49 protein-coding genes (1 of these 49 only partly in view) are annotated in these 57671 nt (G+C 71.6%); 26 read left to right on the forward strand and 23 right to left on the reverse strand.

Annotated elements, in window-relative coordinates:
• The 4 genes from ACFQU3_RS17710 to ACFQU3_RS17725 form a co-directional block, all read right to left on the reverse strand.
• The coding region (locus ACFQU3_RS17710) for a DUF222 domain-containing protein (RefSeq protein WP_385912150.1) at positions 1 to 497 on the reverse strand (497 nt) is incomplete at its 3' end.
• Between the two features lie 58 nt (positions 498 to 555).
• On the reverse strand, positions 556 to 1374 hold the full coding sequence (locus ACFQU3_RS17715; protein WP_385912152.1) for a helix-turn-helix domain-containing protein: 819 nt from the start codon (positions 1372 to 1374) through the stop codon (positions 556 to 558).
• Entirely contained in the window at positions 1371 to 2069 is a 699-nt protein-coding gene (locus ACFQU3_RS17720; RefSeq protein WP_385912154.1) for a response regulator, read from the reverse strand. Before ACFQU3_RS17720 ends, ACFQU3_RS17715 begins: the two co-directional genes overlap by 4 nt.
• A complete protein-coding gene (locus ACFQU3_RS17725; RefSeq protein WP_385912156.1) occupies positions 2062 to 3699 on the reverse strand; it encodes an ATP-binding protein in 1638 nt (545 codons plus the stop codon). Before ACFQU3_RS17725 ends, ACFQU3_RS17720 begins: the two co-directional genes overlap by 8 nt.
• 150 nt (positions 3700 to 3849) lie before the next feature.
• On the opposite strand from ACFQU3_RS17725, the gene ACFQU3_RS17730 reads away from it, so the two are divergent.
• Positions 3850 to 5226 carry a cation:dicarboxylate symporter family transporter gene (locus ACFQU3_RS17730; protein WP_385912158.1) on the forward strand — a complete coding sequence of 459 codons (1377 nt, stop codon included), beginning with the start codon at positions 3850 to 3852 and terminating at the stop codon, positions 5224 to 5226.
• A gap of 304 nt (positions 5227 to 5530) precedes the next feature.
• Positions 5531 to 7363, forward strand: coding sequence for a BCCT family transporter (locus ACFQU3_RS17735; RefSeq protein ID WP_385912160.1), 1833 nt, complete (start codon positions 5531 to 5533; stop codon positions 7361 to 7363).
• Positions 7364 to 7411: 48 nt separating this feature from the next.
• Here the strand turns inward: ACFQU3_RS17735 and ACFQU3_RS17740 are convergent, their stop codons facing one another.
• Both ACFQU3_RS17740 and ACFQU3_RS17745 read right to left on the reverse strand, forming a co-directional pair.
• The gene (locus ACFQU3_RS17740) at positions 7412 to 8053 is read right to left on the reverse strand and encodes a response regulator (RefSeq protein ID WP_385912162.1); all 642 of its coding nucleotides are present in this window, start codon (positions 8051 to 8053) and stop codon (positions 7412 to 7414) included.
• Positions 8046 to 9233: a sensor histidine kinase gene (locus ACFQU3_RS17745; RefSeq protein WP_385912164.1), complete on the reverse strand. Its 1188-nt coding sequence runs from the start codon at positions 9231 to 9233 to the stop codon at positions 8046 to 8048. The genes ACFQU3_RS17740 and ACFQU3_RS17745 overlap by 8 nt, the downstream gene beginning before the upstream one ends.
• 139 nt (positions 9234 to 9372) lie before the next feature.
• Between ACFQU3_RS17745 and ACFQU3_RS17750 the strand changes: the two genes are divergently transcribed.
• The 3 genes from ACFQU3_RS17750 (at position 9373) to ACFQU3_RS17760 (ending at position 12984) form a co-directional block, all read left to right on the forward strand.
• Positions 9373 to 10332 carry an SMP-30/gluconolactonase/LRE family protein gene (locus ACFQU3_RS17750; protein WP_385912166.1) on the forward strand — a complete coding sequence of 320 codons (960 nt, stop codon included), beginning with the start codon at positions 9373 to 9375 and terminating at the stop codon, positions 10330 to 10332.
• The gene (locus tag ACFQU3_RS17755; RefSeq protein WP_385912168.1) at positions 10329 to 11657 is read left to right on the forward strand and encodes an ankyrin repeat domain-containing protein; all 1329 of its coding nucleotides are present in this window, start codon (positions 10329 to 10331) and stop codon (positions 11655 to 11657) included. Before ACFQU3_RS17750 ends, ACFQU3_RS17755 begins: the two co-directional genes overlap by 4 nt.
• Positions 11658 to 11862: 205 nt before the next feature.
• Complete coding sequence (locus ACFQU3_RS17760; RefSeq protein ID WP_385912170.1) at positions 11863 to 12984, forward strand: DUF6081 family protein; 1122 nt, start codon at positions 11863 to 11865, stop codon at positions 12982 to 12984.
• A 20-nt stretch (positions 12985 to 13004) separates the two neighbouring features.
• On the opposite strand, the gene ACFQU3_RS17765 is transcribed toward ACFQU3_RS17760, so the two are convergent.
• Both ACFQU3_RS17765 and ACFQU3_RS17770 read right to left on the reverse strand, forming a co-directional pair.
• Positions 13005 to 14507 carry a PH domain-containing protein gene (locus ACFQU3_RS17765; RefSeq protein WP_385912172.1) on the reverse strand — a complete coding sequence of 501 codons (1503 nt, stop codon included), beginning with the start codon at positions 14505 to 14507 and terminating at the stop codon, positions 13005 to 13007.
• Positions 14504 to 15004, reverse strand: coding sequence for a PH domain-containing protein (locus tag ACFQU3_RS17770; RefSeq protein ID WP_385912174.1), 501 nt, complete (start codon positions 15002 to 15004; stop codon positions 14504 to 14506). The genes ACFQU3_RS17765 and ACFQU3_RS17770 overlap by 4 nt, the downstream gene beginning before the upstream one ends.
• Positions 15005 to 15120: 116 nt before the next feature.
• On the opposite strand from ACFQU3_RS17770, the gene ACFQU3_RS17775 reads away from it, so the two are divergent.
• The 3 genes from ACFQU3_RS17775 (at position 15121) to ACFQU3_RS17785 (ending at position 18245) form a co-directional block, all read left to right on the forward strand.
• Entirely contained in the window at positions 15121 to 15669 is a 549-nt protein-coding gene (locus tag ACFQU3_RS17775) for a dihydrofolate reductase family protein (RefSeq protein WP_385912176.1), read from the forward strand.
• Between the two features lie 154 nt (positions 15670 to 15823).
• The gene (locus tag ACFQU3_RS17780) at positions 15824 to 16858 is read left to right on the forward strand and encodes an LLM class flavin-dependent oxidoreductase (protein WP_385912178.1); all 1035 of its coding nucleotides are present in this window, start codon (positions 15824 to 15826) and stop codon (positions 16856 to 16858) included.
• Position 16859: 1 nt separating this feature from the next.
• Entirely contained in the window at positions 16860 to 18245 is a 1386-nt protein-coding gene (locus ACFQU3_RS17785) for a glycosyltransferase (RefSeq protein WP_385912180.1), read from the forward strand.
• Here ACFQU3_RS17785 and ACFQU3_RS17790 read toward each other — a convergent pair.
• Together ACFQU3_RS17790 and ACFQU3_RS17795 are read right to left on the reverse strand one after the other, a co-directional pair.
• Positions 18157 to 18834, reverse strand: a complete 678-nt coding sequence (locus ACFQU3_RS17790) for a response regulator (RefSeq protein ID WP_385912182.1) — start codon at positions 18832 to 18834, stop codon at positions 18157 to 18159. The two genes, ACFQU3_RS17785 and ACFQU3_RS17790, sit on opposite strands and share 89 nt — an antisense overlap.
• Positions 18827 to 20836, reverse strand: coding sequence for a histidine kinase (locus ACFQU3_RS17795; RefSeq protein WP_385912184.1), 2010 nt, complete (start codon positions 20834 to 20836; stop codon positions 18827 to 18829). The genes ACFQU3_RS17790 and ACFQU3_RS17795 overlap by 8 nt, the downstream gene beginning before the upstream one ends.
• A gap of 354 nt (positions 20837 to 21190) precedes the next feature.
• Here ACFQU3_RS17795 and ACFQU3_RS17800 point away from each other — a divergent pair, with 354 nt between their 5' ends.
• The 4 genes from ACFQU3_RS17800 (at position 21191) to ACFQU3_RS17815 (ending at position 25257) form a co-directional block, all read left to right on the forward strand.
• Positions 21191 to 21679 carry a hypothetical protein gene (locus ACFQU3_RS17800; protein ID WP_385912186.1) on the forward strand — a complete coding sequence of 163 codons (489 nt, stop codon included), beginning with the start codon at positions 21191 to 21193 and terminating at the stop codon, positions 21677 to 21679.
• A gap of 14 nt (positions 21680 to 21693) precedes the next feature.
• Positions 21694 to 23181: a multicopper oxidase family protein gene (locus ACFQU3_RS17805; RefSeq protein ID WP_385912188.1), complete on the forward strand. Its 1488-nt coding sequence runs from the start codon at positions 21694 to 21696 to the stop codon at positions 23179 to 23181.
• Positions 23182 to 23192: 11 nt separating this feature from the next.
• The gene (locus tag ACFQU3_RS17810; protein ID WP_385912190.1) at positions 23193 to 23849 is read left to right on the forward strand and encodes a hypothetical protein; all 657 of its coding nucleotides are present in this window, start codon (positions 23193 to 23195) and stop codon (positions 23847 to 23849) included.
• Positions 23850 to 23919: 70 nt separating this feature from the next.
• Positions 23920 to 25257, forward strand: coding sequence for an adenylate/guanylate cyclase domain-containing protein (locus ACFQU3_RS17815; RefSeq protein WP_385912192.1), 1338 nt, complete (start codon positions 23920 to 23922; stop codon positions 25255 to 25257).
• A 17-nt stretch (positions 25258 to 25274) separates the two neighbouring features.
• Here ACFQU3_RS17815 and ACFQU3_RS17820 read toward each other — a convergent pair whose 3' ends face one another.
• Entirely contained in the window at positions 25275 to 27293 is a 2019-nt protein-coding gene (locus ACFQU3_RS17820) for an FAD-dependent oxidoreductase (RefSeq protein ID WP_385912194.1), read from the reverse strand.
• 65 nt (positions 27294 to 27358) lie between these two features.
• On the opposite strand from ACFQU3_RS17820, the gene ACFQU3_RS17825 reads away from it, so the two are divergent.
• Entirely contained in the window at positions 27359 to 28804 is a 1446-nt protein-coding gene (locus ACFQU3_RS17825; protein ID WP_385912196.1) for a flavin-containing monooxygenase, read from the forward strand.
• A gap of 123 nt (positions 28805 to 28927) precedes the next feature.
• On the forward strand, positions 28928 to 30292 hold the full coding sequence (locus ACFQU3_RS17830; RefSeq protein ID WP_385912198.1) for an HNH endonuclease: 1365 nt from the start codon (positions 28928 to 28930) through the stop codon (positions 30290 to 30292).
• Between the two features lie 80 nt (positions 30293 to 30372).
• Here the strand turns inward: ACFQU3_RS17830 and ACFQU3_RS17835 are convergent, their stop codons facing one another.
• Together ACFQU3_RS17835 and ACFQU3_RS17840 are read right to left on the reverse strand one after the other, a co-directional pair.
• Positions 30373 to 32730: a CHAT domain-containing protein gene (locus ACFQU3_RS17835; RefSeq protein ID WP_385912200.1), complete on the reverse strand. Its 2358-nt coding sequence runs from the start codon at positions 32728 to 32730 to the stop codon at positions 30373 to 30375.
• Positions 32731 to 32793: 63 nt separating this feature from the next.
• A complete protein-coding gene (locus ACFQU3_RS17840) occupies positions 32794 to 34080 on the reverse strand; it encodes a DUF4921 family protein (RefSeq protein WP_385912202.1) in 1287 nt (428 codons plus the stop codon).
• Positions 34081 to 34138: 58 nt separating this feature from the next.
• Here ACFQU3_RS17840 and ACFQU3_RS17845 point away from each other — a divergent pair, with 58 nt between their 5' ends.
• Both ACFQU3_RS17845 and ACFQU3_RS17850 read left to right on the forward strand, forming a co-directional pair.
• Positions 34139 to 35113: an NADPH:quinone oxidoreductase family protein gene (locus ACFQU3_RS17845; protein WP_385912204.1), complete on the forward strand. Its 975-nt coding sequence runs from the start codon at positions 34139 to 34141 to the stop codon at positions 35111 to 35113.
• A gap of 10 nt (positions 35114 to 35123) precedes the next feature.
• A complete protein-coding gene (locus ACFQU3_RS17850; RefSeq protein WP_385912206.1) occupies positions 35124 to 35936 on the forward strand; it encodes an SDR family NAD(P)-dependent oxidoreductase in 813 nt (270 codons plus the stop codon).
• Between the two features lie 15 nt (positions 35937 to 35951).
• Here ACFQU3_RS17850 and ACFQU3_RS17855 read toward each other — a convergent pair whose 3' ends face one another.
• Both ACFQU3_RS17855 and ACFQU3_RS17860 read right to left on the reverse strand, forming a co-directional pair.
• Positions 35952 to 36428, reverse strand: a complete 477-nt coding sequence (locus ACFQU3_RS17855) for a hypothetical protein (protein ID WP_385912208.1) — start codon at positions 36426 to 36428, stop codon at positions 35952 to 35954.
• The gene (locus ACFQU3_RS17860; RefSeq protein WP_385912210.1) at positions 36425 to 36898 is read right to left on the reverse strand and encodes an acyl-CoA thioesterase; all 474 of its coding nucleotides are present in this window, start codon (positions 36896 to 36898) and stop codon (positions 36425 to 36427) included. Before ACFQU3_RS17860 ends, ACFQU3_RS17855 begins: the two co-directional genes overlap by 4 nt.
• Positions 36899 to 37004: 106 nt before the next feature.
• On the opposite strand from ACFQU3_RS17860, the gene ACFQU3_RS17865 reads away from it, so the two are divergent.
• Both ACFQU3_RS17865 and ACFQU3_RS17870 read left to right on the forward strand, forming a co-directional pair.
• The gene (locus tag ACFQU3_RS17865; protein WP_385912212.1) at positions 37005 to 40445 is read left to right on the forward strand and encodes an SNF2-related protein; all 3441 of its coding nucleotides are present in this window, start codon (positions 37005 to 37007) and stop codon (positions 40443 to 40445) included.
• A gap of 112 nt (positions 40446 to 40557) precedes the next feature.
• On the forward strand, positions 40558 to 41202 hold the full coding sequence (locus ACFQU3_RS17870) for a superoxide dismutase (RefSeq protein ID WP_385912214.1): 645 nt from the start codon (positions 40558 to 40560) through the stop codon (positions 41200 to 41202).
• Between the two features lie 121 nt (positions 41203 to 41323).
• Here the strand turns inward: ACFQU3_RS17870 and galK are convergent, their stop codons facing one another.
• Genes galK through ACFQU3_RS17890 form a run of 4 tightly spaced genes read right to left on the reverse strand, consistent with a single transcriptional unit; the run spans position 41324 to position 46414 of the window.
• A complete protein-coding gene (gene galK / locus ACFQU3_RS17875; protein ID WP_385912216.1) occupies positions 41324 to 42508 on the reverse strand; it encodes a galactokinase in 1185 nt (394 codons plus the stop codon).
• Positions 42505 to 43632 carry a galactose-1-phosphate uridylyltransferase gene (galT, locus tag ACFQU3_RS17880; protein WP_385912218.1) on the reverse strand — a complete coding sequence of 376 codons (1128 nt, stop codon included), beginning with the start codon at positions 43630 to 43632 and terminating at the stop codon, positions 42505 to 42507. The genes galK and galT overlap by 4 nt, the downstream gene beginning before the upstream one ends.
• Positions 43632 to 44408 (reverse strand): DeoR/GlpR family DNA-binding transcription regulator, encoded by a 777-nt coding sequence (locus ACFQU3_RS17885; protein WP_385912220.1) that lies wholly within the window; start codon positions 44406 to 44408, stop codon positions 43632 to 43634. The genes galT and ACFQU3_RS17885 overlap by 1 nt, the downstream gene beginning before the upstream one ends.
• Positions 44409 to 44410: 2 nt before the next feature.
• The gene (locus ACFQU3_RS17890) at positions 44411 to 46414 is read right to left on the reverse strand and encodes a beta-galactosidase (protein ID WP_385912222.1); all 2004 of its coding nucleotides are present in this window, start codon (positions 46412 to 46414) and stop codon (positions 44411 to 44413) included.
• 388 nt (positions 46415 to 46802) lie between these two features.
• On the opposite strand from ACFQU3_RS17890, the gene ACFQU3_RS17895 reads away from it, so the two are divergent.
• The 4 genes from ACFQU3_RS17895 to ACFQU3_RS17910 are packed head-to-tail and all read left to right on the forward strand — an operon-like array spanning position 46803 to position 52190.
• Positions 46803 to 48152, forward strand: coding sequence for an ABC transporter substrate-binding protein (locus ACFQU3_RS17895; RefSeq protein ID WP_385912224.1), 1350 nt, complete (start codon positions 46803 to 46805; stop codon positions 48150 to 48152).
• A gap of 12 nt (positions 48153 to 48164) precedes the next feature.
• Complete coding sequence (locus tag ACFQU3_RS17900; RefSeq protein ID WP_385912226.1) at positions 48165 to 49058, forward strand: carbohydrate ABC transporter permease; 894 nt, start codon at positions 48165 to 48167, stop codon at positions 49056 to 49058.
• 2 nt (positions 49059 to 49060) lie between these two features.
• Entirely contained in the window at positions 49061 to 49978 is a 918-nt protein-coding gene (locus ACFQU3_RS17905) for a carbohydrate ABC transporter permease (RefSeq protein ID WP_385912228.1), read from the forward strand.
• 1 nt (position 49979) lies between these two features.
• Positions 49980 to 52190, forward strand: coding sequence for an alpha-galactosidase (locus ACFQU3_RS17910; RefSeq protein WP_385912230.1), 2211 nt, complete (start codon positions 49980 to 49982; stop codon positions 52188 to 52190).
• A gap of 125 nt (positions 52191 to 52315) precedes the next feature.
• Here the strand turns inward: ACFQU3_RS17910 and ACFQU3_RS17915 are convergent, their stop codons facing one another.
• Positions 52316 to 52825: a Fur family transcriptional regulator gene (locus ACFQU3_RS17915; protein ID WP_385912232.1), complete on the reverse strand. Its 510-nt coding sequence runs from the start codon at positions 52823 to 52825 to the stop codon at positions 52316 to 52318.
• A gap of 32 nt (positions 52826 to 52857) precedes the next feature.
• On the opposite strand from ACFQU3_RS17915, the gene tdh reads away from it, so the two are divergent.
• Together tdh and ACFQU3_RS17925 are read left to right on the forward strand one after the other, a co-directional pair.
• A complete protein-coding gene (gene tdh, locus ACFQU3_RS17920) occupies positions 52858 to 53895 on the forward strand; it encodes an L-threonine 3-dehydrogenase (protein ID WP_385912233.1) in 1038 nt (345 codons plus the stop codon).
• A gap of 1 nt (position 53896) precedes the next feature.
• Positions 53897 to 54547 carry an alpha/beta fold hydrolase gene (locus ACFQU3_RS17925; RefSeq protein WP_385912235.1) on the forward strand — a complete coding sequence of 217 codons (651 nt, stop codon included), beginning with the start codon at positions 53897 to 53899 and terminating at the stop codon, positions 54545 to 54547.
• Here the strand turns inward: ACFQU3_RS17925 and ACFQU3_RS17930 are convergent.
• Positions 54534 to 54911, reverse strand: a complete 378-nt coding sequence (locus tag ACFQU3_RS17930; protein WP_385912238.1) for a hypothetical protein — start codon at positions 54909 to 54911, stop codon at positions 54534 to 54536. The genes ACFQU3_RS17925 and ACFQU3_RS17930 overlap by 14 nt on opposite strands.
• Positions 54912 to 55054: 143 nt before the next feature.
• Between ACFQU3_RS17930 and ACFQU3_RS17935 the strand changes: the two genes are divergently transcribed.
• On the forward strand, positions 55055 to 55615 hold the full coding sequence (locus ACFQU3_RS17935) for a dihydrofolate reductase family protein (RefSeq protein WP_385912240.1): 561 nt from the start codon (positions 55055 to 55057) through the stop codon (positions 55613 to 55615).
• Between the two features lie 31 nt (positions 55616 to 55646).
• Here ACFQU3_RS17935 and ACFQU3_RS17940 read toward each other — a convergent pair whose 3' ends face one another.
• Both ACFQU3_RS17940 and ACFQU3_RS17945 read right to left on the reverse strand, forming a co-directional pair.
• Positions 55647 to 56075 carry a TIGR03668 family PPOX class F420-dependent oxidoreductase gene (locus tag ACFQU3_RS17940; protein WP_385912242.1) on the reverse strand — a complete coding sequence of 143 codons (429 nt, stop codon included), beginning with the start codon at positions 56073 to 56075 and terminating at the stop codon, positions 55647 to 55649.
• A gap of 46 nt (positions 56076 to 56121) precedes the next feature.
• Complete coding sequence (locus tag ACFQU3_RS17945; protein WP_385912244.1) at positions 56122 to 56370, reverse strand: SCO4226 family nickel-binding protein; 249 nt, start codon at positions 56368 to 56370, stop codon at positions 56122 to 56124.
• A 197-nt stretch (positions 56371 to 56567) separates the two neighbouring features.
• On the opposite strand from ACFQU3_RS17945, the gene ACFQU3_RS17950 reads away from it, so the two are divergent.
• Positions 56568 to 57671, forward strand: partial view of a glycine C-acetyltransferase gene (locus tag ACFQU3_RS17950; protein WP_385912246.1) — the 5' portion only. 90 nt of this gene lie beyond the right edge of the window; only the first 1104 of its 1194 coding nucleotides appear in the window; its start codon is at positions 56568 to 56570; the stop codon falls past the right edge of the window.

Here is a 57671-nt window from a genome sequence, read left to right on the forward strand (position 1 = left end):
CCGGTGCCCATGCTCAGGCGGGCGGGCTCGACCGGCTCGAGCGCCGCGTCCGGGTCCTTCTCGCCGGGCAGGACCTCGCCGCGGTCATCGACGGTCGCTGGCTCGAGGGTGAAGTCGTAGCGGGTGACGGAGCGTTGCAGCTGCGAGACGGTGGCGTGCTGGGCGAACTCGGCGACGGTCTGATCGAACGCGGCCGGGGTGTGCCGGGCCACGACGGCGGCCTGGTCCAGGCTGATCCGGCCCTGCCGCAGCGCCGCGGTGGTGGCGGGCAGCTCCGCGGCGCGTCGGGCCAGCAGCACGACCGCGGCCGCCTGCGCGCGCGACAGTCCGGCCCGCAGGGTCAGCCAGTGCTCCGGGGAGCGGAGCCCGGCGGCTTGCCAGGTCCCTTCGGCCAGGACGGTGGCGACGAAGTCGACGAGCCGGGCGTGCGCGTCGTGCAGGTCGGCGGCCAGGGACGCGACGTGGTCCCAGTCCTGCTCGATCGCTGCTTGGCTCATACCTAAATCGTACAGGTGTTCGAATGACAAAGCAATACTTTGCAATGTCAAGGGCCAGTCAGCGGAAGCGAGACGCGAACTCACCCGGAGTCATGCCTGTCGCCGTGCGGAAGTCACGGGTGAAGTGGGCCTGGTCGGCGTAGCCGAGCTCGACGGCGACACCGGCCAGCTCGGCTCCCGAGTCACGCAGCCGCTCGGCCGCCTCCTGGAGCCGCCGGCGACGGATGAGCCACTTGGGTCCGAGTCCGATCCGCTTGTCCAGCAGGCGTTGCAGCGTGCGCTCGCTGATGTCGAACCGGTCGCACAGGTCGTCCACGCGGAGCAGCTCGGGTGAGGTCTCGACGTTCTCGATGATGGCGTTGACGAGCAGTCCTTCGTCGTCGACGGGCAGCAGCGGTCGCAGTGCGTCCTCGACGACCTCGCGCGCCTTCGCCTGCGCCTCGGAGGAGCGTGGGTCGGGGCGCATGAGTGACCGCACGCGATGGGTGAGGGACTCCCCGTCCAGGGTCGCCAGCGTCGTCAGGTCGACGAAGCGGTCGGTCATCCGGCGCACCGGCTCACGGGTCAGGAGGTGGCCCGCCGCCGGCTGGAGCATGACGCCGACGGCCCAGCCACGTCCGGTCAGCATGGTGTGCGACAGGCCGGACACGACGCCGTAGAAGCGGGTGTAGGTGTCGGAGACGACGACGAGACACACGGGGTACTGGAGCACCCGCTGCACGGAGTCGCGCCCCTCCGGCACGTCCCAGACCGGGACCCAGAAGCGACGCGCGAGGTCGGTCAGGTCGGGGGAGACGGAGGTCCGGGCGATCGTCCACGTGCGGTCGGCGGGGTCGACGAGGTGGGCCCGCTCGACGTCCCGTGCAGCGCGTCTCATCGGCTCCACAGGTACTCGACCTCGGGACGTCCCGCGCCGGCATACCTCGAACGGCGCACCGCGACGCGCGTCTCGCACAGGTGCTCGGCGTACCGGCGGGCCGTGACCCGGCTGACCCCGAGCGCCTCGGCCAGCTCGGTGGCCGAGCGGCCGCCGTCGGCGTCGCGCAGCGCGCGCGAGACCTTGGCGAGCAGCTCCTCGCCCATGCCCTTGGGCAGTCGCGACTCCGCCGCCGCCCGCGCGCCGGCGAAGACCTCGTCGACCTCCGCCTGGGTGCCGACCTCGGCGCCGCTCGTGACCTGCGAGCGGTAGGCGCGGTAGGCGAGCAGCCGCTCACGCAGCGTCGCGAAGACGAACGGCTTGAGGACGTACTGCACGATCCCGAGCGACACCGCGGTCCGCACGACGTCGAGGTCGCGCGCCGACGTGACCGCGATGACGTCGGCCCGGTGCCCGGCTGCTCGCATCGCACGCACGACGTCGAGGCCGTGCCGGTCAGGGAGGTTCATGTCGAGCAGGACGACATCGATCTCCTTGTCCTGCAAGGTCTTCAGGGCCGCTTGGGAGGTGCCGACCGTGGCGACGACCTCAAAGCCGTCGACCCTTCCGACGTATGCCGTGTGGGCCTCCGCCGCGATGGGTTCGTCCTCCACGACGAGGACGCGGAGCAGGCCCTGCGGGCTGGGCTCAGCCACGATGACCTCCGACGGGCAGGCGGACCGTGAAGGTCGCACCCGGGGGACCCGACACCTCGAGCGTGCCCCCGAGCCGGTCGACGGTCTGCCCGACGAGGGCGAGGCCGATGCCGCGCCGGCCTGCGCTGCCCTGCTCCTTCGTCGACCAGCCGCGCCGGAAGGCATCCTTGACCGCTCCCGGCGGCAGGCCCGGCCCGTTGTCCGAGACCTCGAGGACGGCGTACGCGCCATCCACCCGCGAGTCGAAGCTGACGTGCCGCTCGGGTCGGGGAGTGCCGGTCTCACCGGCGACGGCGTCGAGGGCGTTGTCGATGAGGTTGCCGACGATCGTGACGACGTCGCGGGTCGGGGCGACGTCGCGCGGCCAGTGCGCGCCGGGCTCGATCTCGAAGGCGATACCGCGCTCGTGTGCCTCGGCCGCCTTGCCGAGAAGCAGGGCCGTGAGCACGGGCTCGTCGACTGCACCGACGACGCGGTCGGTGAGCACCTGGGACACCTGCAGCTCCTCCGTGGCGAAGGCGAGCGCCCGGTCGGTGTGCCCGAGCTCGATGAGGCTGACGATGGTGTGCAGGCGGTTGGCCGACTCGTGAGCCTGCGATCGGAGGGCGTCGGTGAGGCCGCGGGCCGAGTCGAGCTCGCCGGTGAGCGCCTCGAGGTCGGTCCGGTCGCGCAGCGTCGCGACGTGGCCGAGCAGTCGTCCGCGCCAGGTCGCCGGGCCTCGGTTGAGCACGAGCACCCGCGCCGAGGTGACGTGCAGCTCGTCCTCGTGGGGCAGCTCGTCGGTGAGCGCGGCGACGAGCGGCTCCGCGAGCCCGAGGTCGGCCACGGGTCGCCCGATGGCGTCCGCGGGCAGGTCGAGCAGCCGCACGGCCTCGTCGTTGGCCAGCCGCAGCGTGCCGTCGAGGTCGGTGATGACGAGCCCCTCGCTCACGGCGTGGAGGACGGCGTCGTAGTACTCGTACATCTCACGCAGCTGCGGCTCGCCCAGTCCGTGGGTCTGGCGCCGGATGCGGCGGGCGACGAGGGCGGTGCCGAGGCCGGAGAGCGCTGCGGCCGCGAGGCCGGCCAGGAGCAGGACCGGCAGCTGGGTGCGCACCCGCTCACCGACGGCCGACGTGCGGATGCCGACGGACACGAGCGCGACGATGCGGCTGCCGTCGCGCACGGGCACGACGACGCGCGATGACGGGCCGAGCGTTCCCGTGTAGTCCTCGGCGACGACCCCGCCGGCGAGGGCCGCCTCCGTGTGCCCGAGGAACGTCCCGCCGATCTGCGCCGGGTCGGGGTGGGTGTACCGGATGGCGTCGCGGCTCATGATGACGACGAAGTCGGTGCCGGACTCGACGCGCACCCGCTCGGCATACGGCTGCAGGGCGGCCGACGGGTCCGGCCCCTGGACCGCCTCGACGACGCTCGGCGTGGCAGCGACGGTCTCGGCGACGGCGAGCGCCCGCGCACTCGCCTCCTGGTCGCCGGCCCGCTTCGCCTGGGCGAACGCGCCGGCGAGGCCCGCCCCGACGACAAGGACCGCGATGAGCACCTGCAACGCGAACGTCTGGGCGGCGACGCTCCACCTCCCCGGTGCCCCGAGGGCTCGGCCGAGGCGTGACGGCGGTGCGGTGGGGGTCACGGCCCCACCGGGAGTGCGCGCGAGCAGCACGTGCCACGGCCTCGCGAGAACTCAATGAACACAATGGTGACCCTAGTCACTGACCCCGCCAGTCTCGTAGACATTCACCGGCCCGCGCCCGAGGTGCGGACCCAGCCAACGGAGGTCACCGTGAGTTCCACCGCCGACAGCGCAGTCGACGCCCAGCCAGGCTCGACCCCGAAGCGCGACCGCACCCATCTTCTCTACGTCGCCGTCCTCATCGCCATGGCGGCCGGCATCGCCGTCGGGTTCTTCTTCCCGGAGGTCGGCAAGAGCCTGAAGCCGCTCGGTACGGGCTTCATCAACCTCATCAAGATGCTGATCACGCCGATCATCTTCTGCACGATCGTCCTCGGCATCGGCTCGGTTCGAAAGGCCGCCCAGGTCGGCAAGGTCGGCGGCCTCGCCCTCGGCTACTTCCTGACGATGTCGACGGTGGCGCTGGCCATCGGCCTCTTCGTCGGCAACGTCATCAAGCCGGGTGCGAGCCTCAACCTGACGGCGGACCAGGCTGCCGCAGGGCAGGGCGCGGTGACGGCCGAGGCCAAGACGGGCGTCGACTTCATCCTCGGGCTCATCCCTGACACCCTCCTCTCGGCCCTCACGTCGGGCTCGGTGCTGCAGGCCCTGCTGATCGCCCTGCTCGTCGGCTTCGCCCTCCAGCGGATGGGCAAGGTCGGTGAGCCGGTCCTGAACGGCATCAAGCACATCGAGCGACTGTCCTTCCGTCTCATGTCGATGATCATGTGGGCCGCCCCGGTCGCCGCCTTCGGCGCCATGGCCGCACTGGTCGGCACCCTCGGCCTCGGCTCGCTCACCAGCCTGCTCAAGCTGATGATCGCCTTCTACGTCACCTGCGCGATCTTCGTCCTCGTCTTCCTCGGCTCGATCCTCAAGGTCGTCACGGGCATCAGCGTCTTCTCGCTGCTGAAGTACCTCGCCCGTGAGTTCCTGCTCATCGTGTCGACGTCGTCCTCGGAGTCGGCGCTGCCGCGCCTCATCGCGAAGATGGAGCACCTCGGCATCTCGCGTCCCGTCGTGGGCATCACGGTGCCGACCGGCTACTCCTTCAACCTCGACGGCACGGCCATCTACCTGACGATGGCGAGCCTCTTCATCGCCGAGGCCATGGACAAGCCGTTCACGATCGGCCAGCAGATCGGCCTGCTCGTCTTCATGATCATCGCGAGCAAGGGTGCGGCCGGGGTCAGCGGCGCCGGCCTCGCGACGCTCGCCGGCGGCCTCCAGTCGCACCGCCCCGACCTCGTGCCCGGCGTCGGCATCATCGTCGGCATCGACCGCCTCATGAGCGAGGCGCGTGCGGTGACCAACTTCGCCGGCAACGCCATCGCGACGGTCCTCATCGGCACCTGGGTCGGAGAGATCGACCGGGCCAAGGCGGGCCGCGTGCTGGCCGGGCAGGACCCGTTCGACGAGGCGACGATGATCGACGAGGAGGCGGAGCCCGCAGCACCTCGGGAGCCAGAGCTGGTCGGCGCGCGCTGACTCCGATCGCTCGCGACAGTCCTGACACGAGGCGGCACCGGCACACTGCCGGTGCCGTCTCGGCATATGCCGTGTGGCTGTGTGGGGTGCCATCGTGTCCCAACTCACGGACGCTATGGGAACCGAGCGTAAAGCGTTGCGCCACAGGCTGATCGGTGGCAGGAAGGCGAGGCGGCGCGCCCTCCCGCGCCCCCTCGTTTTGCCTTCCGGAGGCCTCGACGGCATGGTTGCAGGCTCAACGAGACATCTGTGACACGCAACGTGAGGAGACGACGGCACCCTCGTCGGGATGCCGTCATGACGCATGAGTGACCTGACCACGACACCCGACGACGCGCTCCATCCAGCGCTCGAGCCGCCACCCGTCAACCACGAGGACGCGGCCCCGACCCGCATCGACAAGACCGTCTTCGGCGTCGCCGCCGCGGTCGCGATCGCCTTCGTGCTCTGGGGTGCGCTGGGCACCGAGAGCCTCAGCACGAGCGCCACCGCCGGTCTCGGCTTCGTCGTCCACAACACCGGCTGGCTCTTCTCGCTCGTCGCGTCGGGCTTCGTCGTATTCGTCATCTGGCTGGCGGCCAGCAAGTACGGCAACATCCCGCTCGGCGGTGACGGAGAGGCTCCCGAGTTCCGCACGTCGTCGTGGGTGGCGATGATGTTCTCCGCCGGCATGGGCATCGGCCTGATGTTCTACGGCGTCACGGAGCCGCTGAGCCACCTCGTGACCCCGCCGCCCGGCACGGGCGCTGCCGGCAACCCCGAGGCCGTGCAGACCGCCATGGCCACGACGATGTTCCACTGGTCGCTGCACCCCTGGGCCATCTACGCCGTCGTCGGCCTCGCCGTCGCGTACGGCGTGTTCCGCAAGGGGCGCTCGCTGCTCATCAGCTCGGCCTTCGCGCCGCTCTTCGGTGAGAAGCGCACCGACGGCCCCGCCGGCCGGGTCATCGACATCTTCGCGATCTTCGCGACGCTCTTCGGTTCGGCGACCTCGCTCGGCCTCGGCGCCCTGCAGATCGGGTCGGGCATCGAGATCGTCGGCGGCATCGGGCCGGTCGGCAACGGCGTGCTCATCGGCATCATCGTCGTGCTGACGGTCTGCTTCATCCTGTCGGCCGTGTCGGGTGTCGCCAAGGGCATCCAGTGGCTCTCCAACATCAACATGGTGCTCGCACTCGCGCTGGCCTTCTTCGTGTTCGTCGTCGGCCCTACGGTCCTCATCCTCAACCTCGTCCCGACGACGATCGGGTCCTACGTCAAGGACCTCGCCATGATGTCGGCGCGCACCGACGCGGCCGGTGGCGACGGCATGAAGGACTGGCTGGCGGGCTGGACGATCTTCTACTGGGCGTGGTGGGTCAGCTGGACACCGTTCGTCGGCATGTTCATCGCCCGGATCTCTCGTGGCCGCACGATCCGCCAGTTCGTCTCCGGCGTGCTGCTCGTCCCGTCGGTCGTCTCACTCATCTGGTTCGCCATCTTCGGTGGCGCCGGCATCGCGCAGCAGCAGGGCGGTCAGGACATCGCCGGCGAGTCGTCGCCGGAGGGCTCGCTCTTCGCGATGCTCGCCAACCTCCCCTGGCCGACGGTGACCGCGGTCGTGGTCATGGTCCTCGTCGCGATCTTCTTCGTGTCGGGCGCCGACGCGGCGTCGATCGTCATGGGCACGCTCTCCGAGAAGGGCACGCTCGAACCGTCGAAGAAGACCGTGATCTTCTGGGGTGCGGCCACCGGCGCGGTCGCGGCCATCATGCTCCTCATCGGTGGCGAGGACGCGCTCTCCGGCCTGCAGAACGTGACGATCGTCGCGGCGCTGCCCTTCCTCGTCATCATGATCGGGCTCGCGGTGTCGCTCGTGAAGGACCTCTCGCGGGACCCGCAGGTCGTTCGGCGCCAGTATGCCGTCGCGGCCGTCGAGCACGCCGTCGTCGCGGGCGTCAGCGAGCACGGGGACGACTTCTCGCTCACCGTGCAGGAGACCGCGCCGGGCGAGGGGGTCGGCGAGCTCGTGCAGACCGACTCGGTCGAGGCCAAGGACGTCGAGGTCGAGCGCGGGCTGTCGGGCGAGACCGACGATGCCGGCCTCGACCCGGTCGACGAGCAGACCGAGAAGGTCGGCGCGTCCATGCGCCTCTGACCGAGGTCCGTCCGAGCTGCCTTCGAGGCAGTCGCGTCGAGCGCCGCGTCATCCGCCCGGTCGGATGATGCGGCGCTCGATGGCTGCCGCGACCGCTCCGGCGCGGGTGTCGACGCCGAGCTTGGTGTACACGTGCGAGAGGTGCGACTTCACCGTCGCCTCCGAGACGAGCAGCTCGCGCGCCATCTCGCGGTTGCCGAGCCCCCGTGACAGCAGCTCGAGCACCTCGACCTCGCGCTCCGTGACGACCGGCCCCGGCGACGCGGTGCGACGCACCAGCCGTGCCGCGACGGAGGGGGCGAGCACCGTCTCGCCGCGAGCCGTCGCCCGGATGCCGGCGAAGAGCTGCTCCGGCGGCGCGTCCTTGAGGAGGTAGCCCACCGCGCCCGAGTCGAGCGCGCGGAGGATGTCGGCCTCGGTGTCAAAGGTCGTGAGGACGAGGACGTTCGGCGGCTCGGGAAGGGCGCGCAGCCGGGCCGTCACCTCGGCACCGCCCGGACCGTCACCCAGACCCAGGTCCATGAGCACGACGTCCGGCCGCTCCCGCGTGACGACCTGCTCGGCGCCCGCGAGGTCGCTCGCCTCGCCGACGACCTCGATGCCGTCCTGCCCGTCGACGAGCGCACGCAGGCCCGCCCGCACGACGGGGTGGTCGTCGACGAGGACGACGCGCACGGTGGGCTCAGCCACGACGACCTCCGTCCGCGTCGAGGGGGAAGCGCACCGACACCGTCGTGCCCTCGCCCGGCCCGCTCTCGATGTCCGCGCTGCCGCCCAGGTCACCCGCGCGTTGCCGTATGCCGTCCAGCCCGCGCCCGCGGTCACCGCGCGCCCCCAGCCCGGCCGGGTCGAACCCGTGGCCGTCGTCACGCACGTCGAGCAGCACCTCGTCGGGGTGGTAGGTGAGGCTGACGACGGCCCGCGACGCGCCGGAGTGCTCGACGACGTTGGCGAGTGCACCCCGCGTCGAGCGGACGAGGGCGCTCGCGACCGCGGGCGGCACACCGACGGGATCGCCGTGCACGCGCACCTCGACGTCGAGGCCATGGGCCCCGGCGGCGGCCACGCGCCGAAGCGCCACGGGAAGCGCCTCGCCGGTCTCGTCCGACTCGAGGTCGGCCGGGGCGAGGTCTCGCACGACGCGGCGCACCTCGTCGAGTCCCTCGCGTGCGGCGGCCCCTGCCGCGGCGACGTGCTCGCGCGCTGCGGCTGGTCTCCGGTCCCAGTCCTGCTCGGCCGCGCCGAGGAGCAGGGTGATGCTCGACAGGCCCTGCCCGACGGAGTCGTGGATCTCGCGTGAGAGCCGCGTGCGCTCAGCGAGCGCTCCCGAACGTCGTTGCGCCACAGCAAGATCGGCTTGCGCCTCGGTGAGCTCCTCGAGGAGTGTCTGACGCGTGCGGGCCTCACGCTCGAGGGCGCGGTAGGACAGCACGGTCACGAGGGCGATGCCGACCGGTCCCACGAACACGGTGGGGTCGAGGTCGTCGGTGATCCTGCTCCACGCCATGCTGACGACCGCGGTCATGACGACGACGGCCGTGACGGCATACGGGAAGGGAAGGACCTGGAGGACGGCGAAGGCCACGGGCACCGCGGTCCACGCGAAGGAGGGCGCGACGAGCGTCAGCGTCACCCAGAGCACGACGACGACGCCGACCCACACCGTCGGCCAGACCGTGTGGTCGGCGACGAGGCGTCGCGTCGAGTAGGCCGCTCCGAGCACGACTGCTCCCGACAGGACGAGAAGGGCGGTGACGTCGAGGTCATGGCGCAGGAGGTAGCGGACCGAGCACGTGACGAGGAGGACGAGCAGCACGCCGTCGAGCCACCGGTCGAGGCGCGCCACCGGCGCCAGGATGCCCTCCTCCATGACCGGCAGCCTAGGGACGACCGGTCGTCACGGCATCATCCGATCGGCTATCGCGAGATGGCCGGTTGCCCGACGCGGACGGCCGCGCGGCACGGCGACAGTGGTGGGGAACCCACGGACACACCACCTGGAGACCACCATGAAGTGCACCATCGCCGGACTCGCCACCCTCGCCGTCGCAGCCTCACTGCCGCTCGTCGCCACCTCCACGCAGGCTGCGGAATCCGCGCGTCCCGCCGCGTACGAGCTGCAGGGTGACGCCGGCGGCTCGAAGTTCGAGGGCATCGGCGCCGACCCGGGTCGCGGGCGCTTCTACGTCAGCGAGGTGACGGGCGGCGAGATCCACCGTGGGACCGCGATGGACGCCCGCACCGAGCAGTGGCTCGGTGGTGACGGTACCGACGGACGGTTCACGGCCCGCGGCATCACGACCGACGCCGCCGGGCGGGTCTACGTCGCCGGTGGCCCGAACGGCATCGGCACCGGCCGGCCCGACCTCTGGGTGTACTCGCCCGAGGGTGACCTGCTGGCCGCGCTCCGAGCCCCGGGCGAGAACGTCTTCCTCAACGACGTCGCGATCGGACCCGACGGCGCCGCCTACTTCACGAACTCCAACGCGCCGCAGGTCTACCGGGTCGCTCTCGAGGCCGGCGAGTGGACGGTCACGCGCTGGGCCGACGCGTCCGGGACGATCGAGCAGCGCGCGGGCTTCAACCTCGGTGGCATCGTCCTCAGCGACGACGGGTCCGCCTTCGTCGTCGCACAGGGCAACGTCGGCGCGCTGTGGCGCTTCGACCTCGCCACCGCGCGGGTCACGCGGGTCGAGACCGGCGACGCGGCCCTGACCGATGCCGACGGTCTCGTGCTCCAGGGCGCACGTCTGACGGTCGTGCGCAACTTCGCACGGATGATCGCGACCCTCCAGCTGGCCGGCGACGGCCGCAGCGCCGCGCTCGTGGAGCAGCAGGCGAGCGACCCCACGCGCGTGCTGACGACCGCGAAGGTGCTGCGCGGGCGCATGCTCTACGTCGACAGCAAGTTCGACGAGGCCGTCGCGGTCGGCCCGTACGAGGTCGTCACGGACCCGCTGGCACGATGAGGGACGCGGGACCGGGCCGGCTGCCGCTCGCCGCCTTCGCGCTCCAGGCCGTGGTGGCCCTGGCGGCCACGGCGGTCCTCGCCGCGTGCTCTCCGGGTCCTGCTCCGACGACGAGCTCGGCAACCGTGTCGCCCTCGGCGACGCCGACCACGCGCGCCGTGCGACCCTCGAGCGAGCGACCCTCGAGCGTTCCGCCGACCCCGCAGGTGCGCACCTCCGCCGAGCAGGCCCGGCTCGACGCGGACCTGCGCGACGCGGCGTGGAAGAACGACCTCTCGAGGGCGAAGGCCCTCGTGGCCAGGGGCGCCGACGTCAACGCCAAGGACGAGACGCAGCAGTCGGCATACCTCATCGCGACGAGCGAGGGCCTGCTCGGGCTGCTCCGGCTCGCCCTGGCCCACGGCGCGACGGTCGACGACAAGGACAGCTGGAACGGGACCGGCCTCATCCGGGCCGCCGAGCGCGGCCACGCCCTCGTCGTCGGTGAGCTGCTCCGCGCCGGCATCGAGCGCGACCACGTGAACCGCATCGGCTACCAGGCGGTCCACGAGGCGGTGTGGCTCGGGCGCGACTCGACCGCCTACGTCGACACCGTGCGTGTCCTCGTCGCCGGTGGAGTGGAGCTGACCCGGCGCTCGCGGGACGAAGGCCTCACCCCGCTCCAGATGGCTCGCGAGCGCGGCCACACCCGACTCGAAGGAGTGCTCGTGAAGGCGACCACCGCCACACGCGTCGCCGACCCGGACGCCGCCCTGCTGGCTGCCGCGGCCAGGGGCGACGCCGACGCCGTCGCGACCGCGCTGCGTGCCGGTGCCGACGTGGAGGCGCGCGACGACCGGCGGCGCACTGCCCTGCTGCTGGCCGTGACGGCCGACCGCCTCAGCGTGGCAAGGCTGCTCGTCGCCATGGGCGCCGACCCCGACGCCTTTGACGACCGGCACGACACGCCTTGGCTCGTCACGGGCGTGACCGGCAGCGTGGCGATGCTCGAGGCGCTGCTTCCGGCCGGGCCGGACCTCACGATCCGCAACCGCTACGGCGGGGTCTCGCTCATCCCCGCGAGCGAGCTCGGGCATGTCGACTACGTCCGGCGCGTGGTGCGGACCGGCATCGACGTCAACCACGTCAACGACCTCGGCTGGACCGCGTTGCTCGAGGCAGTCGTCCTGGGCGACGGCGGAACGAGGCACCAGGAGGTCGTCCGCATCCTCCTCGACGCGGGCGCCGACCCCGCCCTCGCCGACAAGGACGGCGTCACCGCACTCGAGCACGCCCAGGCCAAGGGGTATGCGGCCATCGCCCGGGTCCTGACCGAGCGGCGTTGAGCCCCGAGCCGCTGCAGGGCGTCCGGCTGCGCCGGGATCGGGGACTAGTCCTCCCATGGTCACCGAGGACTATTGCCGGGTCTGGTCAGGCGGCGAAGCATGGCTGGGTGGGGGGCCGCCAGAGCGCTACCTCCGGCATGCCTTTCCCTCGCCCCAGGCGCAGCCGGGGCGGTCCCTGCCCCGATCTCTCGGGAAGGAGTGCCGGATGTCTCACCAGCCCCATCACCACCCACAGTCGCACCGAAGGGGCGTCCGTCGCTGGACTGCCCTCGTCATCGGAGGCCTTGCCGGGGTCCTCGGCGTGCTGGCCGCGCACGCGGCGAACGCCGCACCACCGCCGCCGCCCACGGTGTCAGTGGTCGACTACGACGCGCACTCGAGCACGGAGTATGCCGCGAAGTGGTCGAATCCCTACGGCCCCCTCGACGGGGTCGTCCCGCAGGTGTCGTCGGCCGGGGCCGTCCGGCTCACCGACGTCCCGTTCAAGCCCGGCACCGACTTCAGCGTCTTCGACCACCTGAAGTACATCGCCATCAGCAACCAGAGCTTCACCGCACCCCGCACGGGCAGCATCACCTTCTCGGTCGACATCGCCGCACGCACACCGGGCGCCGTCCACGGGCACGTGGTCCACGGGGTCTACGGACCGCCGGGCTCCGCGGCTGCGGGACTTCCGGGCACAGGGCCGTACAGCGCCGCGCTCCTCGAGGGCCAGCAGGCGGGTGTGGTGCTCAACATGATCGACTTCTGCACCGGCCAGCTCTTCGACTGGTTCGTCTCGGGCAACTACGCGTTCCCGCTGATCGAGCGGCTCCCCACATCGGTCACGGGCAACACGTCGAACCCGGGCTGCCCGGGCGCCACCGAGGTCGGGCTCGACACGGCGTACACGCAGATCATCACGAACATCCGGGTCGCCGCGGAGCAGACGCACCGTGTGGCGATCACCTTCACGCGGGCCGGTGGCCAGGCGACTGTCACGTACACCCTGGACGGCACGCCCGTGGCGGTCGTCACGGACGTGGGCGTCCCGCTCGACCAGCGTCGGTTCGTGCAGCCGTGGACGGGCATCTACCCGTCGCTCGGCCCGGGCGAGCGCCTCGCGCGCGACATCGGGTCGTTCTCGATCGGGCACGGTCTCTTCAGTCTGCTGGACGCCTACCCGTTCCAGTTCGGGTGCTCGCCGGTGTCGGCGACCCCGGGACTCGGCGAGTGCCCGGCCGAGACGGCCGACCTCAGCGTCTCCATCAGCCCGAGCGAGCGTTCCTTCGGGCAGGGAGCCGACGGCGTCTTCAGCAACTTCAGGGTGCGCACGCTCGGGAGCTGAGCCCGGTCGAGGCATGTCGCTCAGTGGAACTCGTCGTAGAGCTCGGGGCTGACCTCGGCCAGGACGGCATACGCCTGCTCGACGGGGACGTCGACGACGTCGTAGTGCTGGGTGCCCGCTGCGGTCGTGGCGACCAGCGTCGCGAGGCCGGCGCGGCGCTGGAACAACGACTGCTCCACCTTCCACCCGATGATGCCGGCGCGGTCGAGCACGACGCGCTGGCGGTCGAGCGACCCCTCGCGGGTGACGAGCTGGTCCGGGGTGACGGCGTGGCCCAGCCCTCGATAGCGGTCGCCACCGAGCGCGACGGCGCCGACGAGGAGCAGCGGGACGAGGGCGAGCAGCGCAGGGGGCCAGTCCCAGACGCCCTGCGCGACGACGACGGCCGCGGCGAGCAGCAGGGCGGGCACGACGGCCCGAGTGAGGCGGCGGCGCCGGGCCGCCGGGCCATGGGACGCCAGGTGCCCGGTGACCGCCGCCGCGTCGGGTCGGATCTGCAGGGCCAGTGGCGTGACGACCCCGTCCGGCGCCGGCGGGCACAACCAGTCGGACCCGCCGCCCTGCTCGCGCGCGAGGCCCGTCGTGACGACCTTGAGCCGGCGGGCACCGGCCAGGCGCAGGCCGAGTGGCTCGTCGAGCCGGATGCCGCGCACGCGAGCCGCGTCGATGCTCGTCTCGCGGCTCGTCAGCAGCCCGCGGCGGGTGTGCAGCGTGCCGAGGCGGTTGCGGGTGAGGCGGAACCCCCAGAAGGTCAGGACGTAGGCGCCGACGGCCAGCACGGACACCAGGACGAGCACGAGCACGACGTCGAGCCACCAGGGAAAGCCGGCGACCCGCGACGCGCTGTCGCGGAAGAGGTCGCCCTCGTCGGAGAACCGTGAGAGCCCCTGCGAGGCGAAGCCGACGATCGCCGCGGCGCTCGCCAGACCGGTCACCGTCAGCGGCGCGTAGCGGACCCACGCCGGGTCGAGCCGCACGAGCAGCTCCTCGTCGTCGGGCGGTGACACGTCGTGCGGCACGTCGTCGACGGCGACCGGCGAGCCGCTCGGTGCGGGGAGTCCGGTGACGGCAGGGTCGATCCGGTGGAGCAGCTCGGCCCGGAGACGTCGTCCGGCGTCGAGGCGGAGCGAGTCGAGCACGAGCCGGTCCTTGCCGCCCCCGCCCGTCGAGATCTCGACCTTCGCGAGGCCCAGCAGCCGGTGGTGCACCTTGGCGGTGAGGTCGACGGTGCGCACCCGGTCGAGCCGGGCCGTCGTCGTCTGCTTCGTGAAGACGCCGCGGCGCAGCTCGATCTGCCCGCCGGCGATGCGGTACCGGGTCGTCAGCCAACGGAGCGCGCCGTAGGCGAGGATCACCGGGAGGGCGAAGAGCTCCCACCTGTCGTTGTCCTCGGAGCCGGCCCGGGCGATGACGATGGCGATGAGGGCGGGCAGGAGGCGGATCAGCGTCTCGAGCGGGTGGATGAGCAGCATCCTGGCGTCGAGCCGGCGCCACCCGCCTGACCCGTCGGTCACGTCGGTCACGTCGCGTCGTCCTTCTCGGCGACGGCAGCCGCGGTCAGGGCGTCGACGAGCTCGCGTGCCACGGGCAGGTCGAGCCCGTGGATCGTGACCGGGCCGGCCGCCGACGCTGTCGTCACCGTGACGGAGGCCAGGCCGAGCAGCTGGGCCACCGGACCACGCTCGAGGTCGACCGTCTGGACCCGGCTGAGGGGCGCGATGCGTCGCTCCTGCCACAACCAGCCGCTCTGCGTGTAGATGGCGCGCGTCGTCGACTCCCAACGGTGCACGCGGTACCGCCAGCGCGGCATACCCGCGACGTAACCGACGGACAGCACGAGCCAGAGACCGCCGACGACCCAGTGCGCCGTGCGTGAGCCGTCGTCGAGGAGCCACCACACGGCCTGGCCGCCCAGCAGCACGGCGACCCCGACGAGGGCCTCGAGGCTCCACATGAGGACGGCTCGGCGCGACACCCGGTGCGCGGGCTCGCGCAGCACCGGTTCGGTCTCAGGCTCCACGGACCCCACGGTGCCACACGCATCCGTGGTCCTGCCCTTGACGTCGACCGCCGTTGGCCGAAAGGTGGTCTGACCGGCGCGACAGCATCGTCACCGGACCCGACGAGAGGCAGGCCATGGGCACCATCGCGGTTCACGAGTTCGTCGCCCTCGACGGCGTCTTCGAGGACCCGTCCTGGACGTTCGAGTACGGCTTCGACCCCGGGATGGGGGAGACGCTCGGGGCAGTCACGGGCTCGGCCCGGGCGATCCTGCTCGGGCGGCGTACCTACGAGATGTTCGCGCCCGCGTGGTCGACGCGGACCGTCGAGGACGACCCAGGGGCACCGTTCTTCAACGAGACCCACAAGTACGTCGTCGCGTCGCAGCAGCCCAGCACCGACTGGGGCCCGTCGACGACGCTGCCCTACGACGCCGACGCGATCCGCGGTCTCAAGGAGTCGGTCGAGGGCACCATCTACGTCTCGGGCAGCGGGACGCTCGTGCGGTCGCTGCTCGCGGACGGTCTCGTCGACGACCTGCACCTGTTCGTCTACCCCGTCGCACGAGGCACCGGCGAGCGGCTCTTCGGCGACGGTGTCGACGCGACACGGCTGCGGCTCAAGACGACCGACGTCTACGACAACGGCGTCGTCCACCTGCACTACGGCCCCGCCGAGTCCTGAGCGGACCGCCGGCGCCCCCGACGCCCTTCCACCCCAACACACCGAGAAGTCCGCAACCCACCGGGATCCGATCCCGGCGTGTTGCGGGCTTCTCGGTGTGTTGCCGGTACTGGAGGCGGACGTGGCGCGTGGACGGCATACCTACGATGGGCGCATGAGCCTCGAACTCGGCCTGGACACCTTCGGCGACATCGCCACCGGGCCGGACGGCAGCCCGCTCCATCCGGCCACAGTGGTCCGGGAGGTGCTCGCCGAGGGCGAGCTCGCCGACCGGCTCGGGCTCGACTTCTTCGGGATCGGCGAGCACCACCGTGACGACTACGCGGTGAGCGCTCCCGATGTCCTGCTGGCCGGGCTCGCCGGCCGCACCGAGCGCATCCGCCTCGGCACGTCGGTCACGGTCCTCAGCAGTGACGACCCGATCAGGGTCTTCCAGCGATTCTCCACGCTCGACGCGATCAGCAACGGCCGGGCCGAGGTCACCGTCGGGCGCGGGTCGTTCGTCGAGTCGTTCCCGCTGTTCGGGCTCGACCTCTCGGACTACGAGACGCTCTTCGAGGAGAAGCTGGACCTGCTCGCGGCCGTCGTCGCCGAGCAGCCGGTCCGCTGGCAGGGCTCGACGCGACCTCCCGTCCAGGTCGAGAAGGTCATGCCCGCAACGGAGTCCGGCCGTCTGCCGGTCTGGGTCGGTGTCGGGGGCACGCCGCAGTCGGTCGTCCGGGCCGCCCACTACGGCTTCCCCGTCGTCATCGCGATCATCGGCGGGTCGTCGCGCCAGTTCGCGCCGCTCGCCGACCTCTACCGCCGGGCCCTGACGGAGATGGGCAAACCCGAGCTGCCGATCGGCGTCCACTCGCCCGGTTACGTCGCCGCCACCGACGAGCAGGCACGCGAGGAGTTCATGCCGCACTTCGTGCCGTACATGAACAAGATCGGTCGTGAGCGCCGGTGGGCGCCGATGAGCCGCGAGCAGGCGCTCCTGCAGCTCGGTGCCGACGGCGCCGTCTACTGCGGGTCGCCCGACACGGTCGCGGCCAAGATCGCCGACACGGTGCGCGTGCTCGGCGCCTCGCGCTTCCAGCTCAAGTACTCGATGGGCACCCTGCCGCACGAGCAGCGGGTCGAGTGCATCCGCCTCTACGCCGAGGAGGTCGTGCCGCGCGTGCGCGCGCTGCTCGACGGGGCGTGACATGAGGGTGCTGCTCCTCGGGATGGGCTCCCGCGGTGACGTGCAGCCCCTCCTCGCGCTCGGCGAGCAGCTCCACGGCCTCGGGTATGCCGTGTCGCTCGCCGCGCCGGCCGACCTCGGGCACGTCGTGGCGAGCAGCACCGTCGGCTTCGAACCGCTCTCGTTCGACCTCGAGGCGCCGTTGCGCGACGGCCTCGGACGGGACGCGCTGCGCGGGTCGGCGACGACGCAGGTGCGCGAGGCGAGGCTCATGCGTCGAGTCATGGCGCAGACGGCGGAGGCCCTCGCGGGAGACGTGGCCCGGCTCGTGGACGAGGCGGACGCTGTCGTGTCGGGTGCCCTGACCTTCGACCTCGTCGACGCCCTGCTGACGCCCGCCCGGGGTCGCCGTGGTGCCTCGCCACCGACGAAGCCGCACCTCTACGCGGTGTTCGCGCCGGTATGGCCGAGCGCTCACGGCGACTCGGTGGCGCTGGCCATGGTGCCGGGGCGGACCGCGACTCTCAACCGAACGTGGAGCAGCCTGGCCGGGCGCGTCGCGTTCGACCTGTTCCGGCCCGCCGGTGACCTCGTCCGGACGCGACGAGGGCTGCCGAGACAGGCTTTTCGGCACTATGCGGCCGCCGCACGGCGGACGCCGACGATCCTCGGCGCGAGCGCGCACGTCGTCCCTCCCGCCGCGGACTGGCCTCCCGCGCTGCGGCAGACGGGCTACTGGTTCCGTCAACGGTCGCAGGCTGGTGCGCTGGGCGGCCGCCTCGACGCCGCCGTCGAGCGGTTCCTCGCCGAGGGCCGGGCACCCGTCTACGTGGGCTTCGGGTCGATGCCGACGCCCGACCCGAGAGGCGTCGTCCGCGGTGTCGTCGACGTGCTCGCCTCGCTTGGCGTGCGCGGGCTCGTCAGCGAGGGCCTGGGTGGTCTCACGCTCGACGGGCTCGCGGTCGAGGCTGCGGGTCTAGCTCTCGGCGTCGGGGCGACGCCCCACGACCTGCTCTTCCCGAGGTGCGCCGTCGTCGTCCACCACGGCGGGGCGGGCACGACCGCCGCTGCCCTCCGTGCGGGCGTGCCACAGGTCGTCGTGCCGCACGCCGCGGACCAGCCCTACTGGGGGCGCCGGATGGCCGACCTCGGCGTCGCCGCACCGCCGATCGCCCGCCAGGACCTGACGCCGGCACGGCTGCGCGCGGCGCTCGACGTAGCGCTCTCCCCTCGGGCCCGCCATGCGGCATACGCCCTCGGTGAGCTGGTGCGGGCCGAGGACGGCGCGGCCGACGCGGCACGGCTCGTCGACACGTACCTCAGTCGAGGGCGGCCGAGTTCTCGAGGAACGCGAGCACGGCCGCGACGCGCCGGTGGACGCCCGCCTCGGGCAGCGCGAGCTTGGTGAAGATCGCGTTGACGTGCTTCTCCACCGTCGAGGCCGACAGGTAGAGGGCCCGCTCGATGCCGGCGTTGGTGCGCCCGAGCGCCATCTCCCGCAGCACGTCGAGCTCGCGTGGCGAGAGGGCGGCGAGCGGGCTCGACGCCCCTCGGCTTCGCCGGCGGACGAGGGCGTCGACGATCTGCGGGTCCACGACCGAGCCACCCGCGCAGACCTCGTGCAGGGCGTGGACGAGGTCCTCGAGGTCGCCGATGCGGTCCTTGAGCAGGTAGCCGAGGCCGGCCGAGCCGGACTCGAAGAGGGCCAGCGCGTAGCTCTCCTCGGAGTGCTGCGACAGCACGACGACGCCGGTGGACGGGTGAGTGGCACGGATCGCCTGGGCGGCCTCGATGCCCTCCATCCGGTGCGTCGGCGGCATCCGGATGTCGGTGAGGACGGCGTCGGGCCCGAGCCGGCGCACCGCGTCGAGCAGCTCGGTAGCGGTGCCCACGCACGCGAGCACGGCGACCTCGCCGGAGTCCTCGAGCAGGCGGCGCAGGCCCTCCCGCACGAGGTAGTTGTCCTCGGCGACGACGACGCGCAGCGGGTCAGGCACGGGCAGGCTCGGTCCGGGCCGCAACGGACGACGGCAGCGCAGGCGCGCCGGCGACCTCGGCGTTCGGCTGTTCTGCCGGGCCGGGCTCCTCCTGCCGTTGGGCCACAGGGAGCTCGACGACGAGGCGCGTGCCCGTCCCGGGCGCGCTCTCGAGGTGGAAGCGACCGTCGATCGCCGCGACCCGGTCGCGGATGTTGGCGAGCCCGGCCTGTTCGGCGGAAGGAGACGTCGCGGGGCCCGGGTCGAAGCCGAGGCCGTCGTCGGTCACGTCGACCTGCAGTCCGGTCGGGGTCAGGGCGAGCGTGATGCGTGCGCTCGTCGCGTCGGCGTGCTTCGCGATGTTCGCGAGGGCCTCGCGGATCGTGTAGAAGGCCACCGTCTCCACCTCGGCGCCGAAGCGCTGGGCGCGCACCGCGTCGTCCGCCACGATGGTGAGGGGCACCGGGAAGCGCGCCGTGCGCGACTCGACCGCTGCGACGAGCCCGTTGTCGCTCAGCACCTGCGGGTGGATGCCGTGGGCCAGCTCGCGCAGGTCGGCGAGGATCTCGCGGGCCTGGTCCTGCAGGTCGGTCAGCTCGTCGCTGCGCAGGTCGGCGCGGTCGAGCCGGTTGCGGGCGAGCCGCAACCCTGCCATGAGCGCCACGACGCTCTGCTGGATGCCGTCATGGAGGTCGCGCTCGATCCGGCGGCGCTCGGCGTCCTGGGCCGTGATGAGACGGGCCCGCGACGCGGTCAGCTCGTCGAGCTGGTCGGCGAGCTCGGCCGTGAGGCGGACGTTCGCGACGGCCGTTGTCGCCTGCCGGGCCACGGTCTCGAGCAGCGTGAGCTCCGCGAGCGTGTAGGCGCCGTGCCGGGCGGGACCGACGTCGATCCGGCCGAGGACGACATCGCCGCGCACCAGGTCGAGCCCGGTGGCCGGCTCACCGGACACCTCGCCCGCCACCCCGCGCGGTGCGTCGACCGAGCGGCCGTCCGGGGCAGCGAGCCGGATGCGGACCCACGTCGCCCCGAGGCCGTCCCGCACGGCCTGGGCCAGCCGGGCCAGCACCTCGTCGACGTCGACCGCCTGCTCCAGGCGCGAGCCGAGCTCGCCGAGCAGCGTCAGGTGCGCGTCGCGGTTGCCGAAGACGAGCCGGGTGATGCCCCGCCCGAGCCACGCCCTGACGGGCAGCAGGACCACGGCGACGACAGCGGTGATGACGACGGCCGGCGCCACCGGCAGCGTCGTCGCGAGCAACAGACCGGGCATCGCCACGCCCCACCCGTAGAGGATCGTGATGAGCGTCGACGACGAGCGGACCACGAGCTTGCCACGGTCGGCCATGCCCACGTCATAGGCGCCGTGACGCAGGATGCCGTGGATCCCGGCCACCGGTAGTGCGATAAGCGTGACGGCCACGAGGACGGTGACGGCGGTCGCGAAGGGCGTCCCGGCATACCGTGTGAGCGCGACGCCGTACCAGAGCATGTAGACGAGCATCACGGAGGTCACCGTGACACCCATGACGCGCAGCTGGTCGCGCCGGCCCGGGGGGCCGAAGAGCCATCGCGAGTAGAACACGACGAGCGCGAGCCCCGGGATGAGCCACCAGGGCTTGATGACCGCGTCCACGACGGGTGCGAGGACGCTGAGGGCCGGCACGGCATACGGGTTCGCGATGGTGTGGCCGTCGAGGCCGATGTACTCCGGGAGCACGACGTGGGGATCGGTCAGCAACGTCGCGGGACCGATGAGGGCGCCGATCCACACGAACCTCACGGCGACGCGCTGCCACCGTCGCTCGAGGACGCCGTCCGGGAAGGTCGCGAACATGAGCAGGAAGCCGATCGCCGAGAGGGCGTCTGCGGTCAGGCCCACCTGGTTGAGCAGCGCGAAGGTGCTCGAGTCGAGCACCTCGAGGTGGGTCCGGACGTACGTCTCGTACGCGGACCCGACCGCCGAAGCCGTCCCGCCCAGCGCGACGTAGAGCGCGACCCGGACGACGTCGCCGTGAGGAGCCACAGCCCGAAGGCGTAGAGCGGCAGCACACCGAAGAGCGGCCAGCCGAGCCCCTCGCCGGCGGTGCTGCCGGGCGCGAGGATGCCGCGCACGACGAAGACGTAGACGATCGACCCCGTGCCGATGGCACCGAGCGTGATCAGCCAGCCTCGCCTGAGACGCACACCTCATGATCGGTCCTCCGGCGCCGCGGCGTCACCGGGTTGGCCGCACCCGTTGCTGGGGGCTGACCCCCAGCCCGGCTGTGGTCAGGCCGCGTTCCCGGGTGCCGCCCCGCGCCGGATCGTGGGGGCGATGGCTCACGGCACGCCGGGAGGGCGCGGCCGGATCGGGTCGGAGACGGAGAGAGGAACGACCATGCGCAGGACCTATTTCGTGCTCGCCAGCCTCATCGCGGGCCTCGTCGTCGTCCAGGCGGCCGCGATCGCACTCGGCTTCGGCGGGCTGGCACACCACGTCGCCCAGGGCGGCACCTTCGACAAGACGATGATGGAGTCGCAGGAGTCGGCCTTCACGGGAGACATCGGCTTCCCGATCCACGGCATCAACGGCGGCCTCGTCATCCCGCTCGTCGCGATCGCGCTGTTCGCCGTGTCCTTCTTCGCGCGGTTCCACCACGCGGTGCGGTGGGCCGGGCTCGTGCTCGGTCTCGTCATCGTGCAGGTCATGCTCGGCTACAGCATCGTCGACCTCCCGTATGCCGGTGCGGTCCACGGCGGAAACGCGCTCGCGCTCTTCGCGACCGCCCTGCTCGCCGCACGAGCCGCCCGGCGCGCGACGCCGGGGTCGCCCCGTTCCGCGGACTCCGAGGACGCGCGACTCTCCGTCGGCGACGCGACGGCCTGACCGGGTTCCGGGCCATGGGAAACGGCCGGCGGCTGGTGTCGATCGTCGCGCTCGCAGCGGCGGTCGGGCTGGGGGTCCTGGCGTGGAGCTCGAGCCGACTGCCGGCGGCGTACTCCGTCATGGACATGGGGGCGGGCCCGGCGGCCCATGCGGCACACGGCGTGCCGGCCGGGGGCGCCTCCGTGGGTGGCCGCGGCGTGAGCCTCACGTCCTTCCGGGTCGACCCGGCGCGGACGCCGGACGTCGTCCTGCGACTCGTCGCGCGGGCGGAGCGCTTCGAGATCGCGGGTGGGCGCGCCATGGAGGGCTACACGCTCGACGGCACGTCGCCCGGCCCGACGATCCGCGTGACGGAGGGGCAGCTCGTCGAGGTGACGCTCGTCAACGAGTCGGTCACGGACGGGACGACCCTGCACTGGCACGGTCTCGACGTGCCGAACTCGCAGGACGGCGTCGCGGGTGTGACCCAGGACGCGGTTCCCGTCGGTGGCTCGTTCACGTACCGCTTCGTCGCCGACCAGGTGGGGACGTACTGGTACCACTCCCACCAGGTCTCTCACGAACAGGTGCGGCGGGGCCTGTTCGGTGCGCTCGTCGTGCAGCCACGGACGCCGGCCCCCGCCGCGCCGGGAGAGGTGGTCGCCGCCGACGAGCTCGCCGTGCTCCACCTCCACGACGGCCAGCCGACGCTCAACGGCCGGGTCGGCGACGGCAGGGTCGTCGTCGACCCGGGAGAGCTCGCGCGCGTGCGCGTCGTCAACACCGACGACGCCCTGACCACGGTGTGGGCCAGTGGTCCCATCGTCCTCGCTGCGGTCGATGGCGCCGACGTGCACTCCCCGACTGCCTTCCGCGACAAGCGGATCCAGCTCACGGCCGGAGCGCGTGCGGACCTGCTCGTCCGCGCCCCGGCGGACGGGAGTGGACTCCGCGTGCACATCGGCGCAGCGCGGAGCGTCGTCGTGGGTCCCGCAGGTTCGCAGGCCCCGGTCGCCCGGCAACCGGGGTCGACGCTCGATCTGCTGGTGTACGGCTCACCGGCCCCGCTGGGACTCGACGCGACCCACCCGGTCCGGACGTACGACTACGTCATCGGCCGCCGCCCCGGGCTGCTCGACGGCCGGCCCGGGCTCTGGTGGACGATCAACGGCCGGATGTTCCCGGACGTGCCGATGTTCGTCGTGCGCGAGGGCGAGGTGGTGCGGTTCCGCATCGTCAACGAGACGAGCGAAGGCCACCCGATGCACCTGCACGGCCACCACGTCGTCGTCCTCTCACGGAACGGGGTCGCCGCGACCGGAAGCCCCTGGTGGACCGACTCGCTCGAGGTCGCTGCCGGTGAGACGTACGAGGTGGCCCTGCTCGCCGACAACCCGGGCATCTGGATGGACCACTGCCACAACCTGCCCCACGCGATGGAGGGCCTCGTGGCGCACCTCGCCTACGAGGACGTCACCACCCCCTTCCTGGTCCACGGACCGCACGGCAACCAGCCCGAATGAGGAGAGCCCCCATGTCCCACAGCCTGATCCGCGGTACCCGTATGCCGTCCTCGGCCACAGGGGACACGCGCCCGGCAGCGTCCCTCCGACAGCAGGACGCCGTACGCCTCGCCGCATTCGCGATTGCGGTGACCGCAGTCGTCGCGGTCGTCTGCCTCATGCTGCTCTATGTCGTCGGTGGCGTCTTCGGCACGGTCAACGACTGGGCGAACGCGCTCGTCGGCTGGTGGGTGCTGCTTCTCGCGGTCCTCGTCCGCAGCGTGGAGGGGGACGGCTGGCCGGCGAACGGCGCGGTGACGGCTGCCGTGGCCGGAGCGGTCGGCCTCACGTGGGGCACGTGGCTCGTCGTCACGGACACCACCGGCTTCTACCTCGCGGGACTGGTCTCGACGCTCGGTCTGGCCGGCCTCGGCGCGTGGATGTTGCTCGCCCACACGGCATCCGGGGCTCTCGGTCAGCTCGGGTGGGGCCCGGCGCGGCTCGGGCGCGTCGTCGGGTGGCTGCTGGTCGGCGGGGTGCTCGCGGTGCCGGGTGTCCTGGCCGGCACGGACGACTTCTCGGACGCGCAATGGCACAGCTACGTCGCTGAGGCCAGTGCGTGGCTCGGCGCCTACGTGCTCCTCCCCGTCTGGTGCGTTCGGTTGGCACGACAGCTCCGGCGAACCTGACCCGGGGGAGCGGACCGGAAACCAACCGAAGGAGGGGGCCCACACGCGTCGTCCGCCGTAGCATCGCGTCATGAGCGCATCCGACGTGCTCACCCTTCCTCGGACCGGTCTCAGAGGGGCTGTGGTCCGCGCTGTCGAGCGTCTCGCCGAGATCGGCGTCCGGCCGGGAAGGTCCCACGACGAGGCCCTGCGGCAGGGGATGCTGATCTTCGCGTCCGTGCTCATCGCGCTGATCTCCTTCATCTGGGTCGGCACCTATGTCGCCTACGGCCATCCCGTGTCGGCAGCGATGCCCGGCGCGTACCAGGTGATCACCGTGGTGGGGCTCCTCGTCCTCGCGCGGACCCGGCGGTTCGCCGTGTTCCGCACGACCCAGCTCGTCTCGTTCCTCGTCCTTCCGGCCCTGCTCCAGGCGTCGCTCGGCGGTTTCGTCGCATCGAGCGGGATGGTGCTGTGGGCGATCTTCGTCCCGCTCGCCGCGCTCGCGTTGCTCGGTGTGCGGCGCTCGGTCGTGTGGCTCGTGGCCTTCTTCGCGGAGGTCGTCGCGCTCGCTCTGCTCGACCCGTTTCTGTCCCGGCACCCGGCGCAGCTGCCGACCGGTTTCGTCATCACCTTCTTCGTGCTCAACGTCATGGGCGTGACCCTGAGCGCCTATGCGATGCTCGGCTACTTCGTGGAGCAGCGGGAGCGGGCGCGCATCGCCCTCGAGGCCGAGCAGGAGCGCTCCGAGCGCCTGCTGCTCAACGTCCTGCCCGGGCCGATCGCCCAACGGCTCAAGCGGGAGGCGGGTGTCATCGCCGAGAACTACGAAGCGGTGACGGTCCTCTTCGCGGACCTCGTGGGTTTCACCGAGCGGACCCAGGTCATGCCCGCCGCCGACCTCGTCACGCTCCTCGACCGCATCTTCTCCGCCTTCGACCAGCAGGCCGATGCGGAGGCCGTCGAGAAGATCAAGACCATCGGTGACGCCTACATGCTCGCTGGGGGCCTGCCGGAGCGGCGGCCCGACCACGTCGAGGCGGTCGCCCGGGTGGCGCTCGCGATGCGCGCGGAGATCGCGGCCATCGCCCGGGAGCCGGGCAGCGAGTGGCTGGCCGTGCGCATCGGCATCGACACCGGACCAGCGGTCGCGGGCGTCATCGGGCGGCGGAAGTTCATCTACGACCTCTGGGGCGACACGGTGAACACGGCGAGCCGGATGGAGTCCCACGGTCTGCCGGGGGAGATCCAGGTGACCGAGCGCGTCGCGACCGTGCTCGGGCGCGAGTTCACGGTCCGACCTCGCGGAACGATCCTCGTCAAGAGCAAGGGTCCGATGGCCACCTTCCTGCTCGACGCGGCCACGACGCCCGACGACAGCACAGCGAACCACCAGGGGGCTGGGACGCCACGGAGGGCGAGCAGCTGAGCAGCGGTTCGATCTTGTCAGAGGCGAGCGGCCAGCTCGGTGCCCTGCCTGATGGCGCGCTTGGCGTCGAGCTCGGCCGCCACGTCGGCGCCGCCGATGACGTGCACCGGGACGCCGCGCGCCTCGAGCGCCGGCGTGAGCGTGTTGACCGACTCCTGCCCCGTGCAGAGGACGATTGTGTCGACGGCGATGACCTGGGGGTCGGTGCGCTCCTCACCGTGGGTGATGTGGAGCCCCTCGTCGTCGATGCGCTCGTAGTTGACTCCCACGTGGTGGTGGACTCCCTTGGCCTTCAAGGCTGCTCGGTGCACCCATCCGGTCGTCTTGCCCAGCCCCTTGCCGATCGGGGACGCCTTGCGCTGGAGGAGGTGGACCTCGCGGGGCGACGGTGTGGGCGCCGGCTCGGCGAGTCCACCGCGCGCGCCGTCAGGTGAGCCCACCCCCCACTCCGCCATCCACTCGTCGACGGTGAGCGGTGACTCGATGTGCGTGAGGAACTCCGACACGTCGACGCCGATGCCGCCCGCGCCCATCACGGCCACACGCGGGCCGACGGGGGAACCGTCTCGGACGGCGGCGGCATACGTGATGACCGACGGGTGGTCGACCCCGGGGAGGGAGGGCACGCGCGGCTCGACGCCAGTGGCGACGACGACCTCGTCGAAGTCGACCAGGTCCTCGACCTCGGCGCGACGACCGAGGTGCACCTTGACGCCGGTGAGCTCGAGCTGTCGACGGTAGTAGCGGATCGTCTCGGCGAACTCCTCCTTGCCCGGGATGCGCATCGCGATCGCGAACTGGCCACCGATGTCGTCGGACGCCTCGAAGAGCTCGACCCGGTGACCGCGCTGCGTCAGGGCGACGGCGGTGGCGAGCCCGGCTGGGCCGGCGCCGACGACGGCGACGTGCTTCGTCCGGCGGCTCGGCGCGAGCACGAGGGTCGTCTCGCGGACGGCACGGGGATTCACGAGGCAGGTGGCCGTCTGCTTGGCGAAGGTGTGGTCGAGACAGGCCTGGTTGCAGGCGATGCACGTGTTGATCTCGTCGGCGCGGTCTCCCTCGGCCTTGGCCACCCAGTCGGGGTCGGCGAGGAACGGGCGGGCCATCGAGACGAGATCGGCGGTGCCGTCGGCGACGACCTGCTCGGCGAGGTCGGGCATCGAGATCCGGTTGCTCGTGACGACGGGAACCGTGACCTCGGGGCGCAGCTTCGCAGTGACCCGGGTGAAGGCGCCGCGGGGCACGGACGTGACGATCGTGGGGACGCGAGCCTCGTGCCAGCCGATGCCGGTGTTGATGATCGTGGCGCCCGCGGACTCGACCTCCTTTGCGAGAGAGACGATCTCGTCCCACGACTGGCCCTCCGGCACGAGGTCGAGCATCGACAGGCGGTAGACGATGACGAAGTCCGGGCCGGCGGCCTCGCGCACGGCTCGGACGATCTCGACGGGCAGGCGGCGGCGGTTCTCGGGCGAGCCGCCCCACTCGTCGGTGCGGTGGTTCGTGCGCGGCGCGAGGAACTGGTTGATGAGGTATCCCTCGGACCCCATGACCTCGACGCCGTCGTAGCCGGCCTCGCGGGCGAGCCGGGCGCACCGGGCGTAGGCCGCGATGGTCCTTCGGACGCCGCGACCGGAGAGGGCGCGCGCCGTGAAGCGGGAGATGGGCGCCTTCGTCGCGGACGCCGACACCGCGAGCGGGTGGTAGGCGTAGCGCCCTGCGTGGAGGATCTGGAGCGCGATCTTCCCGCCTTCGCGGTGCACGGCACTCGTGATGACCCGGTGGCGGCGGGCCTGCCGGCTCGTGGCGAGGACGGAGCCGCCGGGGTAGAGCGAGCCGGCCAGGTTGGGGGCGAAGCCCCCCGTCACGATGAGGCCTACACCGCCGCGGGCACGCTCGGCGTAGTAGGCGGCCAGGCGGTCGAAGTCCTTCGCGCGGTCCTCGAGCCCGGTGTGCATGGAGCCCATGACGACGCGGTTGCGCAGCGTCGTGAAGCCGAGGTCGAGCGGCTGGAGCAGGTGGGGGTATGCCGTCACGACCTTGAGGGTAGCGGCTGGTTACCGCCGGGTAGCGTCGGCGCGGCATGGGTCACAATGGCCGGGTGAGCGAGATCGAGCACCTGGACGTCCTCGTCGTCGGCGCGGGCCTGTCCGGCGTCGGCGCCGCCTACCGGTTGCAGACGATGCTGCCGGGGCGCTCGTGGGCGGTCCTCGAGGCGCGGGACTCGGTCGGCGGCACGTGGGACCTCTTCCGATACCCGGGGGTGCGGTCCGACTCGGACATGATGACCCTCGGCTTCCCGTTCGAGCCGTGGACGCACCCCGACGCCATAGCCGACGGGCCGACGATCCTCGAGTATCTGCGGTCGACGGCGCACAAGCACGGCATCGACGAGCGGATCCGGTTGGGGCACAAGGTCATCGAGGCGGCCTGGACGACGGCGGACGCGCGGTGGACGGTCACGGTCGAGCATGCCGGCGCGCGGCGGCAGCTCACGTGTGGCTTCCTCTACCTGTGCAGCGGCTACTACGACTACGAGCGGCCGCACGAGCCCGAGCTGCCGGGCGTCGCGGCGTTCGAGGGGGAGGTCGTGCACCCGCAGTTCTGGCCCGACGAGCTCCGCGTCGAGGGGCGCCGGGTGGTCGTCATCGGATCCGGTGCCACGGCCATGACGCTCGTGCCCGCGCTCGCCGAGCTCGGCGCCGACGTGACGATGCTCCAGCGCACTCCCACGTGGGTCGCCGCCCTGCCGCGTCGCGACCGGGTGCGCGACGTGGTCCAGCGCGTCCTGCCGACGCGGGCTGGCGGAGTCGTCTCGCGCTACAAGAACGTCCTCATGACGATGGCCTTCTACGAGTTGAGCCGACGTCGGCCCGCGGTCGCGAAGGCCTTGCTGTCCAAGGGGGCTGCTCGTTCGCTGGGGTCCTCCGACCTCGTCGACGACCACTTCACGCCCACGTACGACCCGTGGGACCAGCGACTGTGCGTCGTCCCCGACGGCGACCTGTTCGAGGCGGTGCGCGACGGCCGGGCCCACGTCGTCACGGACACCATCGAGGAGTTCACGCCACACGGCATACGGCTGCAGTCGGGCACGGAGCTCCCGGCCGACGTCGTCGTCACCGCGACGGGGCTGCGGATCAAGATCGCCGGCGGCATCGCCATCACCGTCGACGGGCAGACGCGCCCTACCGGTGACCTGACCGTCTACCGGGGGACGATGTTCGCCGACGTGCCGAACCTCGCCGCGTGCGTCGGCTACGTCAACGCGTCGTGGACGCTGCGAGCCGACCTGGCGAGCCGGTACGTCTGCCGGTTGCTCGCGCACATGGAGGAGCACGGCTGGCGCATCGCTGTGCCGCGCGCCCCTTCGGGGATGGCCGGTAGACCCTTGCTGCCGCTCCGGTCGGGCTACGTGGAGCGCGCCGCGGCGGACCTGCCCCGGCAGGGCGACGGGGCGCCCTGGCTCATGCGGCAGAACTACCTGCTCGACCGTCGCGACATGCTGCGCGGCGACGTTGCCGAGGCCATGGCCTTCTCGCGGTGACCTCACGAATCAGCCTGTAGTGCAGGGTGATTGGCTGTCCACAGCCAGGTTCCAGCTGGCGCAGTTATCGAACGCCTGTGCTAATCTTGGGGGCAAGACGACGCGTCGAGCGAGGAGGTCTCCGTGCCACTTCTCGGTTCGACGTGGGTGGGTCTGTCGCCGCTGGAGGCGGCGCTCGGGGGCACCTACACGCGAGCCGACCTCCACGTCGACCTCACGACGGCGGGCGACCGGGCGCTGCGCGACATCGAGAAGCTCGAGGGGCAGAAGGCCCGCATCGAGTCGCGGCTGCTCGAGGCGTATGCGACCCTCCACACGATCGAGGACCAGCAGATCGCGGCCACGACCGCTCATGTGTCGACCGACCGCGTCGTCACCGAGGAGATCGCCTTGGCGACGGGGGTTGGCACGGGCGAGGTCGCGCGCCGGCTCAGCCTCGCCACCAGCCCCCGGCGACACCGCCTGGTCCTGGGAGCGCTACGCAGGGGTGAGGTGTCGCTCAACCGGGCGCTGCAGGTGGCGAGCGACACGGCCCAGCTGTCCGACGCTGAAGTCACCTCGGTGGAGCAGGCCGTGCTTGCGCCGAGCCGCGACGGCCAGCGCCTTCCGCAGCGGACGTTCGTCACCCGCCTGCGTCGTGCGGTGGCCTCCGCCGATCAGCGCGGCATGACTGAGCGTCGCGAGCGCGCACGGATGCGACGCGGGGTGTTCGGCCGCATGACCGAGGACGGCATGGGCTGCCTCACCCTCGTCGCCCCAGCCGATGTGGTCGCCTCCGCCCTCGACCGGCTCGACGCGGAGGCCCGCTCGCGGCGTGGTGCGGGCGACGCGCGTTCTCTTGACCAGCTTCGTTGCGACCTCGCCGCCGAGGCTCTCCTACATGGTCGTGCCGACCACTCGGCCGACGCGAAGACGGGTGCGTCGGAGGGTGGCTCGCCGGATGGCGCGGTCGGCTCGGTGTGGCTCGTCGTGCCGTTCGAGGTCGCGACCGGACTGTCGGACGCCGCATGCGAGCTGCCCGGCCACGGATGGGTCACCGCCGAGCACGCGCGCGAGATCATGACGCGCCCAGGCTCCGTCTGGCGCACGCTGCCCGTCGACATCCGGACCGGCCGCGCGCTGTCACGGCCGACGCGCAGCTACCGACCGACGCACGCCATGTTCGAGCACGTCCGAGCCGTCGACGGTGTCTGCCGCGGGCCCGGGTGCGAGGTCGTCGCGACACGCTGCGACCTCGACCACGAGGTGCCCTGGCCCAGTGGCGAGACCGCGGTCGGCAACATGTACTCGAAACACCGCCTCCACCACAACGTCAAGACCCAGCGGGTCTGGCGGTCGGAGCCCGTCCCCGACGACGGGCTCGAGTGGACCACCCTCGCGGGCCGCCGCTACATCACCTACCCGAAGGACTGGCGCGAAGGCCTGCCCGACCCTGACGTCGCAGCCGGTCGTGATGCCCCTGCGGATCCCGACCCGCCACCCTTCTGACCTGCCGTCGAGCGCGTGGCGAGGACCATCGAACCGGGCCGCGCCGGGTGGCCGCACGCGAACGTGTTGCCACTGCGGGATCAGCGCCGTCGGCCCCTGACCCGTGCGGCGACCGCGAGCCCGGCGAGCACGACGGCCACCCCGAGCAGCGTCAGGCCGATGACGTCGAAGACCGAGCCGCGGGTCCCGGGGACGATGCCGGGGCCCCAGCCGATGGCGATGAACCCGGCCGCGAGCAGTGCGCTGGTGAGGCTCGCGGCGCCGAGCCTGCCCGCTGTGGCGGAGCGGCGGGCCGCGCCGCCCCGTGTGAGGCCATCTGGTGCTGCGCCTGTCGGCCACGGTGGCAGGCTCGGAGCCGGAGGCACCGACGGGGGAGGCGGTGAAACGTCGATGGGTTCGGCGGTCCCCGGCTGCGACTCGGGCGGCAACGGGGGCATGGGCGGAGCCGCGGCCAGGGTCGAGGGGAGTCGCACGAAGCGCAGCGACTCCAGGGCAGGAGGCGGCAGGCCGTCGGCACGAGGGAACGGCTGCTCCCAGTAGAGCGGCAGCACGAAGCCGTCTCGCGCAGCGGCCACGGCATGCTCCCACTGTTGCCTGCACACCGAGGAGACCATCGAGTGCCGCGACCAGAAGAGCTGGAAGACGTCGGCCTCGGCGATGAGGGGCAGGAGCCAGTCGCTCGGGGCGTCGCTGCGCTCAGCGTCGAGGACGCGGCCGAGGTAGTCGTCCCCGAGTGCCTCCGCCACGGCGGCAACGCCCTCGACGACCGCTGCGTCCTCGGGCGCGAAGCACGGGAAGATGCGTCGGTAGCGCACCATCGCCGCGCGCGTGGGATCCACCGCCGTTGCCGCCTGCGACGTGTCGGCCACGACCTCGAAGGTGAGCCCGGACTCGGCGATGACGACGGGGCCGCAGAACACCCGCAGCCAGCCTTCGACGGTGGTTCCCAGCGTCGCCGACCTGGCGCGCAGCAGGAACCTCACCTCGGCGACCTCGCCCGACCAGCGCAGCGGTGCCGAGGGCGGGTCGCAGTCGACGTGGTCGGGCAGGTCAGGCACGACGACGAGCTCTGCCCCCCGGGGCAGAGCCAGGCTGGAGGACTTGGAGGTGGTCGTCACACGCTCGGAGCCGAAGAACCCGGCGACCCGCTGGCGCACCTCTGCGGGTTGGTCGACCGTGCGTCCGTCCGCTGCGACGAACACCCCACCGTGATGGGCGAGAACCAGCATCGTCTCCCATCGCTCGACCCGCAGCTGCGGAGGTCGGGCAACGGTGAACTCGACGTCCTCGTCGAGGCGCGGGAGCGGACCGACACGCAGGCCCGAGGCCAGCGACGACGACAGGTGGAGCGCGACGACCGGCCACTCGTCCGTGACGCCCGAGTCCGCGGCCGCCATCGTCGCGCGCGCTCGGGTGACCGCACGTTCCACCGTCTCGGCCGCCGCGAGGCTCTCGTAGAGCCCCCGTGCGAAGGTGATCGCACCGTCGTCCGTGATGGCGGTACGCATCGCCACGACGGCGGGGATGCCGGCCCGGACCAGGGTCGTGCCGGCACCTGCGAACGGGTCAGTGGGGTCTGCGGGCGACCCGTGGCACGAGTTGAGGACCACGAGGCGAAGCGTGGCTGCTGCGGCCAGGATGTCGGCGACCTCGTCGACCGCGCGCAGGGACAGCTGCCCCTGCGAGTCGGTCAGGGCCAACGCGCTCCGGCCGCCGGAGCCTAGTGTGCCGTGGCCGATGTAGTGGAAGACGTGCATCTCGGCGGCCTCCAACGCTGCGCGGATGCCGTCGAGCGAGGCGTCCTCGAGGATGTCGACGGTCACCGCGCCACCGGCGGCCAGCGGCGCCAGCCGGGCGGCGATCGACTGCCGCTCGCGCGCCGCGTCGAGCGCGGCAGCGCCGACGGGCGACGAGATGGCCACGAGGATGCGTACTCGCTCGTCCGCGCCCGCGGCGGGCTCGCGCGTCGCCGTCTCGGTGCAGCGCACGACCGGTGTGCTGGGATCCAGCGCGAGGAAGGTGTGGGTCTCGGGGTCGTGGAGCAGCTCCCACGGCAACACGTCCGCACCGCCGGCGAAGCGGAGCATGATCCGCAGCCCCGCGCCGGCCGCGGCCGCGCGCGAGCTGCTCTCGCGGAAACGCACGAGCACGGAGTCGGGCATCAGTGCCGTGAACAGCGCAGCGCCCGCCTGGGCGTCGTCGACGTCGGTCGCGGCGTCGGTCGCGGCGTCGGTCGCAGCGAAGGTCGGAGCGTCGGTCGCGGGGGAGAGACGGCGCTCCCTGGTGCGGCGGCCGGGCCTCCACCGTGTCGCGACCTCGGGCCAGCGCGAGGCCACCGACCCGGTCTCACCGGCAGGCGAGTGCAGGACGCGCACGTCGAGGTCGTCGCCGCGTCTCGTGACTGCGACGTCGAAGTCGAGATAGGTCGTTGCGGCCACGGCTACCCCTCCTGACTGCTTCCAAGAGTGGCACGCCCCGCGGACCGGCACGGCCGCATGACGTCAGCCGATCGTGAGCCGGTCACTGACGAGCCCGCGAGCAGCCAGCTCGCGCAGCCGGGTGACGGTCCGTTCCCGCACCGTCCACGGGTCGATCGTCGTGACGTGGATCTTCGTGCCGCCCTCGAAACCGCCCTGCGTCGAGACGCGCCACTTGACGACAGCCCGCAGCGGCATCGGGAGGTCGACCGTCGGCGGGCAGTGGTGCCACTCCTCGTTGGTGGGCACGTCGGAGCCGGTGGCTGCGTGGCAGGCGTGGAGCAGGTCGGAGACGTCGCGCACCTCGTGATCGCCCAGCTCCCAGGGTCGCCGTGACGTGACGCTCGAGTGGACCTCCACCGACGGGTACCGGTGCCCGATGCCGGCGAAGGCGACCGCCGTCGGCGTACGCGCGATGACGAGCCCCTGCCCGTCGGCGTACTCGCGTCCCCAGTGCGCGAACAGGTCCGGGTGGGCGCGGACCCGCTCCATCTCCCGTTCGAGCTCCACGCCGAGCTCGTCGATGGCGACGAGCTGCTTGTGCAGGTGGTCGAACGACGCTCCGGCCGGCTGCATCCAGTTCTGGAACACCGACACTTGCCGCGCGTAGGGGTTGTCGCGGTAGAGGTCGCGCAACGCAGAGATCGTGAATCGCGTGTACTGCCAGTGCTCCTCGGGCGTCAGCGTGCCTGAGAACGCGTTCTGGGAGTCGTCCGTCGCTCCGTCTACGAAGTGGCGTCGAGCGGCGACGACCTGGTGGTTGCCGGCGAAGAGGCGCACCGCTTCGCGTTCGAGGTCGTCCTGGCCGGACGGCTCTGCGTCGGCTCCCACTGCGCCGCGCGCCCGCATGCGTATCCGGGCGAGTGCTGTGACGTGGTCACGCCCTGCGGGCGTGGAGAGGTATGCCGTCCGGTGCGACCGCGAGGCGGGTGTCGGCTCGTAGCCGTGGGTGAGGTGCCAGTAGTCGTAGCTGAGGATCTCGAAGAGGTTCGGGAAGAGCCGGAACTGCGGGACCGAGTCGTCGAGCTGGTCGGCGAGCAGGCTTCGCACCTCGTGCCACGACGACCCCTCGCGCACGACCCGGGCGATCTCGGGGGTCGTCTCGAGCATGCGGCCGACGCAGAAGGCGCAGTGCCGGTCGAGCTCGGAGGGGTCGAGCGGCTGCGGTGCGGGCCGGTTGACGCCGAGCGGCCGCGCACCACGGCCCGGCAGCGTCCACACCTTGGTGCCGGTGAACGGGTTGACCTGCTTGATCGTCCCGTCGGGCAGTCGCGTCAGCGGCGGGGCGGGGTCTGTCCCGGGCGGCGTCACCCTCGCAAGACTAGGTGGGTTAGCGTCGGGGCGACCTCGACGACACCTCAGGAGCACGATGCGCGCCGCACGAGTCACCGCCCTCGACGGGCCCGCCGCTGTCACCGTCGACGACCTGCCCGAGCCGAGCCTCGAGCCCGGCCACGTCCTCGTCGACGTCCACGAGGCCGGCGTCAGCTTCCCCGACGTCCTCATGAGCAAGGGGCTCTACCAGATGCGCCCCGACCTCCCGTTCGTCCCCGGTGCCGAGTGCGCCGGGGTCGTCCGTGAGGCCGGACCGGACAGCACCTTCAGCCCCGGTGACCGGGTCGCCGCCTTCCCGGTGCTCGGAGCCTTCGCCGAGACCGTGGCGGTCCCCGAGTCGATGCTCTTCCCGCTGCCGGATGCCGTGTCGTTCGAGGCGGGCGCGGCCCTGCCGATGAACTACCTCACCGTCCACTTCGCCCTCACTCGTCGCGGCCAGCTCGAGCGTGGCGAGGTCGTCCTCGTCCACGGGGCAGCGGGTGGCATCGGCACCGCCGCGATCCAGCTGGCCCGTGCCATGGATGCCCGCGTCATCGCCGTGGTGTCGTCCGACGACAAGGCCGAGACGGCGCGCGAGGCCGGTGCCCATCACGTCGTCCTGGCTGACGAGTTCCTCGCTCGCGCAAAGGAGCTCACGAGCGGTCGCGGCGTCGACGTCGTCGTCGACCCCGTGGGCGGGGACCGCTTCACCGACAGCCTTCGCAGCCTCGCGCCCGAGGGCAGGCTCCTCGTCATCGGCTTCACGGCCGGGCAGATCCCGGAGGTCAAGGTCAACCGTCTTCTCCTGGGAAACATCAGCGTCGTCGGCGTCGGATGGGGCGCCTTCTGGATGCCCGACCCGAGCTACCTGCGCGCCCAGTGGCACGCGATCCTGCCGCTCCTCGAGAGCGGCGCCCTCGAGCCCCCGATCGGCTCGCGCCACTGGCTCGACGACGTCGCCGCCGCCCTCACGGAGATCGACGAGCGCCGCGCGCGGGGCAAGGTCACGCTCACCATCCGCCAGCCGTAGGTTGGGCCGTATGCCGTCCCGCTCCCGACACGCGCCCAGCTCCCCTCGTCGCGTCCTCGTCACCGGCGCCGCCTCCGGCCTCGGTCTCGCCCTCGTGCGGGCCTTCGTCGGGCGCGGGGACCACGTGCTCGCGACCGACCTGCAGACCGAGCGGCCGGACGTGCTGCCCGACGCCGCGGCGTACCTGCCCCTCGACGTGCGCCGTGACGAGGCCTGGGACGCGGCGCTCGCCCACGTGCGCGAGACGTGGGGTGGGCTCGACCTGCTCGTCAACAACGCCGGCGTCGCTGCGGGCGGCCGCATCGACGTCGCGACGATGGACGAGTGGCACTGGATCGTCGACATCAACCTGCTCGGCGTCGTTCGTGGCTGCCGCACGTTCACCCCGCTGCTCAAACAGCAGGGCAGCGGGCACATCATCAACACCGCCTCGCTCGCCGGGCTCGTCCACGCACCCGGCATGGCCGCCTACAACACCGTCAAGGCCGGTGTCGTCGCCCTCAGCGAGACCCTGTCGCACGAGCTCGCACCGCACGGCATCGACGTCTCCGTCGTGTGCCCGTCGTTCTTCCGGACCAACCTCGGCGCGTCGTTCCAGGGCGCCGACACCGAGATGGAGGACGCCGGCAGGAAGATGGTGAGCGGGTCGAAGCGCACGGCCGACCAGGTCGCCGCCATCGTCCTGCGCGGCATCGACGCGCGTCGCGACGTCATCCTCACCGACCGCGACGGCCGGATCGTCTGGCGTGCAAAGCGGTTCGCGCGTCCCGCCTACACGGCAGTCATGAAGCGGGCAGCCAAGCGCGTCGCCCAGGACCGCTGAAAGGCGCAGAGTCCCTCAGCGGCGCGGCGCGCGCCGCATGTCGACGTCGGTGGGCGAGCCGGCTCCCAGGACATCCTCGAGGCTCGACCGAAGCAGGTGTGCCGCTGCGGCCTGTTCGTTCCCGGCGAACGTCCGGCTGAACTCCGGCTCCCTGCTGTCCCGCTCCCACCCGAGGTCCGCGAGCGCCGCCTGCTGCGCCGTCGTCAGGTCGGTCAGCCCCTCGAACTCCGTGTCGCCGATGCACTCGAGGGCGAGCAGGCCCTCGAGGCGCCGCACCTGGAAGAAGACGTCGGGCACGCGGGCCGTGTGAGAGGTCCGGGAACGCCCCCGGCGCCACCCTCGGGGGGCCCGCTCGGCGGCATACGTGCTCGAGGCCCGCGACGTCACGTGCACGGCGAAGGTCATCCAGTCCTCCTCGGTGAGCGCGGCCAGGTCGGCGGCGATGCGTGCCGTCCACCCCTCCCACGTCTCGTCGAGCGGGCCGGCGCTCATGCCGGGACCTCCACCACCGCCGTCTCCATGAGGCGACGCAGGTGGTCCGGGATCGTGGCTGGCCGGCGGGTCGCCGCGTCGATCTCGACGTGCACCCAGTGGCCGAGGGCCTTGATCGCCGGGTCGGGAGCCGAGGCCCGTTCCGGGTCGACGAAGAGCCCGAGCTGGTAGGTGACGCTGCTGCGCCCGAGGCGCACGACGCGCAGCCCGACCACGAGGGGAGCCGGGAAGGCGACCTCCGCGTAGAACGCGCACGACGACTCGGCGACGACGCCCTGGGTCCTGTCTGTCATCGGGTCGATCGTCACGTGCTCGGCCTGCCAGCCGTTGATCGCGGAGTCGAAGAGCTCGTAGTACACGGCGTTGTTGAGGTGGCCGTACATGTCGTTGTCGGACCACCGCGTGCTCACCGGGCGGTGGACCGGGAAGGCCGCGAGCGTCAGGGTGCGCGGGTCGGGCGTGCTGGACATGCCGCCATCCTGCCCGAGTGCCGGGTTGTGGGCCGGGCGGTGGGCCTGTCGATGGGGCCTGTGGAGGACGCGGGACGCTGTCGGCGACCGAACGTAGAGTGCTGAGGTGGCGTGGAGCGTGGGTCGGGCGACGTGGGTCGGTGACGTCACCGACCCCGACATCGCGCAGCAGGTCGGCTCGCGCACCTTCGACCGCGGCCAGGCCTACGCGGCCGAACGCCGGGTCCGATCGCTCGCGACGCGACCCGACGGGATGATGCTGCTCGGCACCATCGACGGCAGCGGCAGCGAGACCTACCAGACGATCATCGAGGCGCGCCCGCACCCGAAGGGCCGCTCCCACCTGTGGAGCGGTCGGTGCAGCTGCCCCGTCGGCACGGACTGCAAGCACGTCGTCGCGCTCATGCTCACGGCCCGCGACGTGGCCCGTGGGAAGGTCGTGGAGCCGGCCGGCGACCCGACGGGCATCTCGACCGGTGACTCGACAGGGCCCGCGGTCGCCGTGGATCTTCACGCCCCGGCTGCCGCGACCGTCCTGTGGTCCGACGTGTTCGGCCACATCCGCTCGCGGTCACCCGAGCGCACCCAGATGGCGCAGCGGCCCGAGCCGCGCGGCGAACTCATGCCGGCGGGCCTCTTCGTCGACACGGTCTACCGCGACCAACGCGGCCGCCGTGGCGTGCCCGAGCTGAGCTACGGGCTGAGACCGACGCGGTGGACGCGCGCCGGCACCTGGCACCGCACGCTCTCGTGGCACGACGCCCTGCCGCAGTGGCGGGCCGGCATCCGGTTCCTGCCCGAGCACGAGCGGATCATGGGCCGCCTGCACGACGTCGCCCGGCACGGCTCCGGTGGCACGACGTACTTCTCCGCGACACCGCCGCTCTCGCTCGACGCGAGCCCAGAGGTGTGGCCGCTGCTGCGCGAGGCGCGAGCAGCCGGCATCGAGCTGCTGCCCGGGGAGGGGGTCACCGGTCCCGTGCACGTGGCCGACGACACCGTCACGCTCGTGCTCCACGTGCGCCGGGCGGCCGACGGCACCGGCGACCTCGACCTCGACGTGGCCCTCGACGGACTCCCGGCCGGGGTGGAGAGCGGCGGGGAGCGGCTGTTCCTCGGCGACCCGGTCCACGCCGTCGCGGTCGAGGGCGACGACGGGTCGCTCCTGCTCGCGCCCCTCGAGCAGGACCTCGACCTCGGGCCTGACGGGCTCGCCGCGGCACTCGCCGGGCTGCGTGTGCCCGCCGACGAACGCGCCCGCTTCCTGCGGTCCGTCGTGCCGGGCCTGCGCCAGCGGATCCGGGTCCGCTCCGAGGTGCCACTGCCGGCGCCCGAGGTGCAGGGGGCCGACGAGCCCGAGCAGGTGACCGTGCACGTCCGAGTCGTCAGCGACGTGCCCGGCGAGGTGCGCCTCGACCTCGGTCACGCGTACGACGGCAAGCCGCGGCCCTTCACGACGGCGCGGTTCGGCACGGTCGGCGGGCGCGACCGTGACGCCGAGGCGGCAGCCGTGCGAGCCGCGCACTCACTGCGCGAGGTCCCGGGGGCCCTGCGGTCCGACCTCGGCGGCCAGCCCTACCTCGTCCCCCGGGTCGTGCTCACCGGCCTGCAGGCGGCCCGGTTCGTCGGTGCCACCCTGGCCGCACTCGAGGCCGACGAGCACGTCACCGTGGAGGTCGACGGCGACCTGCCCGCCTACGAGGAGGTCACCTCGGCACCCGTCGTGCGGCTCGGCACGGGGGAGCGGCGCGACGACTCCGAGCCCGGCGACTGGTTCGACCTGCGGGTGACCATCGAGGTCGACGGCGAGGAGGTGCCCTTCGAGCCGCTCTTCGCCGCGATCGCCCACGGCGACGAGATCATGCTCCTCGACTCCGGGTCCTTCTTCCGGCTCGACCGGCCCGAGCTGCTCCGCCTGCGCGACCTCATCGCCGAGGCCCGCGACATCGCCGACCCGGAGACGGGGGGCCTGCGGCTCAGCGCCCACCACGCCGACCTCTGGGACGAGCTCGTCGCGCTCGGGGTCGTCGACGAGCAGAGCGCCCGCTGGGCCGCCAACGTCGAGGCCCTCGGCTCCCTCGAGTCGGGCCCGCTCGCCGATCCGCCGCCCGATCTGCGTGCCACGCTGCGGCCCTACCAGCTCGACGGCTACCGCTGGCTGGCCCGCCTGTGGGACGCCCGCATCGGCGGCATCCTCGCCGACGACATGGGCCTCGGCAAGACGCTCCAGGTCATCGCGACCCTGGCCCGCGCGCACGACCGGGGAGAGCTCGGCACTCGCGGCCCGGAGGCCCGAGGGTCGGTGCTCGTCGTCGCTCCGACGAGCGTCGTCGGCACGTGGCTGGGCGAGCTCGAGACGTTCGCGCCGCACCTTGCCGTCGCGTCCGTCACAGCGACCGAGCGCAAACGTGGAGTTCCCCTGTCCGACGTCGTCGCCGACGCCGAGGTCGTCATCACCTCGTATGCCGTCCTGCGCCTCGACGACGCCGCCTTCCAGGCCGTCCGGTGGGGTGGGGTCGTGCTCGACGAGGCCCAGTTCGTCAAGAACCGCCAGGCCAAGACCCACGTCGCGGCCCGTCGGCTCGGAGCGCCGTTCACCATCGCCGTCACCGGCACGCCGCTGGAGAACTCCCTCATGGACCTCTGGTCGCTGCTCTCGCTGACCGCACCCGGCCTCTATCCGCGGCCCGACCTCTTCACGAAGAGCTACCGCAAGCCCATCGAGTCTGGTGAGAGGCCAGAGCTGCTCGACCTGCTCCGGCGCCGCATCCGGCCGATCATGCTCCGCCGCACCAAGGAGCAGGTCGCGATCGACCTGCCGCCCAAGCAGATCCAGGTCGTCGGCCTCGATCCCCACCCCGTCCACCGCCACATCTACGACCAGCACCTGCAGCGCGAGCGGCAGCGGGTGCTCGGCCTGCTCGACGACCCCGAGGCCAACCGCGTCGCGATCCTGGCGGCGCTGACACGGCTGCGGCAGCTCGCCCTCGACCCCGTGCTCGTCGACGAGGTCCACGCCGGCAAGGCGACCGCCGCCAAGATCGAGTTTCTCGTCGACCAGCTGCGCGAGCTGGCGGCCGAGGGCCACCGAGCGCTCGTCTTCAGCCAGTTCACCGGCTTCCTGCGCATCGTCGAGGCCGCGTTGACGCGTGCGGGGATCCACACCGCGTACCTCGACGGGTCGACGACCGACCGGCAGTCTGTCGTGCGCGGCTTCCGCGAGGGCGACGCGACGGCCTTCCTCATCAGCCTCAAGGCCGGCGGCTTCGGGCTGACGCTCACCGAGGCCGACTACGTCTACGTCCTCGACCCGTGGTGGAACCCCGCCGCCGAGGCGCAGGCCATCGACCGCGCGCACCGCATCGGCCAGAACCGCCCCGTCACCGTCTACCGCCTCGTCTCCGCCGGCACCATCGAGGAGAAGGTCGTGGCGCTCCAGGAGCGCAAGCGCGACCTCTTCCAGCGGGTCGTCGACGAGGGCGGTTCGCTCTCCGGCGCCATCACGTCCGATGACGTCCGCGACCTGCTCGGTCTGCCCTCGAATTGACCTCAAGTCGGCTTGATGTCACAGGGTTGGCAGGCGGGTACGTGACCCGCACCCGAGCCCCCGGACACCCTGTGGACGTCGCTGGACCGCGGCATAGAGTGGTCGGAGCCGGATGGTCTCCAGAAAGGAACGACAAGTGGCTTACACGCTTCCCGAACTCGACTACGACTACGCAGCCCTCGAGCCCCACATCAGCGCTCGCATCATGGAGCTGCACCACAGCAAGCACCACAAGGCCTACGTCGACGGCGCCAACGCCGCGGTCGCCAAGCTCGAGGAGCTGCGCGAGTCGGGCGACTACGCCGCCGTCAACGGCGTCGAGAAGAACCTCGCCTTCCACCTCGGCGGGCACACGAACCACTCCGTCTTCTGGAAGAACATGAGTCCCGACGGCGGCGGCCGTCCCGAGGGCGAGGTCGACGCGGCGATCACCGAGTACTTCGGTGGCTTCGAGAAGTTCCAGGCGCACTTCAACGCCAACGCCAACGCCATCCAGGGCTCCGGCTGGTCGATCCTCTCGTGGGACACGCTCGCCGAGCGGCCGCACATCATGCAGCTGTTCGACCAGCAGGGCAACATCCCCGTCGGCCAGATCCCGCTGCTGCAGCTCGACATGTGGGAGCACGCGTTCTACCTGCAGTACGAGAACGTCAAGGCTGACTACGTCAACGCGTGGTGGAACGTCGTCAACTGGGAGGACGTCTCTGCCCGCCTCGAGCGCGCCAAGGCGACGAAGGGCCTCATCCTTCCCGCCTGACCTCTGCCCCTCACCGCAACACACCGAGAAACCCCCAACGCACCGGCATCCGATCCGGGTGGGTTGGGGGTTTCTCGGTGTGTTGCGGTGGCAGGGGGCAGGGGGCAGGGGGCGGGGGTGGTCAGCGGTTGCGTGCGGCCGGGCCGGACGCCGTCACGGCGAACGACACCGGCGCGGCGAAGCCGTGGCTCGCGAAGGCCTCTGCGATCGCCGTGGACACGGGTTCGACGTCCTCCGCTGCCACGATCGCGATGCACGAACCGCCGAAGCCGCCACCCGTCATGCGGGCACCGAGCGCGCCCTTCGACCGGGCCGTCTCCGTCGCGACGTCGAGCTCGTCGCACGAGACCTCGTAGTCGTCGCGCAGCGAGGCGTGCGAGGCGTCGAAGAGGCGACCGACCTCGTCGAGGTCGCCCGCCTCGAGCGCCGCCACCGCCTGGCCGACGCGCTCGATCTCGGTGACGACGTGGCGCACGCGGCGGCGCACCTCGTCCGAGCCGAGTCGCTGGAGCGCGGCGCCGAGCGCAGCGGGGTCGACCTCGCGGAGCGTCTCGACTCCGAGGTCGCGGGCAGCCTGCTCGCACGCGTCGCGCCGCGCGGCGTACTGCCCGTCCACGAGCGCGTGCTCGGCCTTGGTGTCCGTGACGAGCAGGACGTGCCCAGCCGCGTCGAGGTCGAACGGCACCTGCCGCGTCTCGCCCGACCGGCAGTCGAGGAGCAGTGCGGCGCGCTCGTCACAGAGGAGGGAGGCCGACTGGTCCATGCCGCCGGTCGGTGCGCCGGCGATGACGTTCTCGGCCTCGACGCAGCGGGCTGCGAGCCGGGCGCGTCCCGACCTCGACCCCAGCAGGTCCAGCCCGAAGAGGTCGCTCGCAGCCGCAGCGACGGCGCACTCGAGGGCTGCCGAGCTCGACAGGCCGGAACCGAGTGGCACGGTCGAGTCGACGAGCACGTCGAGCCCGCCGACGTCGAGACCGTCACGGCGCAGCGCCCAGAGCACCCCCGCGACATAGGCACCCCAACCACCGGGCTGCCCCGGTGAGACGTCGCCGAGCGCGACCTCGACGATGCCGTCCTGCTGCACCGAGGCGATGCGGAGCACGTCGTCGTCGCGACGGGACACCGCGGCATAGGTCCTGTGCGGCAAGGCGATCGGCAGGCACAGACCGCCGTTGTAGTCGGTGTGCTCGCCGATGAGGTTGACACGGCCGGGGGCCGACCAGACGCCGGTGGGTGCTGCGCCGTACGTCCGCCCGAAGGCGGCCGTCACCGAGTCGACGACTTCCACGCCGTCGCGCTCGCTCACGACGCCACCTCACGCAGGCGGGCCGCTGCCCGCTCGGGTGCGACGTCGTTGACCCAACCGCCGACGCCCGACTCGGACCCGGCGAGGAACTTGAGCCGTCCCGGGCCGCGCAGCACCGACATGAGCTGCAGGTGCAACCGTGAGACGTCCCGGCCCGTCTTCGCCGGGGCCTGCTGCCAGGCTGCGATGTAGGGCAGCTTCACGGGCGAGCCGTCCTCGGCGACGTAGTAGCGGTCGAGGCGGCCGAGCAGGTCGCGATAGATCACGGCCAGCTCGTCGCGCTCGTCGTCGTCGAGCGCGACGAGGTCGGGCACGTCGCGGTGCGGGGCGAGGTGCACCTCGACCGGCCAGCGCGCCGCGAAGGGCACGTATGCCGTCCAGTGCGTTCCCGACACGACCACCCTTGAGCCGTCGGCTTGTTCGGCGGCGAGGATGTCGGCGCCGAGGAGCCGGCCGGTGCGCTCGTGATGGCGCCGGGCCGCGTCGAGCAGGGCCTTGGTGCGGTCGGGAAGGTACGGGTAGGCGTAGATCTGGCCGTGCGGGTGGGGCAGGGTCACGCCGATCTCGCGGCCGCGGTTCTCGAAGGCGAAGACGTGCTCGACCTCCGGCATCGCCCCGAGCGCCTCCGTGCGCTGGGCCCACGTGTCGATGACGGTTCGCACGCGCTCGACCGGAAGGTCCTTGAACGACGCCTCGTGGTCACTCGTGAAGCACACGACCTCGCAGCGGCCGACGGCCGGCCGGGTGCCGAAGATGCCCCTCGGGTCGGGGTCGTCCGCGCCCACGGAGGTGACGGCATACGAGGGGAACCGGTTCTCGAAGACGACGACCTGGTAGTCGCGCTCGGGGATCTCGGAGGGCACCGAGCCGTGTCCGGCCGGGCAGAGCGGACACTCGTCCTTCGGCGGCATGAAGGTGCGGTGCTGGCGGTGCGCGGCGACAGCCACCCAGTCGTCGACTAGCGCGTCGTGGCGCAGCTCGCCCGACTGCACGCGCGGCTCGACCGGACGCAGGTCCTCGGCGGTGCGCTCCGGCGTGCCGGCCTCGTCGATGTAGAGGATCTCCCGGCCGTCGGCCAGGAGCCGGGTCGTGAACCTGCTGGTGGTGCTGGCGGGGGTGGACATCACGCCTCCACGATCTCGAGGGAGCCGACGTCCTCGCGCAGCGCCGCACGGGCACGCTCCGGCAGGCCGTCGTCACTGACGAACAGGTCGACCTCGGAGAGGTCCGCGAACGTGCTGAGGCCCACGGTGCCCCACTTGGACGAGTCTGCGAGGACGCACACGTGGCGGGCCGACGCGACGAGCGCGCGGTTGGTCTCCGACTCGACGAGGTTGGGCGTGGTCAGGCCCGAGCGCGACTCCACGCCGTGCGCGCCGAGGAAGAGCAGGTCCACGTGGAGGGTGCGTAGCGCCGACACGGCGACGGGGCCGACGAGGGCGTCCGACGGGGTGCGCACACCGCCGGTGAGCACGACCGTCTGGCCGGGAGCACCCGACTCGTGGAGCAGCTGCGCGACCGGGACGGAGTTCGTGACGACGGTCAGCTGCGGCACGTCCTTGACGGCGCGCGCGAGCTCGTACGTCGTCGTGCCGGCCGAGATGCCGATGGCGCTGCCCTGCTCGACGCGACGTGCGGCCGCCCGGGCGATGGCCTGCTTCTGCGCCAGCTGGAGCAGGGACTTCGCCGAGAAGCCCGGCTCCTCGCTGCTGCGCTCGTCACCGAGCGCGAGCGCGCCGCCGTGGACCCGCTCGAGCAGACCGTCGGACGAGAGGCGCTCGATGTCGCGACGAATGGTCATGTCGGACACGCCGAGACGCTCGACGAGGTCGGACACCTTGACCGCACCGGACTCCTCGACGAGCTCGAGGATCACCGAACGGCGTTGACTGGCAAGCATGTTCACTCCTGCCTGAGCACGGCCACGCCACCGGGGGCGAGGCGGACGGTGCCGTCGACGGGGGCGTCCGCAACGAGGTCGTACCCATCGGCGGTCACGGACTGCTCGTCGTCGGTGTGGTTGAGCAGGAACAGCCACGACGTGGACCCGTCGCTCCGACGGGTCGCCTCGACGCCGAGGGGGAGCCCGTCCACGGCCGGGTCCACGGACGCGGCGGACAGGACGTCGTCGAGGAGCGCGCCGAGGGTCGCGTCGTCGGGCAGGGTGCTGAGGTACCAGGCAGAGCTGCTCTCGCCGTCGACGCCGAGCTCACGGCGCGTGACCGCGGGGCGACCCGCGAGGGGCCCGGCGGCATACGTCGTCAGCACCTCGGTGCCGGGCAGGGCAGTCACGTCCTCACTCCACCACGCTCCGGTGCCGTCGGCGAGTGCGACCGGTGCATCCGGTCCGAGCGGGAAGAACTCCTCGACCCGCACGCCGAGCAGGTCCCGGAAGGCGCCGGGGTAGCCGCCCAGCCGGACGTGGTCGTGCTCGTCGCTGATCCCGGAGAAGTACGTGACGACGACCTGCGCGCCCGCCTCCGCGGCGGCGGCGACGGCGGCCGCGTGCTCGTCGGTGACGAGGTAGAGCTGCGGCACGACGGCGACGGCGTATGCCGTGAGGTCGGCTCCGGGGTGCACGACGTCGCAGGTGACCCCGCGGTCGTGGAGGAGACGGTGGATCGTGTGCGCCGCCTGGAGGGCGTCGAGCTCGGAGCTCGGCATGTCGGGGCCCTCGGCACCCCAGATCGCCTGGTAGTCGTGCAGGATCGCGACTCGCGACTCGACGCGACTGCCGACGAGCTCGCCGAGCCGCCCGGCGATGCGGCCGAGCTCCTCGACCTCGCGGAACCGCGCGCTGTCGGCGCCGGCGTGTGGCACGACAGCGCTGTGGAACTTCTCCGACCCGGCGCGGGACTGGCGCCACTGGAACCAGCCGATCGTGTCGGCGCCCCGGGCCACGTGGGCCAACGCGTCGCGGATCGTCTGGCCGGGGGCCTTGGCGTGGTTGGTCGGCTGCCAGTTGACCGCGCTCGTCGAGTGCTCCATGAGCATCCAGGGAGCGCCACCGGCGAGGCCACGGGTCAGGTCACCGCTGTAGGCGAGCTCGGCGCGGGGGTGCTCGAGGGCGCCGACGATGTAGTGGTCGGTGCTGACGACGTCGACGGTCGGCGTCCACTGCGAGTAGTCGAGGTGGCGGAAGTGCTCGAGCGTCATGAAGTTCGTCGTGACCGGCACCCCCGGGGAGAGCTCGTCGAGAACGGCACGCTCGGCCCGCATGAAGTCGAGCAGCGCGTCGGAGGAGAAGCGCCTGTAGTCGAGGACCTGGGTCGGGTTGTTCGACGCCGTCGACCGTCGTGGGGGAAGCACCTGGTCCCAGTCGGTGTAGCGCTGGCTCCAGAAGGCCGTGCCCCACGCGTCGTTGAGCGCGTCGAGGCTCCCGTATCGGCGCTGCAGCCAGGCGCGGAAGTGGCGGGCGCACTCGTCGCAGTAGCACGGCAGGTTGTGGCAGCCGTACTCGTTGGAGACGTGCCACATCGCCAGGGCGGGGTGCTCGTGGTACCGGGCCGCCAGCTGCCGGGTCAGGGTGAGGGCGTAGTCGCGGTAGACGGGCGAGGTCGGGCACCAGGTCTGCCGGCTGCCCGGCCACAGGGTGCGGCCGTCGACGTCGACGGGAAGGATCTCCGGGTGCGCGGCCGAGAGCCACGGCGGCGGAGTGGCCGTCGCGGTCGCGAGGTCGACGGCCACGCCGCCCGCGTGGAGCTTGTCCATGATCGTGTCGAGCCACTCGAAGTCGTAGTCGCCCTTGGCCGGCTCGAGCCAGCTCCAGGAGAAGACGCCGAGGCTGACGAACGAGACGTTGGCGCGCCGCATCAGCTCGAGGTCCTCGTCCCACACGGGGCGTGGCCACTGCTCGGGGTTGTAGTCGCCACCGAGTGCCAGGGTCTTCGTCGGCCATGAGCGCATGGGAGAAGAGTGTCGGCTCGTTCGTCCCGATGTCAACATTTTCGAACACATCCGCGCCCAGGCCGTGGTGACCGTCCCGAGCTGCGGACGGCGTCGGACGGGAGAGCCCGCGGCTGACCTGCGGTGGATCCTGAGCGCGCAGTGGATGTCGTTGCGACAGTTGGAAGGCGGATCGTGAGCGCGAATTTCCTTACAACGGTGTAAATCCGGAGAGGCAGGCCAGCCCGCCGGTCTCGGTTCGGTTTCGGAGTCTGCAGGTGTGGACGTAGCCCTTGACATGAGCATCAGGTCTCGACATCCTCTGTTTGTTGTTGAAGGTTTCTGGTGGCGGATGTTCGAATCCGTCACCTCCGACAACACCCCCGGCACAGCGTCAAAGGAGACCGCAATGACCCGCCCGATGAGCGAGGCCGAGTACCTCGCCCGCATGGTTCCCCCCTCCGTCCGCGGCGTCGACCGTCGGACCCTGCTGCGCGGCGCCCTCGGCGTCGGCGCCCTCCTCGGGGCCGGTGGCCTGGCCGCCTGCGGCAGCGGCGACCCCGGCACCTCCGGCGTCCCGACCGGCGCCGTGACCGGCACCGTGACCGTCGGCTCCAACGCGTCGGACGCCGTCCCGAAGGCAGCCGTCAAGGCATACATGGACGCCTTCTCCAAGGCCAACCCCGGCACGTCGGTCAAGATCAACACGGTCGACCACAACACGTTCCAGGAGAACATCAACAACTACCTGCAGGGCTCGCCCGACGACGTCTTCACGTGGTTCGCCGGCTACCGCATGCAGTTCTTCGCCGAGAAGGGCCTCGTCGGCGACGTCTCCGACGTCTGGGCCAAGATCACCGGCATGAGCGACGCGCTCAAGAAGGCGTCGACGGGCGCCGACGGCAAGCAGTACTTCGTCCCGATCACGAACTACCCGTGGGCCGTCTTCTACCGCAAGAGCCTCTGGGAGCAGCGCGGCTACGAGGTGCCGAAGACGCTCGACGAGCTCAAGACCCTGGGCGCCAAGATGCAGAAGGACGGCATCGCCCCGATCGCCTTCGGCGACAAGGACGGATGGCCCGCGATGGGCACGTTCGACCAGCTCAACCTGCGCGTCAACGGCTACGACTTCCACGTCAGCCTCATGGCCGGCAAGGAGTCGTGGACCGACCCCAAGGTCAAGAAGGTCTTCGACACGTGGGCCGGGATCCTCCCGCTCCACCAGCCCGACTCGCTGGGCCGCACCTGGCAGGAGGCGGCGCAGTCGCTCCAGCAGAAGAAGTCCGGCATGTACGTCCTCGGCTCGTTCGTCGCCCAGCAGTTCGGCAAGGACGAGCAGGACGACCTCGACTTCTTCACCTTCCCGGAGGTCGACTCGACGATCGGCACCGACGCCATCGAGGCGCCGATCGACGGCTACATGATGAGCGCCCGCCCCAAGAACGAGGGCGCCGCCAAGAAGCTGCTCCAGTACATCTCGCAGCCCGAGGCCCAGCTGCTCTCGCTCAAGGCCGACCCGAGCGTCATCGCGACGAACGAGACGGCCGACCAGAGCGGCTACACGGCCCTGCAGAAGAAGTCCGCCGAGTACGTGAAGTCGGCGAAGTCCATCGCGCAGTTCATGGACCGCGACACGCGCCCCGACTTCGCGTCGACCGTGATGATCCCGGCCATCCAGGACTTCATCAAGAACCCGAAGGACATCGACGGCCTCTGCACGAAGATCGAGGCCCAGAAGAAGAGCATCTTCGCTGCCTGAGAGGCCCTCGCCATGACGAGCAAGAGCAAGTACAGGGGAATCGACCAGCTCTCGGCACGCGACAAGGTCGTGGTCGCCGTGATGGTGGTCGTGCCGACCCTCATCGTCCTGTGGCTCGTGTGGCTCCCGGCGATCGGCTCGGTCCTGCTCTCCTTCACGAACTGGGACGGGATCGGGCCGATCTCCTCGATCAAGACGGTCGGCCTGCAGAACTACAAGGACATCGCGACGATCTACCCGCCGTTCTGGCCGGCGATCCAGCACAACCTCATCTGGCTGGCGGTGATGTTCCTCCTCGCAACGCCGCTGGGCATGTTCTTCGCCGTGCTCATCGACCGTGGCGTCGTGGGCACGAGGTTCTACCAGACGAGCATCTACCTGCCGGTCGTGCTGTCGCTGGCGCTCATCGGCTTCATCTGGCAGCTCATCTACTCACGTGACCAGGGCCTGCTCAACGCGATCACCGGGGGCACGACCGACTGGTACGGCGACCCGGACGTCAACCTCTGGGCGGCCCTGGTCGCCGCGAGCTGGCGGCACTCGGGTTACATCATGCTGCTCTACCTGGCCGGCTTGAAGGGCGTCGACCCGTCGCTGCGCGAGGCGGCGAAGATCGACGGCGCGAGCGAGACGACGACCTTCTTCCGAGTCGTCTTCCCGGTGATGCGCCCGATCAACATCATCGTCCTCGTCGTCACCTTCATCGAGTCGCTGCGTGCCTTCGACCTCGTGTGGGTCATCAACAAGGGCCGCAACGGCCTCGAGCTCATCTCGACCCTCGTCACCCAGAACGTCGTCGGGGAGGCGAGTCGCATCGGCTTCGGGTCGGCGCTCGCGACGATCATGCTGCTCATCTCGAGCGTGCTCGTCTTCTTCTACCTTCGCATCGCCATGAAGGAGGACTGACCATGTCCCTCACCGCCAACCCGGTCGAGGAGCGCGAGAAGCTGCTGCTCAAGCCGCGCGAGGGAGGCCCGCAGTCCGGGCGCCGCTGGTTCCTCCCGCTGGTCCTGACCCTGGTCTCGCTGATCTGGCTCGGCCCGCTGCTGCTCGCCCTCGTCAACTCTTTCCGCGACTACGCGTTCACGGCGAAGAACGGCTACATGTCGTGGGGCGGCTTCACGCTCGACAACTACAAGAACGCCTGGGAGCAGGGCGACTTCGGCCTGCACTTCTGGAACTCGGCGATCATCACGGTCCCGGCCGTGCTGCTGACCCTGTTCCTCTCCTCCTGCGTCGCCTTCGTCGTCGCGCGCTTCTCCTGGAAGCTCAACCTCGCGCTGCTCGGCTTCTTCATGGCGGCCAACCTGCTGCCGCCGCAAGCCCTGCTCATCCCGGTCTACCGGATGTTCCGGTCGATCGAGGTGCCGTTCTGGTTCAGCGAGTCGGGCACGCTGCTCAACAGTTTCCAGGGACTCATCCTCGTCAACGTCGCCTTCCAGACGGGGTTCTGCGCGTTCGTCCTCAGCAACTACATGAAGGCGCTGCCGAAGGAGCTCTACGAGTCGGCCGTCATCGACGGGGCGAGCGTGACGAGGCAGTTCTTCCAGATCACCATGCCGCTGTGCCGGCCGGCGCTGGCCGCGCTCGCGGTGCTCCAGACGACGTGGATCTACAACGAGTTCTTCTGGGCCACGGTGCTGCTCCAGCAGGGTGACAAGTTCCCGGTCACGAGCTCGCTGAACAACCTGCGGGGCCAGTTCTTCACCGACAACAACCTGGTGGCCGCGGGGTCGATGATCATCGCCATCCCGACCCTGGTCATCTTCTTCGTGCTCCAACGACACTTCGTGGCCGGACTGACGCTCGGCGCGACCAAGGGATGACGTGACCGAGACCGCTCGCACCGCTCCGTCCACCGACCACACCACGGTCCACCTCGAGTCCGCCGGGACCGCGCTCGTGCTCGAGCCGCGGCCCGGCGGCTCGGGGCTGCCGGAGGTGCTGCACTGGGGCGCAGTGCTTCCCGGCGGGGCCTCGGCATACCACGCCCTCGCGCTGGCGACTGTGCCTCCCGTCCCGCCGAGCGCCTTCGACGAACCGTGGCCGCTCACCGTGCTGCCGGGGGAGGCGGACGGCTGGTCGGGCACTCCCGGCTGGTCCGGCCACCGCGGTGGGGCCGCCGGCGCGGTGCGCTGGCACGACGTGACGTGCGAGGCCGGGGACGGCGCGATCGTCACCCGCGCCCGCTCGACGAGCGGTGTCGACCTCAGCCTGCGCCACGCCCTCGACGAGCACGGCGTCCTGCGCGTCGACGCCTCGGTCACGAACACCAGCGACGAGGCGGTCCCGCTCGACGTCGCCGCCCTGCGGGCCATCCTCCCGCTGCCGACGCGTGCCGACGAGGTCCTCGACCTCACCGGGCGCTGGTGCCGTGAGCGGTCCCCGCAGCGCAGCCGCCTCGACCACGGCACCCACCTGCGCGCGTCCCGCCGTGGCCGCACGGGGCACGACGCGACGCTCCTGCTCATGGCCGGCACGTCCGGGTTCACGTGGGGCTCGGGCGAGGTCTGGGCCGTGCACACCGCGTGGAGCGGCAACCACGAGCACCTCGTCGAGTCGCTCCCGGAGGGAGCCGGCCGGCACCACGCCGTGCTCGGCGGCGGTGAGCTGCTCGCGCCCGGCGAGGTGCGTCTGGCCCCAGGCGAGTCGTATGCCGCCCCGACGGTCGTCTTCCTCCACGCGACCGACGGCCTCGACGGCCTCTCGCGCCGGCTGCACCGCACCCTGCGCTCGCGAGCCGGCCACCCGTCGCGACCGCGGCCCGTCGTGCTCAACACGTGGGAGGCGGTCTACATGGAGACCGACCTCGACCACCTCAAGGCGCTCGCCGACACAGCCGCCCGCATCGGCGTCGAGCGGTTCGTCCTGGACGACGGCTGGTTCGGCGGACGCCGCACCGACAGGGTCGGCCTCGGCGACTGGGTCGTCTCCGACGAGGTGTGGCCCGAGGGGCTCTCGCCGCTCGTCGACCACGTCAGGGGGCTGGGCCTCGAGTTCGGGCTGTGGTTCGAGCCCGAGATGGTCAACGAGGACAGCGATCTCGTCCGCGCACACCCCGACTGGGTGCTGCGCCCCGCCGACGGATCGCCCCGCGAGTGGCGCTTCCAGCAGCTCATCGACCTGACGAACGACGACGCGCGGGCCGAGCTCCTCGAGCGGATCAGCGCGCTCGTCGCCGAGTACGGCATCGCCTACATCAAGTGGGACCACAACCGAGACCTCCACGAGGCCGTCCACACCTTCGAGGTCGACGGTCGCCGGGTCGTCGACGCGCCCGCGGTCCACGCGCACACGCTCGCCTACTACGGGCTCCTCGACGACCTCCGGGCCCGTCACCCGGAGCTCGAGATCGAGTCCTGCAGCAGCGGTGGCGCCCGCGTCGACCTCGGCGTGCTCGAGCGCACCGACCGCATCTGGACGAGCGACTGCAACGACGCGCTCGAGCGGGCCAACATCCAGCGCTGGACCAGCCTGCTCGTGCCCGCCGAGCTCATGGGCACGCACATCGGACCGGAGCACGCGCACACGACGCACCGCGCGGTCGACCTCGGCTTCCGCATGCTCATGGCGCTGCAGGGCCACCCCGGTCTCGAGTGGGACGTCGCGCGCTGCACGGAGGACGAGCTGGCGAGCCTCACCGGGTGGACGGCGCTCGCCCGCGAGCTGCGGCCGCTGCTGCACTCGGGTGACCTCGTGCGCTCCGAGACGCCCGACGGGACCGTCCTCGTGACCGGCACGGTCGCCGCCGACCTCAGCCGGGCGGCATACACGGTCGCGCGGCTCGTCACGGGTCGTGACGCCGTGACGGGGGCGGTGCCCCTGCCGGGCCTCGACCCCGCGCGGACGTATGCCGTCCGCGTGCGTCCCGAGGCCGGCCTCCCCGCCGTCGTGCAGACGGTCGCGCCCGCGTGGTGGGAGCAGGCCCTGTCGGCCGACGGGCTCGTCGTCCCGGGCTCGGTGCTGGCGGGGGTGGGTCTGTCGGTGCCCATCCTGGGGCCGGCGCAGGGCTACCTGCTCGACCTCCGCGCCGTCTGACCTCCCCCAACCGTCGAGAGGCCAGCATCTGCTGCCCGCCAACCGTCGAGTGGCCAGAACTCGTGCCGGGAACTGGCCACTCGACCTGAACGAGGCCGCGAGAGGTGGCCTCTCGACGGGTGGGGTCAGCGGGTGCTGTTCCTGCAGTCGCGGCAGATACCGAGCAGTGCGGCGTGGCCCGTGTCGAGGACGAAGCCCAGGTCCTCCTCCAGGCGCTGCGCCAGACCGACGAACATCCCGGGCGGGACGTCGAGCACCCGCCCGCATTCATGGCACTGCACATGGGCGTGCGCGGGGTGCGCGTGCGGGTGACCGGTGTGCTCGTCGGCGAGGGGTGGTTCGGCCAGGTGGTAGACCGTCGCCGACCCGCCCAGGTGGACGTGCGAGAGCACCCCGGTCTCGGCGAGCGACGTCAGCGTGCGGTAGACGGTGGCGCGGTGGACCGACGGCTCGACCTCGGCCACCCGGGCCCCGATCTGCTCGGCAGTGAGGTGCTCGTCGGCGAGGTCGGCGGCGTCGACGACGCGCAGGACGGCATACCGCGCGGGGGTGACCCGCTCGCCCGCCGATCGGAGCCGGGAGACGGCGTCGGCCACGCGCGGACTCTCGTGGGAGGCCTCGGGACTGGGGGTCACGAGCCCATTATCGGCAGTGGCAGACTCTCCCCGTGCGTGCACTCACCAAGCTGACCGCAGGCCCCGGCCTGGAGCTGCTCGACCGCCCCGAGCCGGTGTGCGGGCCGGCGGAGGTCAAGATCCGCGTCCTGCGGGCAGGGATCTGCGGCACCGACCTGCACCTCGCGGACTGGGACGACTGGGCCGAGTCGACGGTGAAGCCACCGCTCGTCATCGGGCACGAGTTCTACGGCGAGGTCGTCGAGGTCGGCGAGGACGTCACCGGCCTCTCGGTCGGCGACCGTGCCTCGGGAGAGGGGCACATCGTGTGCGGCCGTTGCCGCAACTGCCGCGCCGGGCGCCGCCACCTCTGCATCCGCACCCTGGGCATCGGCGTCAACCGCGACGGCGCGTTCGCCGACTACGTCGTCATCCCGGCGAGCAACGCCTGGGTGCAGCCCGCCGACCTCGACCCCGACCTCGGCGCCGTCTTCGACCCGCTCGGCAACGCGACCCACACCGCGCTCCAGTGGCCGATGGTCGGCGAGGACGTCGTCATCACCGGCGCGGGCCCCATCGGCGTCATGGCGGCCGCGATCGCTCGCCACGCCGGTGCCCGCTACGTCGTCGTCACCGACGCGAGCGACTACCGCCTCACCCTCGCCGAGCACGCCGGGGCGGACCTCACGATCAACGTGACACGCGAGACCCTCGCCGACGCCCAGGCCCACCTCGGCATGAAGGAGGGCTTCGACATCGGCCTCGAGATGTCGGGTGCCGCCCCGGCCGTGACCGACATGATCACGAACATGAACCACGGCGGTCGCATCGCGCTGCTCGGCCTGCCGCACCAGTCGTACGAGCTCGACTGGGGCAAGGTCATCACCCACATGATCACGCTCAAGGGCATCTACGGCCGCGAGATGTACGACACCTGGTACGCGATGTCGCAGATGATCGCGACCTCCGAACGCTTCCGCTCCGCCGTCAGCCAGGTCATCACGCACCGCTTCCCCGCCGAGCAGTGGGAGGAGGCCTTCGAGACCGCCAGGTCCGGCCAGTGCGGCAAGGTCGTCCTCGACTGGAGCTGACGTGCCTGCCAGCCGGCCCCGCCCGCTCGTCCTGCTCCACGGCCTCGGCCAGTCGCCGATCGTCTGGCAGGACTTCGTGTCGGCGCTCGGCGCGGCGCGACCGATGAACGCGCCGTGGATGCGTGGCCTGCGCCCGAAGGACCCCGTCGGGTTCGACCTCGCCGCGGCGGCCGCGGGAGTCGCGGACGACCTCGACCTCCAGGGCATCAAGCAGGCGGACTTCCTCGGGGTCTCGGTCGGTGCGAGCGTCGCGTTGCGTCTCGCCGCCGAGCGGCCCGAGCTCGTCGGGCGGCTCGTCCTCGGCGGCGCGCTCGTGCGCCCGTCGAAGGGGGCGCTGCGGATGCAGCGGCTCGCGATGCGGCTCGTGCCCGAGAGCAGGCTCGTCGACGCCGGTGTCTCGCGTCCGCGGATGCTCGCCGTGCTCGACGCCCTCAAGGGCTTCGACGGCACCGAGTCGCTGCGTCAGGTCACGGCTCCCACGCTCGTCGTGGCCGGCTCGAAGGACCGGGCCGGTCCCGCCGCGGCTCAGCAGCTCGTCTCGCTCGTGTCGGGCGCAGAGCTCTCGGTCATCGACGGCGCCGGGTCGGTGCTCAACGCCGAGGCGCCGCGCGAGCTCGCCGACGTCACCGAGGACTTCCTCAGCAGAGGTTGATGCCCCCGGCGTCGAGGAGCTTGGCCACGACCTTCTCGTCCGTGACGGCCGGGACCATCCAGTCCTTGCCGGCGACCGACTTGACGCCGTTCGTGCACTCGAAGGTGCTGACCCGGCGGTCGAGCTCGACGGCCTGGTCGTAGAAGGCTGCTTCGAGCGGCTTTCCGGCAGCCGTGCACGTGACCTTCCGGTCGGCGAGGGACCCGGTCGGGTCAGCGCTCGACGGGCACACGATCTCGGCGACGAGTGCCCAGCCGGGGTGCGCCGCGGGCTCGGGCGAGTCGCTCGGCGAGCCGCCACCGCACGCGGCGAGGGCAAGGGCGCACGTCGCGGTGGCGCAGGCGAGGGTGAGGCGTCGGAGCACGAGAACGGTCCCTGAGGGTGGGGGATGGAGGAGAGGGCGCAACCCGGATGGCGGTCGCAAAACCCCGGCAACTCTAGACCTCCGACACGCATGGCTCCCACTCGGAGCGGTCCCTGAGGCTGCACGCGTGACAGAGTCGACACATGGCGCAGCTCATCCACACGACGATCTGCTCCGTCGACGGCTACATCTCCGACGCCTCGGGAAGCTTCGACTGGGCCGCCCCGGACCGGGAGGTCCACGCCTTCGTCAACGACCTCGAACGCGGCGTCGGCACGTACCTCTTGGGCCGGCGGCTCTACGAGACGATGGTCTACTGGGAGACCGCCCCCACCGACGACCCGGAGAGCGACGTCGAGCACGACTTCGCCCGGATCTGGCGCGCCGCCGACAAGGTCGTCTACTCGCGCACGCTCGAGGGCGTGTCGAGCCGGCGGACGACGCTCGAGCGCGACTTCGACCCCGGCGCCGTCACCCGCCTCGTCGCGTCGGCCGACCGAGACGTCAGCATCGGGGGCGCCGGCCTCGCGGGCGAGGCGTTCCGAGCGGGCATCGTCGACGAGCTCCAGCTCCTCGTCGTCCCGGCTGTCGTCGGCGGCGGTACGCGGGCCCTTCCGGACGGCCTGCGCCTGGACCTCGAGTTTCTCGAGAGCCGTCGCTTCGCCGGCGGCACGACCTACACGAGGTATGCCGTGAGGCGCTGACCCTGCCGCGGCTGACCGCTCAGCCCTCCGGTCAGCCCTCCCGGTCGGTCGGCGTGTGCTGCCAGCTCGCCCATCGCGAGACGGCCACACGGACCATGGGGCCGGTCGGGCGGTCCGACGCGTACTGCGGGTACTTCGCGACGAGGGCGTCGATCGCCTGCGTCGTCCCGGGCATGCCGAGCTCGACGACGCGGGCCTGCCCGTCGGCCCGGACCCACCAGAGGCGGGTCCAGTCGTCGTCGTAGTGGTCGGCGAGGACGCTGACCGACGGGTTGGCCTCGATGTTGGCCAGGCGCCTGAGGGAGCGTGTCGACTTGGGTTTGCGGTCCACGGCGCTCCACACGACATCGTCGATGACGACGAACACGATCGGCACGAGGTGCGGGCGGCCTGTGTCGTCAACCGTGGCGAGCCGTGCCACCCGCGCTCGTGCGAACCGCCGGCGCGCCTCGTCGTCCACATGCCCGAGCCTAGGACGACGCGCTGGCGCGCGGGATGCCGGAACGTCAGGCCGTGACGGTGATCTCGTGGATCTCGTCCGCCGGGTGGCCCGTGCGCTCGTGGATCCGCTTGACGGCTTCGGCGCTAGGCCCCTCCGACAGGCAGAAGACGTGCCCCGTGTTCGGGTCCGCCCAGGCCTGCTTGAAGTTCACGCCCTCGTCGTCCTGGATGTCCAGGTCGGCCTGGTGCGCTTCTCTCAGGGCCTCTGCGGTGACGCCGGGCATGTTGGTGTGTACATCCATGAACTCGGGCATGGTCGTGTCCTCGCTCTCTGCACCCCCGAGGAATGGGTGTCTTCGACGGTACGCCGGTGCGGGCGCCCGCGTGACCGCTTCACGAAGGTCCGCGGGCGAGTGCCGCGGTGCTGCCCCGACGGCAGGCCGCACGACGTCGCCACGCGGCGGCATACGCTGGGTGGCGCCACAGGCCCGCCGACCCGAGAAGGACACCGATGTACGGCTCAGTCAAGGACGAGATCGCCGCGACGTTGCGAGAGATCGAGGACGCCGGTCTCTACAAGAACGAGCGCGAGCTGACCTCGCCGCAGTCGGCGCACGTGACGACGCGGAAGGCGGAGGCGCTCAACTTCTGCGCCAACAACTACCTCGGTCTGGCCAACGACCCCGGCGTCGTCGAGGCGTCGAAGAAGGCGCTCGACGAGTGGGGCTTCGGCATGGCGTCCGTGCGCTTCATCTGCGGCACGCAGACGCTGCACACCACCCTCGAGGGGAAGATCAGCGAGTTCCTCGGCATGGAGGCGACGATCCTCTACTCGTCGTGCTTCGACGCGAACGGCGGCGTCTTCGAGGTGCTCTTCGGCGCCGAGGACGCGATCGTCAGCGACGAGCTCAACCACGCGTCGATCATCGACGGTGTGCGCCTGTCCAAGGCGATGCGCTACCGCTACCGGAACGCCGACATGGCCGACCTGCGCACCCAGCTCGAGGCTGCCCAGGCGGCGGGCGCGAAGCGCAAGGTCGTCGTCACCGACGGCGTCTTCTCGATGGACGGGTCGTACGCGCCGCTCGACGAGATCTGTGACCTCGCCGAGGAGTTCGGCGCACTCGTCTTCGTCGACGACTCGCACGCCGTGGGGTTCGTCGGTGACGGCGGCCGAGGCACGCCCGAGCTGTTCGGCGTCATGGACCGCGTCGACATCGTCACCGGCACGCTCGGCAAGGCGCTCGGCGGCGCGAGCGGCGGCTACGTGTCGAGCCACCGCGAGATCGTCGACCTGCTGCGCCAGCGCTCGCGGCCCTACCTCTTCAGCAACTCCGTCGCGCCGGCCGTCACGGCCGGGTCGATGGCGGCGCTCGAGCTCGTCGCCGGCTCGGCCGAGAAGCGCGAGACGCTGAAGGCCAACACCGAGCTCTTCCACACCCTCATGACCGAGGCCGGCTTCGAGCTGCTTCCCGGCACGCACCCGATCCGGCCGGTCATGTTCCCCGGCGAGGACGGGGCGCGCCGGGCCGCGCAGATCGCCGACCACATGCTCGGCAACGGCGTCTACGTCATCGCCTTCAGCTTCCCGGTCGTGCCGCGGGGCAAGGCCCGC

This window comes from Terrabacter sp. GCM10028922 (genome assembly GCF_042666095.1).
GTDB lineage: Bacteria > Actinomycetota > Actinomycetes > Actinomycetales > Dermatophilaceae > Terrabacter.

Excerpts from the sequence above, each read along its gene's own strand:
- ACFQU3_RS17750 (WP_385912166.1), top strand. The coding sequence starts at position 9,373 with ATGAAGTGCACCATCGCCGGACTCGCCACCCTCGCCGTCGCAGCCTCA.
- ACFQU3_RS17905 (WP_385912228.1), top strand. The coding sequence starts at position 49,061 with ATGTCCCTCACCGCCAACCCGGTCGAGGAGCGCGAGAAGCTGCTGCTC.
- ACFQU3_RS17780 (WP_385912178.1), top strand. The coding sequence starts at position 15,824 with ATGAGCCTCGAACTCGGCCTGGACACCTTCGGCGACATCGCCACCGGG.
- ACFQU3_RS17860 (WP_385912210.1), bottom strand. The coding sequence starts at position 36,898 with ATGTCCAGCACGCCCGACCCGCGCACCCTGACGCTCGCGGCCTTCCCG.
- ACFQU3_RS17715 (WP_385912152.1), bottom strand. The coding sequence starts at position 1,374 with ATGAGACGCGCTGCACGGGACGTCGAGCGGGCCCACCTCGTCGACCCC.
- ACFQU3_RS17945 (WP_385912244.1), bottom strand. The coding sequence starts at position 56,370 with ATGCCCGAGTTCATGGATGTACACACCAACATGCCCGGCGTCACCGCA.
- ACFQU3_RS17895 (WP_385912224.1), top strand. The coding sequence starts at position 46,803 with ATGACCCGCCCGATGAGCGAGGCCGAGTACCTCGCCCGCATGGTTCCC.
- ACFQU3_RS17890 (WP_385912222.1), bottom strand. The coding sequence starts at position 46,414 with ATGCGCTCATGGCCGACGAAGACCCTGGCACTCGGTGGCGACTACAAC.
- ACFQU3_RS17755 (WP_385912168.1), top strand. The coding sequence starts at position 10,329 with ATGAGGGACGCGGGACCGGGCCGGCTGCCGCTCGCCGCCTTCGCGCTC.
- ACFQU3_RS17935 (WP_385912240.1), top strand. The coding sequence starts at position 55,055 with ATGGCGCAGCTCATCCACACGACGATCTGCTCCGTCGACGGCTACATC.
- ACFQU3_RS17805 (WP_385912188.1), top strand. The coding sequence starts at position 21,694 with ATGGGAAACGGCCGGCGGCTGGTGTCGATCGTCGCGCTCGCAGCGGCG.
- ACFQU3_RS17870 (WP_385912214.1), top strand. The coding sequence starts at position 40,558 with ATGGTCTCCAGAAAGGAACGACAAGTGGCTTACACGCTTCCCGAACTC.
- ACFQU3_RS17775 (WP_385912176.1), top strand. The coding sequence starts at position 15,121 with ATGGGCACCATCGCGGTTCACGAGTTCGTCGCCCTCGACGGCGTCTTC.
- ACFQU3_RS17745 (WP_385912164.1), bottom strand. The coding sequence starts at position 9,233 with ATGGAGGAGGGCATCCTGGCGCCGGTGGCGCGCCTCGACCGGTGGCTC.
- ACFQU3_RS17810 (WP_385912190.1), top strand. The coding sequence starts at position 23,193 with ATGTCCCACAGCCTGATCCGCGGTACCCGTATGCCGTCCTCGGCCACA.
- ACFQU3_RS17845 (WP_385912204.1), top strand. The coding sequence starts at position 34,139 with ATGCGCGCCGCACGAGTCACCGCCCTCGACGGGCCCGCCGCTGTCACC.
- ACFQU3_RS17735 (WP_385912160.1), top strand. The coding sequence starts at position 5,531 with ATGAGTGACCTGACCACGACACCCGACGACGCGCTCCATCCAGCGCTC.
- ACFQU3_RS17855 (WP_385912208.1), bottom strand. The coding sequence starts at position 36,428 with ATGAGCGCCGGCCCGCTCGACGAGACGTGGGAGGGGTGGACGGCACGC.
- ACFQU3_RS17785 (WP_385912180.1), top strand. The coding sequence starts at position 16,860 with ATGAGGGTGCTGCTCCTCGGGATGGGCTCCCGCGGTGACGTGCAGCCC.
- galT (WP_385912218.1), bottom strand. The coding sequence starts at position 43,632 with ATGTCCACCCCCGCCAGCACCACCAGCAGGTTCACGACCCGGCTCCTG.
- ACFQU3_RS17760 (WP_385912170.1), top strand. The coding sequence starts at position 11,863 with ATGTCTCACCAGCCCCATCACCACCCACAGTCGCACCGAAGGGGCGTC.
- ACFQU3_RS17800 (WP_385912186.1), top strand. The coding sequence starts at position 21,191 with ATGCGCAGGACCTATTTCGTGCTCGCCAGCCTCATCGCGGGCCTCGTC.
- ACFQU3_RS17900 (WP_385912226.1), top strand. The coding sequence starts at position 48,165 with ATGACGAGCAAGAGCAAGTACAGGGGAATCGACCAGCTCTCGGCACGC.
- ACFQU3_RS17885 (WP_385912220.1), bottom strand. The coding sequence starts at position 44,408 with ATGCTTGCCAGTCAACGCCGTTCGGTGATCCTCGAGCTCGTCGAGGAG.
- ACFQU3_RS17815 (WP_385912192.1), top strand. The coding sequence starts at position 23,920 with ATGAGCGCATCCGACGTGCTCACCCTTCCTCGGACCGGTCTCAGAGGG.
- ACFQU3_RS17850 (WP_385912206.1), top strand. The coding sequence starts at position 35,124 with ATGCCGTCCCGCTCCCGACACGCGCCCAGCTCCCCTCGTCGCGTCCTC.